Genomic DNA, 57,671 nt, shown 5'->3' on the forward strand with positions numbered 1-57,671 from the left:
CTCTCCCGCAACCGCCTTGCCCGGCAAGGCAGGACGAGTCTTTTTCATTTGCGCCGTCGGTTCGATCTGTTCCGTCGTGATCTGCAATTCACTCGAACACGCGCGTTCATCTTCATCAACGGTTCTCGACGATATGCCGCCCGTGTCAGTGCGGCAAAGCGCCGCTCCGGCGCCTGCCGCGCCACCGGCACCGGTCCGCACGACCGAAAGCGCCACAGTCAACCAGACCTTCTCGCAGGCCGCGCAGAGTCTGGGCATCGATGCGGCAACCATCGCGACCCTCACGGACGCCTTCGCGGGCAAGGTCGACATGCGTCGCGATATCCGCAAGGGTGACACGCTGAGCGTCATTTACGACCGCAAGCCGGGCAATGAACAGGCGCAGCAAGCGCCGCTGGCCGTTCGGCTGACTACTGGCTCGTCGTCGCACGATGTGTTCCTCTATCGCGATCCCGAAGGCGAGGCGCGCTACTACTCGAAAGACGGCAACAGCACGACACCGGGCTTCTCGCGTTATCCGATCGCCTTCACGCGCGTATCGTCGGACTTCTCGCTGCGCCGGCTCGATCCGGTCACGCATCGCTGGCAAAGCCATGACGGCGTGGATCTCGCCGCGCCCATCGGTACGCCAGTGCATGCGTCGGCGCAGGGCACGGTGACTTTCGTCGGCAGGCAGACGGGCTATGGCAAGGTCATCATGCTCGACAACCCCGCGCCGTATTCGACCGTATACGCGCACCTGTCGCGTTTCGCGAAGGGCATCCGCAATGGCGGGACGGTGAAGCGCGGGCAGGTGATCGGCTATGTCGGCGAGACGGGCTGGGCAACGGGCCCGCATCTGCACTATGAAGTCCGCATCAATGACATCGCGATGAATCCGCTCACCGTGGACCTGCCGAGCGATGATCGTCTGCGCGGCAAAGAGCGTCGGCGTTTCGCGAAGGAAGCAGAAAACCTGAGCGCGGAACTGAGCGGCTGATTCCCGGACGTCCCGCTCAGGCGACCAGTCCGACCGAGCGCGTCGCCGGCTTCGGCTCGCGCCGGCTGGCCGCGACCCAGCGGTTCTTGCCGGCGCGCTTGGCTTCGTAGAGGGCGTTGTCGGCGTCGCGGAGAACGCCGTCGAGTTCATCGTGATGATGATCGAACATCGCAATGCCGATGCTCACGCCGATGCGCAAGGCCAGATCGCCGTCCGTGTGGAACGGTTTCGACAGCTCGCGAACGACTGTGTCCGCGAGCGTGAGCAAATCGTCGCGCGGCGGCGTGACGATCACGAACTCGTCGCCGCCAAGTCGCGCCACCAGCGCGCCTTCCCCCGAGAGATGCCGCAGACGGCGCGCCACCAGCGCGAGCAGCGTGTCGCCGACCTCATGGCCGTGTGCGTCGTTGACGGCCTTGAAGCCGTCGAGATCGAGATAGAGCAGGGCGGTCGGCGCACCGTTGCGCGCCCGGCCCGACTCGCGCGAACGCGCCGCCTGGAACAGGCCCGCGCGGTTCAGCAGACCGGTCAGCTCGTCGTGACGCGCGCGGCGGTCGTTTTCCTGCTCGGCTTTCATCGTCGAAACGAGCATGCCGTTCAGGCGCCACGCGGCCGCGCTCATCGCGAACAGGTAGAAGGGAATCTGCAGCAGCGTGAGCCAGAGCGTCGGCTCGCCGGCCAGCACGGCGCCAAGACAGCACGGTCCCAAGGACAGGAAGATCATCACCGCCACCAGACGCGGCGCGGCGAAATTGCGGAAGCAAATGCCGCCGACCATCGCGGCAGCCGAGAGGAACGAGAGCGTCGCGGCCACCCAGTCGCCGGACAACACCGAGACCAACGCGCCGTAGCCGACCGTCGCGCCCCACAGCGGCGCGAGCAGGACATAGGTGTCGGTCAGCGTGGACTTGCCTTCGCGTGCGCGTCGGCGCGCGATCACCAGCACGACCAGCCGGATCAGGCAGACGGCGATCTCGAGTGCGAGCCAGATGTGGAAAGCGGTGGTCGGATGGCGGCGGTCGAGCACCCAGGCCACCGCGACCGTGTTGAGCACGCCGCCCGCGAAAATCGGCAAGGTGCCGAACAGGCTGCCGACGAGCGCGACACGGATCGCGCGGGGAATGTCGGCTCCCGCGTGCAGCAACCACGTGGCCGCACGTCCGCGCGGCAATGTGAATACCTCGGTCTGATGGTCCATGTTGGATTCCGGCGTGGTCCGGCGAGGGCGGGACACTCGCGGAAAATCGGACCACATCGCAGATATCGGACGTCGAAGTCCCAAACTTTAGTGAGGAACACCCGCGCGCGCGGACTTTTATACTGACGGCTCCGAACGACAACTTCCCTCACTCCACATGGCCCTCATCAACTACATCACGCAGATCCAGTTCGATTTCGGCGCGGTGCGCCTGCTTGCCGGCGAGTGCGAGCGCATCGGCATGCGCCGGCCGCTGATCGTGACCGATCGCGGCATTCGTGCCGCCGGCCTGGTCGATACGGTGCTCGCCGCGCTCGGCGCTTCACAGCCCGCGCCGGTGTTCGACGCCACGCCGCCGAATCCGAACGAGGCCGCGGTGCGCGCCGCCGTCGCGATGTACAAGGAGCAGGCGTGCGATGGCGTGATCGCGGTGGGCGGCGGTTCGTCGATCGATCTGGCCAAGGGCGTGGCCGTCTGCGCGACGCACGAAGGCCCGTTGCAGAGTTTCGCGGTGATCGAAGGCGGGCTGGCGCGCATCACGGCGAAGACGGCGCCCGTCATCGCGATTCCGACGACGGCAGGCACCGGCAGTGAAGTCGGCCGGGGCGCGATCCTGATTCTCGACGACGGCCGCAAGGTCGGCGTGATTTCGCCTTATGTGGTGCCGCGCGTCGCGATCTGCGATCCCGAACTGACGCTCGGCCTCCCGCCGATGATGACCGCCGCGACCGGCATGGACGCCATCGCGCATTGCCTCGAAACCTTCATGGCGCCGGCCTTCAATCCACCCGCCGACGGCATCGCGCTCGATGGACTCTGGCGCGCGTGGCGTCACATTGAACGGGCGACGCGTGACGGCGCGGACCGCGTGGCGCGCTGGAACATGATGAGCGCGTCGATGCAGGGCGCGCTGGCGTTCCAGAAGGGTCTGGGCTGCGTACACAGCCTGAGTCACTCGCTGGGCGGCATCAATCCGAAGCTGCACCATGGCACGCTCAACGCCATCTTTCTGCCGGCCGTGATTGCGTTCAACCGCAGCGCGCCGACGATGCAGGATGAAGGCAAGCTGGAGCGCCTCGCGCAGGCCATGGGCCTGACTTCCGGCGATCAAGTCGGCGATGCCGTGCGCGAGATGACCGCGACGCTCGGCCTGCCGCGCGGTCTGGCGGAACTCGGCGTCACGCGCGATCTTTATCCGCGAATCATTGCCGGTGCGTTGAAGGATCACAGCCACAAGACGAATCCGCGTGAAGCATCGGAAGCTGACTATACGGCGATCCTCGACGCTTCGATGTAGGGACAGGGCGCGAGCCCTTGCATGACGGCGCTGGTGCGGCATTGCAACAAACACTTAAGGGAAAACCCTTAACTCTGTTACAATGCCGCAAAGTTTGAGGAACAGATCATGCGCCGCCATCACCAAGTCATCGAAAAAGTCGCCTTTACCTTGCTCACGCTGTCCGCTGTCGTCGATGCAAGCTACATCACCTGGGAAAAGCATCCCAACTTCCGCGAAAACGTCACCGAAATCGTCAAGCTGAGCGCCGATCTCTCGCTGGCAAATCCGGGTGTCGGCGAACCCACGCCGCTCGTGCCGCTGGCGTTCAACTAAGCTGCTTCCCACCGGCGCGACTTTTCTCGTCGCGCCCACTGCTTCAAGTCCATACCGGTTATTCGGCCCGCCGTCGCACGGCGCGCGCCGGCTGCCTTATGCTGGCGGCTTCTCGTGCCGTCGCCGCCCAGCATGTCTTCCGCTCTCCATTCCGACGTCGTTCTCGCCGACCCGCTGCGCCGCTTTGCGCGCGCGATCGGGCAGATCGTCCTTCAGCGCAACGCCGCGACCGGCGCGCTCCTCTTCCTCGCGGTGCTCAGCGCGAGTCCGCGCCTTGCATGCGGCCTGCTGATCGGCACGCTGACCGGGAATGTCATCAGCGCGATCATCGATAACGATGACGCGCCCGTCTTCCGCGACGATCTCCACGGCTTCAATGGCGCGCTCGCGGCGCTGGCGGCGTTCGCGTTCATCGGCGATGTCTCGCAGGCGGGCGCCGTCGCGATCGTCGCGGCGATGGGCGCAACGCTGCTCGCCCACAAGCTGTCGCGCGTCCTGGCCCGCTTCGACTGGCCGTTTCTATCGAGCCCAGCGATCCTGGTGACGTGGTGCTGGCTGCCGCTGTTCAGCGGACGCGGCGACACCGGCGCGATCCCGCAAGTCGCGGCAGGCGTCGTGCCGATGCTCGAAGCGGCCTTCGCGGGACTCGCGCCGATTACCTTCGCCACCGGCGCCATTGCGGGCGGACTGATCGCGGCCGGACTACTCGCGGCGCGGCCGTCGCAGGCGGGATGGGCGCTGACTGGCAGCGCGCTCGGCGCCATGTTGCACGGACTGGGCGGCGCGGGCGATGCCGTCGTGCTGTCCGGCGCGTGCGGTTTCAACGCCGCGCTCGCCGCGCTGGCGGCGGCGCCGCTCGGCAGGCGCTATGCGCTGTTCGCGATCGTCGCGGCAGTGTTGATCGAACGGCTGATTGACTGCGCCGGCATCGCCGCGCTGACCGCGCCCTTCGTGCTGGCGTCGTGGCTGACGATCGCGCTGCAACGCCGCCTGGTCCGTAGCACTCAAGCAGGAGACTCGCATGTCATTCACCCACACGCCTGAACACAGGATCGCGCAGGACAGCCCGCGCAGTGCCGCCGAAACGGCCGCGCGCGTCGATCTTGCGGCGGCCTATCGGCTCGTCGCGCTCAATGGCTGGGACGACGTCGTCTACACGCACATCTCGGCGAGCGTGCCGGGCGAGCCAGGACGCTTCCTGATCAATCCGTTCGGGCTGACGTTCGATGAAGTCACAGCATCGAATCTCGTGAAGATCGATATCGACGGCAATGTGATCGGCGAGAACGTGCATCCGGTGAACGTGACGGGCTTCGCGTTGCACGGCGCCGTGCACGCGGCGCGCGAGGATGCCGTGTGCGTGATGCACCTGCACGTGCGCGAGGCGATTGCCGTCTCGGCTCAGCCCCATGGCTTGCTGCCGGGATCGCAGCATGCGATGCGCTTTCATGGCCACCTCGCGTATCACGACTACGAAGGCCTGGCCTTCTCGCCTGCGGAAGGCGAGCGGCTGGTGACGAGCCTCGGCGCGCATCGTGCGATGCTGCTGCGCAATCACGGCCCGCTCACGCTCGGGCGGACCGTCGCCGAGGCTTATGTGCTGATGGATATGCTCGTCAAGGCATGCGATATTCAGCTGCGCGCGCTGGCGGGCGTCAACAAGATGATCGTGCCGACACCGGATGTCGTCACGCGCACGGCAGCGCAACTGCATGATGACGACGCCATCGAGGGCGCGCTCGAGTGGCCCGCGTTGCTGCGCAGGCTGGACCGCATCGACGCGTCGTATCGCGACTGAGAACCCAGCAAAGGAGAACATCGCAATGCCGACATTCAACATTCAGCTGTTCGAAGGCCGCACGACGGAGGAAAAGCGCAAGTTTGTCGAGGCGATCACGCGCACCACGTGCGAGACGCTCGGCTGCGAGCCGGGTTCGGTGGATATCATCCTGACGGATGTGAAACGCGAGAACTGGGCGACCGCGGGCAAGCTCTGGTCGGAGCAGTGAACGCGGCGCGCATGCGGCACGAGGCCGCATGCACGCGCGACACGATTACATCGAAGCCTTCACGGCGAGACGGAACTTGTGCAGCAGCGGTTCCGTATAGCCGCTCGGTTGTGTGCGACCTTCGAACACGAGTGCGCAGGCAGCCTTGAACGCGAAGGAACTGTCGAACGCGGGGGCCATTGGTTGGTAGACCGGATCGGCCTCGTTCTGCTGATCGACGACCGCGGCCATGCGTTCCAGCGTCGCCTTCACCTGCTCTTCGCTGACGATGCCGTGACGCAGCCAGTTCGCAATGTGCTGGCTCGAGATACGCAGCGTCGCGCGGTCCTCCATCAGGCCGACATCATGGATGTCCGGCACTTTCGAACAGCCGACGCCCTGATCCACCCAGCGCACCACATAACCGAGAATGCCCTGCGCGTTGTTCTCGATCTCGTTCGTGATGTCCTGTTCCGACCAGGTCGGCTTGTCGACGACGGGAATCGTCAGCAGGCCGTCGAGCAGTTCGTTCTTCTGCCCTTCGTAGTCGTGGCTTTCGAGTTCCTGCTGCACCTGTTGTACGTCGACCATGTGATAGTGCAACGCATGCAGCGTGGCGGCCGTGGGCGACGGCACCCAGGCGGTGTTCGCGCCCGCGCGCGGATGCGCGATCTTCTGTTCGAGCATCGCGTGCATGAGGTCGGGCATCGCCCACATGCCCTTGCCGATCTGCGCGCGGCCACGCAAGCCGGTGTTCAGGCCGACGAGCACGTTGTTGCGCTCATACGCGTTGATCCACTTCGACGACTTCATGTCGCCCTTGCGCATCATCGGGCCGGCTTCCATCGATGAATGCATCTCGTCGCCCGTGCGATCCAGGAAGCCCGTGTTGATGAACGCGACGCGCGCGCCCGCTGCCGCAATGCAGGCCTTCAGGTTGACGCTGGTGCGGCGCTCCTCGTCCATGATGCCCATCTTGATCGTGTTTCGCGGCAGGCCGAGCAGCTCTTCAATGCGCGAGAAGAGTTCATCGGCGAAGGCCACTTCGGCGGGGCCGTGCATCTTCGGCTTCACGATATAGATGGAACCCGTGCGCGAGTTCATCTTGTTCTTCAGGTCGTGCATGGCGCCGAGCGTCGTCATCACGCCGTCGAGGATGCCTTCCGGAATCTCCTTGCCGTCGCGGTCGAGCACGGCGGGATTCGTCATCAGATGGCCGACGTTGCGCACGAACAGCAGCGAACGTCCGTGCAGGCTCAGCGTCGAGCCGTTCGGTGCGGTGTATTCGCGATCCGGGTTCATGCTGCGCGTGAAGCTCTTGCCGTTCTTCGTGACCTGCTCGGCGAGATGACCCTGCATCAGGCCGAGCCAGTTGCGATAGAGCTGGGTCTTGTCGGCGGCATCGACGGCCGCGACCGAATCCTCGCAGTCGATGATCGTGCTCACCGCCGCTTCCATCAGCACGTCCTTGACGTGCGCGGCATCGGTCTTGCCGATCGGATGGTCCGCGTCGATCTGAATCTCGAAGTGCAGGTCGTTATGCTTGAGCAGGATGGCGTGCGGCGCCTTCGCATCGCCCTGATGGCCCGCGAACTGTTCGGCGTTGGCGAGCCCGCTCTTGCTGCCGTCCTTCAACGTCACGACGAGCGCGCCCTGTTCGACGCTGTACTTCGTGGCATCGGCATGCGAGCCGTGCGCGAGGGGCGCGTTGTCGTCGAGAAAGCGGCGTGCATAGGCGATGACCTTCGCGCCGCGCTTCGGATTGAACTGGGCGGTGCGCTCGGCGCCGTCGGTGTCGTCGATGGCGTCGGTGCCGTAGAGCGCGTCATACAGGCTGCCCCAGCGCGCGTTGGCGGCATTCAGCGCATAGCGCAGGTTCGACAGCGGCACGACCAGTTGCGGCCCGGCCTGCTCGCCGATCTCGCGATCCACGTTGGCGGTGCTGGCCTGCACATGCGCGGGCGAGGGGACGATGTAGCCGACTTCTTCGAGAAACTTGCGATAGCCGCGCAGGTCTTGCACGGGGCCGGGATGGCTGCGATGCCAGTTGTCGAGTTCGGTCTGGAGACGGTCGCGCTCGGCGAGCAGCGCACGGTTTTTCGGGGCGAGGTCGTGAACGAGCGCATCGAAACCCTTCCAGAAGGCGGCGCTGTCGACACCCGTGCCAGGGATGGCTTCTTCATCGACGAACTTCGCCAGGCTTGCGTCGACCTGCAGACCGTGTTGTTGGATCATGTCGTTCATGGGCACTCCGGCTGAGTTGCTGTGACTCTGGGGTTTGGGGTGGGCTGGTTGTGTATGGTAGCGCGTCTTGGGGGAGGATCGAAGCGGGGTGACGGGGGAGGGGGTGTGCCTGGCGGCATGCCCTTTTGAAGATTCGACGCGAGGAGAGTGCCCGACGCGTCTCCCGCTAGAGTTTGAGTTCGGTGGCGAGCAACTCAAATTGTTTGCCGAGCGCGGGAAGGTCATCACGGGCAGTGACCCAGACGATTCCGAGGTCGACCTTATGGTATCCGTGCGAAAGTGCATTACGCATCTCGTACGCGGATTGGAACGGAACTTCGGGATGCTGTGTGACGAAGGCCGGAAAGTATTTGCAAATATTCCTGCAGGCTTCACCAACGACTTCGATGTTGCGTATGACTCCATCCTGAAAGAGTTCATCCGCGAGAAAGTCCGTTTCGTCCAGATCGTTGATGTATCGACTGATCTATCCGATGGCCGTGAGCACATGACCCACGTATTCCGCAGGCGTCGAGGCGTCCCGGCTCATACCGGAATGGCTCCCGCGATGATTGCGTCACGCGTCCGGTCCGGCAGTGCGCCGGGTGTTAGAACGTCGACCTTTACGCCAAGAAGCTGGCGCAACTCATGGCGTATCGCGCCGATATCCAGCAACGATGTCTTCGGTGTGGGATCAATCAGCAGGTCCAGGTCGCTTCCTTCCGTGTCCTCGCCGCGCGCGACGGAGCCGAAGATACGCGCGTTTTTCGCGCGATGCGCCTCGACGACGCGCCGAATGTCATCGTGATGTCCTTGAATGGCGAGCGAAGGTTTCATAAGCGGTCTTGTCCGGGGAGCGAGCCGGCGTGAATGAAACGAAGCGCCACGCGATCGGGCGCCTGTGTATTCGAGCGCAGTCTAGCATAGCGCCTTTGCCCGCCAGCGGCCCTTGCCGGGCGCCCGACACGGCGCCCGGCAACGCCTCCCGACCTTATCCCCCCAACAAATCCTCGATCATCACCGGCAGCTTCCTCACGCGCACGCCGGTCGCGTGATACACCGCGCCGGTGATCGCTGCCGCGATGCCCGCCAGTCCGATCTCCGCAATACCCCTCGCGCCGAGTTCGTTGAACACGGTATCGGGATAATCGAGAAAGGTGACGTCCATCTTTGGCGTGTCGGCGTTCGTCGCGACCACGTAATCCGCGAGACTGCTGTTCACCGGCGCCCCGCTGCGCTCGTCGTACACCGTGTGCTCGAACAGCGCCATGCCCACGCCCATCACCACCGCGCCCTCGATCTGGTTACGGCCCGCGCGGGGATTCAAAATCTTGCCGCCATCGATCACGGTCACCACGCGGCTCACGCGCAGCCGCGCCGTCGACGCATCCCAGGTCACTTCGGCGAAATGCGCGCCATACGAATGGATCGACCATTTCTTCTTGAGCGGATCGTTGAAACCGCCTTTCGCGCTGCCGCTGCCCGACGCCGCATGCAGCTTCGCCGCGTCGAGAATCTGCGCATACGGCACGCCGCTACCGGGCGGCTGATCCTTGCGATGCACGTGCCCGGCCGTCATCGCGAGTTCCTCGGGCTTCGCGCCGTTGAACGGCGAGCCTTCGGTCTTCGTGGCATGCGTGAGCAGCGTCTTGATGGCGCCGCGCACCGCATCCGATACCGCCGGAATCACCGAAGCCGTCGCCGCCGATCCACCCGACACCGGCCCGAGCGGCAGCGCCGTATCGCCGAGACCGACTTCGATCTTGCCGAGCGCAATGCCCGTATGTTCCGCGACCAATTGCGCGAGGATCGTATAAGTGCCGGTGCCGATGTCCTGCGTGCCGCACGCAATGCGCGCGGTGCCGTCGGCGCGCAGGTCGACGGTCGCGTCCGCCGAGAAGCGCAAGCCCGGCCAACTGCATGCGCCCAGGCCCCAGCCGAGCGTGAGGCCGTCACGCTTCATCGAGCCGACTTCCGGCGTGCGCTTGCTCCAGCCGAACTTCTCCGCGCCGGTGGTCAGGCATTCCACGAAGTGTCGCGATGAAAACGGCAGGCCGCTGCTTTCATCGACCTTGGGCTCGTTGCGCAACCGCAGTTCCACCGGATCGATCTTTAATGCGACAGCCAATTCGTCCATTGCACTCTCGAGCGCATACAAACCCGGCACCGCGCCGGGTCCGCGCATCGACGTGGGCGAGCCGACGTTGCGCTTCACCGTGCCACCCGTAACGCGCAGGTTCGGCACGCTGTACATCGACGGCGTGGCTTCGCCGCAATCTTCCGCGTACTCGTCGGCAAGCGCCGCGTGATTCACGAAGTCATGCTGCAAGGACACGAGCTTGCCGTCCTGTGTTGCGCCGAGCCGGACGCGCTGCTGCGTGGTCGGTCGATGGCCTACGTTCTGGAACATCATCTTGCGCGACAGCACGAGCTTCACGGGCCGTTCGAGCTGCCGCGTCGCGGCCGCCGCGAGCAGCGAATGCGGCCACATCCACAGCTTGCCGCCGAAGCCCGAGCCGAGATAGCGCGAGATCACCCGCACCTTCTCCTTCGGCAGGCCCAGCATCTGCATCAGCGCGCCCTGATGATTCGAAACGGCCTGGCTCGTCTCATAGAACGTATAGCCGTCGCCGTCCCAATGCGCGACGGTGGCGTGCAGTTCAATGGGGTTGTGCGTCTCGACCGGCGTGACATAGGTCTCGTCGATCTTCACCGGCGCGCTGTCGAACGCCATGTCCGGGTCGCCGCGTTCGCTGTGCGTGTCGAGCTTGCCGCCGTCATCGAGCGCGGCGCTGACGTCGTGCGGCGTCCTGTCGTAACCCACTTTGACCGCTGCTGCTGCGGCGCTCGCGGCCTCGAAGGTATCGGCCACGACGAGCGCCACATACTGCCCGTAATAGCGAATGATGTCGTCGTCGAACGGCGGCCGGTTTTCATCAACCATACCGGTCTCGATCGAACCGCCCGCGAGCCGATAAAAGCGGCCGATATTGCCGCGATGAAGAATCAGCTGCACGCCGGGCATGGCTTGCGCGGCGGCGAATTCGAGCGACGTGATCCTGCCGCTCGCAATGGTGGCGCCGACCGGCACGGCAATCAGCATGCCGGGCAGATCGACGTCGGAGGTATAAGTCGCGCGGCCGCAGACCTTCAGCGGTCCGTCGATGCGCGACTGGGGCCGTCCGATGACAGACGGCGTGGTGTCGGGCGCAGTGGACATAGTCAGGTTTCCTTGGTCGGGTTCAGGACGCTTGCGTGACGAGCTTGAGCGTATGCACGATGCAGCGCTTCGAGAGCTCCACCTTGAAGCCGTTCTCGCTTTGCGGCTTGGCATCGGCGAGCGCGGCATCGGCGGCGCGGCGGAAGGTCGCCTCGTCGGGCGCCGCGCCCTGCAACACCTGCTCCGCTTCGCGCGACCGCCACGGCTTCGTGCCGACGCCGCCGAGACCCACGCGCGCATGTTCGATGCGCCCGTCCTTCAGCGCGACCACAATCCCCGCCGACGCCAGCGCGAACTCATACGATGCGCGATCGCGCAGCTTCAGATACGCCGACCGCGCGCCTTGCGGCAGCGGCGGCACGGTGACGTGCGTGATGAGATCGCCGGCGTCGAGGACGTTCTCGCGATCGGGCGTCGTGCCCGGCGTCAGGAAGAATTCGTCGACGGGAATCGCGCGCTTGCCGCCCGTGCCTTCCACGTGAATGGTCGCTTCGAGCGCCTGCAACGCGACGCACATGTCCGACGGATTGCTTGCGATGCACGCTTCACTCGTGCCGAGTATCGCCATCATCCGGTTGAAGCCCTGCATGGCCGAGCAGCCGCTGCCCGGTTCGCGCTTGTTGCAGGGCGAGGCGGTATCGCGGAAATACACGCAGCGCGTGCGCTGCATGATGTTGCCGCCGGTCGTCGCCATGTTGCGCAGCTGCACCGACGCGCCCGCGAGCACCGCCTGCGACAGCACCGCATAGCGTTCGCGGATCAGCGCGTGATGCGCGAGGTCCGAATTGCGCGCCGTAGCGCCGATGCGCACGCCGCCATCGTCCGTTGCCTCGATGGCATCGAGCGGCAGGCGGCTGATGTCGATGACGCGCATCGGCCGCTCGACGTTGAGCTTCATCAGGTCGAGCAGGGTCGTGCCGCCTGCGAGAAAGCGCACTTCGGCGCCTTGCTGGGCCGTATGCGCGAGTGCGCCGCCATTGATCGCGTCGCGCATGTCGCGCGCGCGGGAGAGCTGGAACGTTTCCATGATGCTCTCCTTATTTGGCCGGGGTCTTGGCGACGCGCACCGACTGGATCGCCGTGACGATGTTCTGATAGGCGCCGCAGCGGCACAGGTTGCCGCTCATCGCTTCGCGCACGTCCTCGTCGTTCGGACCGATGGGCTCGTCGAGGAGCGCGACCGCCGACATCAACTGGCCCGCCGTACAGTAGCCGCACTGATAGCCGTCGCATTCGACAAAGGCGGCCTGCAGCGGATGCAGCGCTTCCACTTCGCCGATGCCTTCGATGGTCGTGACGGTGTCGCCATCGCACGCGGCGGCGAAGCACAGGCATGAGTTCACGCGGCGTCCGTTGACATGAACGGTGCACGCGCCGCACTGGCCGTGGTCACAGCCTTTCTTCGTGCCGGTCAGATGCAGATGGTCGCGCAGGGCGTCGAGCAATGTCGTGCGCGGGTCGAGCGACAGCGTGTGACTATGGCCATTCACGGTGAAGGTGACGCTGGCAGGGGCGGCGGGAGTCCGGACCGGCGCCAGTGCTTCGGTGCGGGCCGAATTGGGCGTGTCTGCGTGAATGGTCTTGGATTGGGGGACAGGGTGTTGTGGCATCGAGCATTCTCCAGGGGTAGCGCATGGAAGCTGCACTGCATGGCTAAGACGGTCCGGGCAGGCGGCAAGGCGTGAGAAGGCGAAGATGGAGCGAGAGCGTGACGGCGCGCGTCAGGCGGAAAGCGGACAGCCGGGGAAGAGTCTGCACAGGGCGCGCAGGACTTCATATGCCGCAGGGACGCGTGTGAAGACGCTCAAGCCAGTATAGGCAGCGGACGCGAAACTTTCTTCATTGCAAGCTTCCATGCGCTGCCGGTCTTGCGCAGGCGCACGAAGCATGCCCGAAGCAGCGCTTCAGTGCGGGAACACGGCGCGAACGAAGAGATAAAAGAGGTAGACGCCGACCGTCGTGAACGCGACGAGCGCCACGAGGACGAGGAACAGGCGCACAGTCATCTGCATGGCGTCAGTCCAAAAAAATGGCCGCTTGCGCGGCCGGAAGGAGGGGTGGATCGGTCAGACTTCAGGCTAACGGCGCATCCTTAAGTCAGACTTAAGTGCGCTGCCATTTCGGGCGGGCCGGGCCATTCTCCTTCCTTTGCGAACTCGATGCAGCAGACTTACCTCAATGCTTCGCTATAGCGATCGCGCAGCGGAATGATCGTCAACAGCGCCACCGCGCTGCCGAAGATCACGTAGTAGCAAATCGAAAGCGGGTCGCCGGTGCTCATCGTGAGCCATTGCACGATGGCCGGTGCAAAGCCGCCGAAGATCATCACCGCGACGTTGTAGCTCACCGAGATGCCGGTCGACCGCACGCTGGAGGGCAGCAGCTCCGAGATGAACGCCGGATAGCAGCCCTGGAAGATGCCGAGGTAGGTCATCAACAGCGCCTGGCAGACGATCAGCATCGGCAGGCTTGGATGCGCGGTCAGCACCGCGAAGATCGGATACGCGGTGAGCAGCGACAGAGCCAGCGCGGTCAGCATCAGCTTCTTGCGGCCGATACGGTCCGACAGGCGCCCGAAGAACGGGCAGCACACGAGATACACGAGCGCACCGATGGTCGAGCTGATGAGGCCGTCGGTGAGCGCCATGTGCAGCACGCGGGTGGCGTGGGTCGGCAGATAGAGCAGGAAGATATACGTGCCGATGGTGCCGAACACCGTCAGGCCGAAGCCCGCGAGCACGGAGGTCCAGTGCTTGGTGGCCGTGTCGCGGATGGGGCTTGCACTCAGCTCGTTCTTCTGCGCCTTCTCGACGAACACGGGCGACTCGTCGAGCTTCGAACGCAGATACAACCCCACCGGCACGATCAGCAGACCGACCACGAACGGCACGCGCCAGCCCCAGCTATTGAGATGCTCGGGGCTCAGCGTGCGCGTCAGCACCGCGCCGAAGAACGAGCCGGCGAGACTCGCGGCCGCCTGCGCGACCATCTGGAAGCTGCCGAAGTAGCCGCGCTTGTCGGCGGGCGCGTATTCGACGAGAAAGGCCGTCGCGCAGCCCACTTCGCCGCCTGCCGAGAAGCCCTGGATCAGCCGGCCCAGCAACATCAGCAAGGGCGCGGCGATGCCGATGGCCGCATAGGTCGGCGCGAACGCGATGATCGCGATGCCGACCGCCATCAGCGAGATGGTGAGCGTGAGCGCCGACTTGCGTCCGACGCGGTCCGCCACGGCGCCCAGCACGATGCCGCCGAGCGGCCGCGTCAGGAAGCCGACGCCGAAGGTGGCCCAGGTGGCGAGCAGCGAGATGGTGGGGCTGGTGGCGGGGAAGTAGAGCTTCGAGATGATGACGGCGAAGAAGCCGTAGACCATGAAGTCGAACCATTCGAGCGCGTTGCCGATGGTCGACACGACGATTGCTCGTCGGCCGGACAGGTTGAGCGCGGCGTTCTGTTCGGCCGCGTGGGCTGCAGGAAGTACGGTGCTCATCGAATGCACTCCGTGGGCGTGGGGCGATTGATCAAATGCCAGACTTTATTGGCCGACGACAGCCGTGTATCCGGCCTGCACCGGGTAGGCGAGCAGGCCGCTGCAACCCTCAAACATTACGCCTGGCTGAAATAAGAAAATATAGAATTTCTGAACTGACACTCAAGGAAACCTGATTGAACGATCGGGTTTGTCCCTAGCCACGATGAGCAACATCCGCTTTCTGCGCACCTTCATTGCCGTCGCGCGCTACGGCTCCTTCGCTGCCGCCGCCGAAAAGGTCGCCCTTACCCAAGCCGCCGTGAGCATGCAGATGCAGTCGCTCGAAGACGATCTCAAACGGCCGCTGTTCGATCGCGTGGGACGGACCAACCGCCTGACGAGCATCGGCAAGCAGGTGCTGCCGCAGGCGGAGCGCATCGTCGCGCTCTACGACAGCATGCGGCACACCGGCCTCGATGACGAGATCGCCGGCTCGGTGTCCATCGGCGCCGTGGATTCGGCCATGGGCGCGCTGGCATCGGTCGTTACGGAATTGAAAGGTCAGTACCCAAAGCTCGATGTGCGTCTCTTCACCGGCAAGGCGCTCGCGCTCGCGCCGCAAGTGGAGGCCGGCGAGATCGATGCGGCCGTGATCGTCGAGATGGCGGGCAAGACGCCGGCCAGTCTCAACTGGACGCCGCTCTATTCGGAGCCGCTGGTCGTGATCGGCTCGCCAGGCGGCACGGCTTCGAGTGCCGCCGAGATGCTGGCCAGCCGGCCGTTCCTGCGCTTCGACCGCGCGCAGCGCACCGGCGCGTTGATCGAGCGGGCGCTCAGGCATAACCGGCTCGTGGTGAACGAGTTCCTCGAACTGAATTCGCTGGAAGTGATCGTGGAACTCGTGCGGCAGGACGCGGGCGTGTCGGTGGTGCCGCTGCTCGAATACGGCTCGTGGGCAAGCGACCCGGCCTTGCGCGTGATGCCGCTTGCACGGCATACGCCGCGCCGTGTCGTCGGCATGCTGGAGCGCAAGATCCACGACCGGCATGCGGTGATGAGCGTCGTGCAGGAACGCATCAGGCTGCGTTCGCATGGCGCCATGCCGCTTGCGAACGGGACATGACACCCAAGCTTTGCTTAAGTGACGGACAAGAAATATCAGCTTTCCCTGTGAATTGCGGCCACTGACAATGCTCGGGCAAAGCCGCATGTCCAACCATCACTGAAGAGGAACGCATGTCGATCATTCCCGAGATCGCCGCAAGCCGCGCAGAGATTCAATCCATTCGCCGCGATATCCACGCGCATCCTGAACTCTGCTACGAAGAAGCCCGCACTGCCGAGCTCGTCGCGCGCACGCTTGAAAGCTGGGATATCGAAGTGACGCGCGGGCTGGGCAAGACGGGCGTGGTCGGCGTGTTGAGGAAGGGCAGCGGCAAGCGGGCCATCGGCTTGCGCGCCGACATGGACGCGTTGCCTATCCCTGAACTGAACACCTTCGGGCATGCGTCGCGCCATGAGAACAAGATGCATGCGTGCGGTCACGACGGCCACACCGCCATGCTGCTCGGCGCCGCGCAATATCTCGCGAAACATCGGGACTTCGACGGCACGGTGGTCTTCATCTTCCAGCCCGCAGAAGAAGGCGGCGGCGGTGCGAAGGCGATGATCGAGGATGGTCTGTTCGAGCGCTTCCCCGTCGATGGCGTGTTCGCGCTGCACAACTGGCCCGGCATGCCTGCGGGTGAATTCGGCGCGCGCGTCGGCGCGACGCAGGCGTCGAGCAACGAGTTCGAGATTCGCATCGAAGGCGTCGGCGCGCATGCCGCGATACCGCACGACGGCGTCGATCCGGTGTTCACGGCCTTGCAGATCGGCACGGGCTTGCAGAGCATCGTGACGCGCAACAAGCGCCCGGTCGATGCCGCCGTGCTCTCGATCACGCGCATGCAGGCGGGTCACGCGATCAACGCGATACCCACCACCGCGACGCTCGCCGGCACGGTGCGCACGTTCTCGACCGAGGTGCTCGACCTGATCGAGACGCGCATGAAGGAGATCGTCAGCGCGACGGCGGCGGCGTATCGCTGCAAGGCCGAAGTCAGTTTCCTGCGCAACTATCCGCCGACCGTCAACACCGAAGCCGAAACGCAGTTTGCGCTGGGCGTGATGCGCGACATCGTTGGAGCGGAGAAAGTGAACCCGAACGTCGATCCCACCATGGGCGCCGAGGACTTCTCGTACATGCTGCTGGAGCGGCCCGGCTGCTATGCGTATATCGGCAATGGCGTCGGCGCGCATCGCGAACGCGGGCACGGCATCGGTCCATGCATGCTGCACAACAGCAGCTACGACTTCAACGACGAACTGCTGCCGCTCGGCGCCACCTACTGGGTGCGGCTCGTGCAGGCGTTTCTCGCGCGTGCCTGACCAGGAGAGCGCACATGTTTTCATCGACCTATCGCGAGGCGCGACAGCGTTTCCTCGACACGGCTGCCGAACGCGGGCTGGCCGTGGATACCCGCGTGCTGGCGGGCGTCGCCGGACTCGAAGGCGAGCTGCTGGCGACGGATGTCGTGCGCATCGGGCCACGCTCGGCGCGGCGCATGCTGGTGCTGACCTCGGCGACGCATGGCGTGGAGGGCTTCTGCGGCTCGGGCGCGCAGATCGCCCTGATGCGCGACGACGGACTCGCTGCATTGATGAAGCAACTCGATGTCGCGTTGCTGCTCGTGCATGCGATCAATCCCTATGGCTTTTCCTTCCTGAGCCGCACGACGGAAGGCAATGTTGATCTGAACCGCAACAGCATCGACTTTGCTGCGCCCTTGCCGCAGAACCCGGGATATGCGGAACTGCACGAGCTTCTGATTCCGGCAAGCTGGCCGCCTGACGAGGCCAACGTGCAGGCCATTCGTGGCTATATCGAAGAGCGCGGTGAGTGGGCGTATCAGCAGGCAGTGACGACGGGTCAGTACACGCATCCGCAAGGCCTGTTCTATGGCGGTGCGGAGACCGCATGGAGCACGCGCACAATGCGCGAACTGCTGACGGAGTACGGCGAGGGCTGCGCATCGATCGGCTGGATCGACTTTCATACGGGACTCGGGCCGAGCGGTTTCGGCGCGAAGATCTGCGTGGGGGATGTGCCGCGCGCGCGTCGCTGGTGGGGCGCGGACGTGACGAGCCCCGCGGACGGCACCTCGATTGCGGCGGATATTGCCGGACCGCTGCTCGATACCTTGAGGCAGACGTGTCCGCGTTCGGCCAATGCGTCGATCGCGGTGGAGTACGGCACGGTGCCGCTCACCGAGATGCTCGACATGCTGCGCGCGGACCAATGGGTGAGGCAGCATGCCGATGCACCCGATGCCGTGAAGCACGCGATCCGCCAGCAGATTCGCGCGGCTTTTTATATCGATGACGATGTCTGGCGCGGCAAGATCCTCGGACAGGCGCGCGCGGCGGTGTTGCAGGGGCTGTACGGTCTGTCGCGCGAGGCCTGACCACGTTGGGGTCGCACTTATGGTGCGGCCCCGCGCGTCACAGCGACATGCAGCCCGCCAGGATCACGCGCCAGCCGGGCTGTTCCGGCTCATGTTCGGCACGCTGTCCGTAGATTTGCAGGATCAACTGGCCGTCCCTGGCGAATGCTTCGAAGCTCGTGACGTAGCCGCAGTCGGAAGGCTTGCTCACGATCCAGCAGCGTTCTATCTGCTCATGCTCCACGTGCAGACGATCTTGTTTGTTCATGACGTTGAGGTACTGAGCGTCCTTCATCAGCTTCTCGACCTTGCCCGTCGATATCTGCACGCAGCCCGCATTGCTGACGAAGATCGCGAGGCTCACGTCCCGCAGCTTCGATTCCGTGAGCACTTCCATCAGTGAATCGGCGGCGACTTCGCGCGCCAGATCGGACTCGACGCAGCGATAGAGTTCCTGCCGGCTCTTGCCGTGCTTGCGCATCAGCAGATAGAAGTCGTGCGGATCGGTCATGGCGCGCCATTCTTCGCTGATGGATTCATCGGACGCACTGGGAAGGCCATGCGGCATGGCGCGAGGAGAAACTGATTCAACGCGCGCCGTGACGCTCTCGTCCGTGCATCGATGCCGCTCCACGAGTGCCTTGAACGCCTGCGTGTTCGTACCCTGCGTCGCATAGATCTTGTGCACCGCCTTGCCGGCTTCGTCGAAGATCTGGATGGACTCGAGCGTGCGGTTGGGCTTTTCATCGCGCAGGAAGAAGAAGTGCTTCCAGTGACGGAAGAAGATTCGCAGATCAAGACCGCCGGGATTGAGAACCAGACCCGCTTCGGCCGACACGCTCATTTGCCGATAGCCGTTCAGATACTGATTCGTGAACGCGCCCGTCTGAACGCTGATCGCATGTTCGTTTCTCGTAATGCCGCGCACTTCGCCGCAGGCTTCGAGCGCCGCGATAAACGCCTTCACGTCAGGCACGCTCAGCGCAATGGCGTCCATGCCGACGCGTGCGCGCATCATCGTCAACTCGTCGATCTGCATATCCCGGGCGATGTCATACGCATACTCGTTTGGGATCCTGTCTTTCACTGCGTTGATGATTTCGTTCATTGTCTCTCCTTGGTCATGACGGATGACAACGAGATTACGCTCAAGGACGTGACTGAGGGTTTCATTCAGCGCCTTGCTTGACGAAACTTAAAAGGCTCGCGCTAAGTTGCTTAAAGACAAGAAAAGAAGTTTTTTCGAAATGTCTCAAACCTGCTTAATTGCTAAGCAATCTGCTATTGCTCGTCATTGCGAAGGGCATAAGAATGAATGGCTGAAAGGAAGTTGATAGATGAACTTCTTTAAGCGGCCGCAAGGTCTTCCATTCCCGTCTGGAGCAACTCATGCAGCTCATTTCCCGTCTGATTCGAATCCTTTCCGTGACCGCTACGGCGGGCTCGGCGCTGATGGTCCTGTCCACCGCTCATGCCAATACTCCGGCTGCCGCCGACGTCGCCGCGCAAGCCGAGCCCCAAGCCCACACGCTCGACATGAAGGCAACCGTCGTGAAGGTTCACGCTGATACGAGCAGCGTCGAGGTGAAGGGTCCGAAGGGGCGCGTCGTGGTCATCGACGTGGATCCCGCCGTTGCGGACGTGAAGAAGCTCAAGGCCGGCGACGAGGTCCACGTGTCCTATCGCGGCGCCCTGCTGATTTCCGCAGATCCGGTGGATCCGAAGGCTGCCGAGTCGCGCGTGATCGCCGACGAAACCGCGCCGGCTTCAGGCGGTGTCGTTGTGAAGAAGCATGGCGTGCAGGTGGTGGCGGTGGTCCAGAAGATCGATGCAGCCGCGCGTGAAGTCACCCTGGCCGGTCCGAAGCACACGGTCACGGTGCAGGTGGCGCCCGACATGCCGCTCGACAAGATCAAGGTCGGCGACCGTGTCACGGCCACCTATGTCGCGGCCACCGCCATGAACGTCACGCGCGGGGGGCACGTGGTCAAGTAAGCGTGTGAGGGCGCGTTGCAGCCGGCGTCACATGTTGGTCCAGGACGAGCACCAGCCGCGTCCGGCCACGAGCTTGTCGCCGAACAGCGTGCAGTCACCCCATGCATCCGTCGCCTTGCCCTGGAACAGCGAGCAGTTGGCGCAAGTCTGGTCCGCCGCGTAGTTCGCGTACTTCTTCTTGTCGACCTTCGCGGCGTTTTCCGTGTAGCCGACGGCTACCGCGGCCGGGTCGGATTCGCTCAAATGGGCGGCATCGGCCCGGACACGCGTGAGCCACAGCGCGGGCAATGCACCTGCGCCGGCAATCATGAAATTACGACGGCTAATGGGTTTCATGGTGAACCTTGGTTTGTGTGGGGAGGTTCCTGCGCGCCAGTTTTTCCAGTCTTTTCCAGCACTTGGCGGCAAGCGTTTGCGAATCATACGGCCGGTCTTTTTTTTGTGAAGGCCTTGAAGCCATTCTCATGTAACGCCCAGGCTACGTCGCTTGATCCGCATGCTGCTAAACCTTTGCGCGCCGCTGCCGTAATCAGGCCAGAACGCGTTTGCAACTGCGTGAATCATGCCCGCGGCAGGCTTGCCTGCGGATCAATTCGAAGGAGAAGAACCGTGAGTGGAATGGACTGGATGATGGCAAGCGTGTATCTGACGGGACTCGTCGGCAGCACGTTGTTCATGAGTGCGCTGGCGCGGCGCAGCCTGAATCGGGTGGAGGAACACGGCCACTAAGTCTTTCAGTTTGCTTGTATCAAGCTTCTTCGTTATCTGAATACCGCCTTTGCGCAGGCGGCGCAAGACGGCTGAAGGGATAGTCCCGCACAAGCCCCAAAAACAAACACGCCGGGCGATCGGCTCGAAAGCCCATCGCACGGCGCGTCATTCGACTGCTTCCGGCGTCTTAATGAAACAGCTTGACGGCCTGCGTCAGGGTATTTGTCACGCCCTATGCAAGCGGGATCAGTACATAAGCCCAGAACAGCACCAGCAGTCCCTTGTTCGACGAACTGCCTTGCTGGATATCGTTACGCGAATTCATTGCGAATCTCCTTTCTTCAGTCTCAGCTCGCGGTCTGCGCCGACGTGTTCATGTGATGCTTTTCGTGCACGCGCGTCACGAGCAGATTGCAGACGAAACCGATCACGAGCAGGACGGCCATGATGTGCAGCGTCATCGTGCAGGCATCCGCGCCGGTAACGCCGTGAACGACCTGACAGGCGCGCACATAGTTGACCAGCACTGGACCGGCGATGCCCGCCGCCGCGACTCCGGCAGTTCTTGTGGGCTCGGTTGAAAACTATCGGTGAGGTCCCATTCGGGATCCAGATTTGACGGTGGTTTCATGGGCTTACCTAAGAGTTGTCTCATTTTGAACCGCGCTAAATTCGTTCGCCGACGTGCATCATGATTGTCGAGGATGGTTGAAGCATCCACTTGGCATGCGCCTTCTTATGAATTTCAAAAGATGGTTGCAATGCCTTCATTCAAAGCAATATGACCGGTTGGAATGTTCGATGTACGCACATCGGCATGGAAATCAGCGAAACGGCTCTTGACGCATGCCACAGTAGTCCAATTCATTGACGGAGCATATCTCGTGAGTTCAGACAACAGTTACCCAGGCGTTTATATCGAAGAAGATGCAACACCCACGTTGTCGGTTTCGACGCTTCCCACCGCAGTTCCGTTAATCAATATGGATAGCAACCTTACGGAAATATTGAAGTTCAATAATATCCTGGATCTTTACGAGAAATTTCCGCCATATGCAACGTACGACACTGCCCTAGCTGGTTTGCGTGCCTACTTCGAATGTGGGGGAGGGCCTTGCTATGTCACTGGATGGAAGACTTTCATAGATGCCATCAAGACCTTGGGGAATCGCATCACGCTTGTGGTTGGCAACTACCACGGAATCAAAGATGAGGTGTATACCCTGCTCGAAGATCGCAGCAAATGTCTATTTGCCATCCTCGATGGACCCGCCGTCCACATTAAAAAGAGCGATCTCAATACGTACCAAACGAGTGCTTCCGCCGCAGTCTACTATCCCTATCTCAAAGTTGGATGGACCGATGTTGACGTGCCTGCAAGTGCTGTCGCCGCAGGGCTCTATTGCAAGAATGATCGAACACGAGGCGTGTGGAAGTCGCCCGCCAATGTTCCATTGCCGTCGGGGTACACACCGAAGTACACCGTAACGGACACGATCCAGGCCGACTACAGCACCGGGAAGGCCGTCAACATGATTCGAAAAGTTGACGAACGAGGTTCGGTGATCTGGGGCGCCCGCACCCTGGACGATAGCGACGACTGGAGATATGTCTCGGTGCGACGTTTGTTCAATAGTGTCGAGCGCGACTTGCGATACGCACTTGGTACGATGACGTTCGAACCAAACAGCCCACTGACCTGGGAGAAGGTGCGCTCCGCGGCAACGAGCTATCTGCATCGACTGTGGAAGCAGGGCGGTCTGGCTGGTGCTTCCGAGAATGAGGCATACTTCGTGCAAATCGGCAAGGGAGTCACGATGTCTGACGAAGACATCAAGCAAGGGAAGATGATCGCGAAAATCGGGCTTGCCGCCGCGCGACCAGCCGAGTTCATCGTGCTGCAATTCACGCAAAACATGGCACAAGCTTGAGGGACCGTGCGTTTCACATGTTGATGCTGGTTGAGTTTTTTGAAACATCGACGCGATGCATCTCAACGTTGCTCGCAGAAGCGCGGTGGTCGCATCCTGTGAAGGGAAGCGGCCGAGTGCATTGGCAAATGACGGAATTGAGCATGCAGGCTCTGCTTTGAGTCCGTCCCTGGAGCACCTGTCTCACCCCAGTGCGCCAGTCAATCGAAACGGCGCGACGCCCCGACTCCCCTTCGCTCATCGCTTTAGACGGTTCGTGATATTGTGGAATTCAGTTCGAGCGTGTCGCAGGTCGGGGCCGAACTCGGCGCAACGGCGTAGACCGTGCGCAGGTTCGTTCGTGGCAGTGGATGACCACTTGATCAAGCTCCGCTCATCGCGATGACGTCTTGGCGAGCTGACGGCACCACTACCACTGGCATCGCACTCACCTCTTCATCGGCAATGTCGTACGAATGGCAAGAATTCACAAGGCGACAAGCGACCTGTTGAAGCTTCACCACCAAGTCGCATCCGGCGAGACGGACAGCCACACGCCATTCGTCCAGCACGCCTTGCTGCTTTCCCAACCCCGACGGTAAATCGCCGCACTTCCGATATCGCAAGAGCTGACCAAGCTCCGCAGTCGACACGATCGCGTCCGGTTCCCGGAATACGGAATCACCGTCGACCAGGGTGGGCACGCGGCCCGTCAGATTCATGGCGAGATAGCTGACCTCGTTGTTCGGCGGTATTGGAGGCGGGCGTCGATGCGGTCCGAGGGAAGATCCAGCTCTTCAAGGCATCACAGGACTTTCTGCACGTTTACCGAGATGGCTCAGCACTGGCATGCTGTTGGAATACCTTCTATGCGGGTCATCCGGGCAGGAGGGGCAAAGGCTGATCTGAGGAATCAAGCGACACTGAAACCAAAACGACGCGCGGAGCGGACGGCTACACCGAATCGCGTCCGAGCATCGCGTCAGAGAAGCTGATTCGCGCGCTGCTGTTGCAAGTGCCGTATTCGATTCGAAGCGAACGCATTCTGACGGAGCAAATCTTCTATGACATGCTGTTTCGCTGGTTCACGACAAAGCATCGCTCCGGTGTCGCGACTCTACCGTTTCGCCTGCGCGTCGGTGCTGATTCATGCGTATCGTTGCTACGTTTCTCGCCATACCAGTTCTCTTGAGAACTGCCGCCACCATCAGCCGACGAGTCGTTATCCGATCCGCTCCGATCCGGTCCTGGGCACGAAGCTCTTGTGCCCAACCCAAGCCTGAACGAGTGTGTCATCGACACCGAAATGCTCTCCCGACAGATGACCGCGCACGCGTGTGGTCTCCACCGTCACGTTAAGCAGACTGGCCGTATCGAGGTCTGAGGCGCGTCGACCAATTCCTTGTGTTGACTCAGGCACCCTACAACCTGACGCGTATGCGAACGCTGGCTGCTCGGGCGGTATGAAAGCAGACTCGGAGAGGAATGCGAGATCAGCAGCACCTGAATCAACAAAGTTCGGCGTCGTTTTCAGTTGGGGCTCTACGTCGCTGCCTCGTTCGAATGAGCGGGCGCGCGTTCAAAAAAAGAGATCTTTGAACAGCCCGCCCAGCCTTTCAGTTTTGCCTGTACCAAGCTTGTTCGTTATCTGAATACCGCCTTTGCGCAGGCGGCGCAAGACGGCTGAAGGGATAGTCCCGCACAAGCCGCAAAAACAAACACGCCGGGCGATCAGCTCGAAAGCCAATCGCCCGGCGCGCCATTTCAAAGCTTGCAGCGTCTTAATGAAACAGCTTGACGGCCTGCGTCAGGGTATTCGTCACGCCCCATGCAAGCGGGATCAGTACATAAGCCCAGAACAGCACCAGCAGTCCCGTGTTCGACGAACTGCCTTGCTGGATATCGTTACGCGAATTCATTGCGAATCTCCTTTCTTCAGTCTCAGTTCGCGGTCTGCGCCGACGTGTTCATGTGATGCTTTTCGTGCACGCGCGTCACGAGCAGGTTGCAGACGAAACCGATCACGAGCAGGACGGCCATGATGTGCAGCGTCATCGTGTAGGCATCCGCGCCGGTGACGCCGTGGGCGACCTGATAGGCGCGCACATAGTTGACCAGCACCGGACCGGCGATGCCCGCCGCCGCCCACGCAGTGAGCAAACGTCCATGAATGCCGCCGACAAACGCTGTACCGAACATGTCCGCGAGATAAGCGGGGATGGTCGCGAAGCCGCCGCCGTACATCGACAGGATGATGCCGTAGGCGAGCACGAACAGCGCGATGTTGCCGGCGGTCGCGAACTGCGGCACGAGGAAGTACAGCACGGCGCCCAGCACGAAGAACACGAAGTAGGTGTTCTTGCGGCCGATCCAGTCGGACGCCGACGCCCACACGAAGCGCCCGCCCATGTTGAACAGCGACAGCAGCCCGACGAAGCCGGCCGCCGCGCCTGCGGTGATCGACGTCTTGAAGCTCTCCTGGATCATCACCGAAGCCTGGCCGAGCACGCCAATACCCGCCGTGACGTTGAGGAACAGCACGAGCCACAGCAGATAGAACTGCGGCGTCTCGAGCGCCTGGTCGATATGCACGTGGTTCTTCGTGATCATCTTGCTGGCGGTGACGGGCGGCGTCCAGCCGGCCGGCTTCCAGTCCGCCGGCGGAATGCGGATGGCGAGCGCGCCGATCGTCATCGAGATGAAATAGAGCACGCCGAGCACGAGGAAGGTTTCCGCCACGCCCGCGCTGGTGGCGCTCTTGAAGTAGTTCATCAGCGCGACGGAGCCGGGGGCCGCGATCATCGCGCCGCCGCCGAAGCCCATGATCGCCATTCCGGTGGCCATGCCGCGGCGGTCCGGGAACCAGCGGATCAAGGTGGAGACCGGCGACACATAACCGAGCCCCAGTCCGATGCCGCCAATCACGCCATAGCCGAGATACAGCAGCGCGATCTGATGCAGATAGACGCCGAGCGCCGAGACGAGGAAGCCGCCGCCAAAGCAGCAGGCCGCCGTGAACATGGTGCGGCGCGGGCCGACCTTTTCGAGCCACTTGCCGGCGAAGGCCGCCGAGAGGCCGAGGAACACGATGGCGAGCGAGAAGATCCAGCCGAGCGTGGTCAGCGTCCAGTCATCCGGCGCCGACTTGGTGATGCCGATGATCTTCGTGAGCGGGGCGTTGAACACTGAGAATGCATAGGCCTGACCGATGCACAAGTGAACAGCGAGCGCGGCGGGCGGCACCATCCAGCGCGAGAATCCGGGCCGGGCGATGGTCGCCTCCTTGGAGAAGAAAGGTGTCGGGCCGTGGGCGGCCCCTTGATTGATTGTGCTGTTCATGGTGGTCTCCGTGGCGCGTCATGCAAGCACGTGCGCGCGCATCGTTGCTGAGGTGCGTGCGCCGGGGTCGCCGGTGCAGCAGCCCGCCGTGGTTCATGCAGGCGCGCGATGCGGTTTGCATCCTGCGGCTGCAAGGCATTTCGCGTCACAAACATGCTGCAAGAGCACATATGCATGCGGCGCTTTGCCACGGCTGGGCATGAACATAGACAACTGTGAAAGGCTTTGCAATATGAACACTCGTGCCATAAGCGTTTGCCCTCAGCGCAGGGCACGTTGTGCATGGGCCGCTCAGCACCGGCCGGTGTGGCGCATCGCTACAGCCGGGCGCAGCTGTTCTGAATGTGAACAACGCCCGATCTCCCGTACAAACCCTGAGCACATCGTGCTGAGCCGCATGCCGGTGCGGTCGGCGAACCCGCCATGCGTGCGGCGGGCTCATGGCACGGAACTCGCAAACCAGAGCGACCGGCGCCGGCCAAGGGCTGTGCCGGCTCGTTCACGTCGACATGCGAGGAGCACACAGAATGAATCACGCGGAGATGCAGTTCCTGAGCACGGAGTACCCGTACAAGAAGCAATACGGCAACTTCATCGGCGGCAAGTGGGTTGCGCCAGCGGGTGGCGAGTACTTCGACAACATCTCGCCGATCACAGGCGAGCCGTTCACGTCGATCCCGCGCTCGCGCGAGGCCGACATCGAAGCCGCGCTGGACGCAGCGCACGCCGCCAAGGTGGCGTGGGGCAGGACGTCGGTCACGGACCGCTCGAACGTGCTGCTGAAGATCGCGGAACGCATGGAGCAGAACCTGCAGCGCCTCGCGGTGGCGGAATCCATCGACAACGGCAAGCCGCTGCGCGAGACCATGGCCGCCGACATTCCGCTGGCCATCGACCATTTGCGTTACTTCGCGGCGGCGGCGCGCGCGCAGGAAGGGGGCATTTCGGAGATCGATCACGATACGGTCGCGTATCACTTTCATGAGCCGCTGGGCGTCGTCGGACAGATCATTCCGTGGAACTTCCCGATCCTGATGGCGATCTGGAAACTCGCGCCCGCGCTGGCCGCAGGCAATTGCGTGGTGCTCAAGCCCGCCGAGCAAACGCCGGCTTCCATCCTTGTGCTGATGGAAACCATCCACGACCTGCTGCCGCCGGGCGTTCTCAATGTGGTCAACGGCTTCGGTCTGGAGGCCGGCAAGCCGCTCGCATCGAACAAGCGCATTGCGAAGATTGCCTTCACCGGTGAGACCACGACGGGCCGTCTCATCATGCAGTACGCGAGCCAGAACCTGATTCCGGTCACGCTGGAGCTGGGCGGCAAGAGCCCGAATATCTTCTTCGAGGACGTGCTGAACGCCGACGACAGTTTCTTCGACAAGGCGCTCGAGGGCTTCACGATGTTCGCGCTGAATCAGGGCGAGGTGTGTACGTGTCCGTCGCGCGCGCTGATTCAGGAGTCGGTTTATGAGCGCTTCATGGAACGCGCGCTGAAGCGTGTTGAGGCGATCTCGCAAGGCCATCCGCTCGATACGAAGACGATGATCGGCGCGCAGGCTTCGCAGGAGCAGCTGGAGAAGATTCTTTCGTATATCGATCTCGGCAAACAGGAAGGCGCCGAGTGCCTCTCCGGCGGCGAGCGCAGGAGCTTCGACGGCGAGCTGAAGAACGGCTACTACATCAAGCCGACCGTCTTCAAAGGCCATAACAAGATGCGCATCTTCCAGGAAGAGATCTTCGGACCGGTGTTGTCCGTGACGACCTTCAAGACCGAGGAAGAGGCGCTCGACATTGCCAACGACACGCTCTATGGACTGGGCGCCGGTGTATGGACGCGCGACGGTACGCGGGCCTATCGCTTCGGCCGTGCGATTCAGGCGGGACGCGTGTGGACCAATTGCTATCACGCCTATCCGGCGCATGCGGCGTTCGGCGGTTACAAGCAGTCGGGCATCGGGCGGGAAAATCACAAGATGATGCTCGATCACTATCAACAGACGAAGAACATGCTCGTCAGTTATAGCGACAAGCCGCTCGGCTTCTTCTAAAGCCTTTCCAGCAGTCTGTGAGGCCGCCGCTGATTCCAGCGGCGGCCGTTTTCAAGAACGGGGACATCATGAGCGAACAGGACGTGCAGCGCGTGACGGCGACAGCGGCCGCGATCGAGCTGATCGAGAGGCTCAAGGCCGAACATGGCGAGGTATTGTTTCATCAATCTGGCGGCTGCTGCGACGGCAGTGCGCCGATGTGCTTTCCGGTCAACGAATTCATGGTCGGAGGATCCGACGTGAAGCTCGGGGCGATCGGCGGCGTGCCGTTTTACATGACCGAATCGCAGTATGAGTACTGGCAGCATACGCAGCTCATCATCGATGCCGTGCCGGGGAATGGCGGGATGTTCTCGCTGGAGCGGCCTTCGGGATTGCGGTTTCTGACGCGCTCGCGCTTGTATAGCGATGACGAGAATGCGTGGCTCGAGAGACATCCGGTAGAAAAAGTGGAATAGACACGACGATGCGTATCGTCGTTTGTGCTTCAGCGCCGGAAGCGACTCCTCACAAAACGAACGCGCACGAAACAATTCCGCTTGCCAGCGATGCCTCGTCCGATTGAAAACTATCGGCTCGGGTTATCGCTTCCTGTTTGATGACTTCGCACTCAATGCTCTGCATCAATAAAGTCATATTCTGATGCAGGCTAACGGCATATAACTTCCCGACTTCACTATGGGCGTCAGGCGAACTCAGGCCCGCCAGGCGCGTGAAGCATTGCGCTTCTGGTGACGAAGTTCGCGTGCGAGGCTCCGCATTGCAGGCATGAACTTGCTCCCGGTGAGGTTCTTCTCGGGTCGAGACCTGTTTCATCTTCTACATCAAAGAACGAGATGTCGCAGGCGGTGCCGTCAAGGCTGGGCGTGTTGCGCCGAGCCTGCATTTCCCGAACAGGAGAGGGTTCATGGCTGTGACTACAAGCTTTCCCGGTGTCTATGTAACGGAAGATCAATCCCCGGCATTATCGGTCGGGACCGCTTCGACCACGGTTCCGCTGTTCAGCATGCACTATCAGTTTTCCGGCACGGCGGTAAGGTTCGAATACTGGCTCGATGTCGTCAATTATCTCGGAACCGGTATGGATCTTGAGGATGCCGCAACAGCGGGACTTCGGGCTTACTTCGATGCAGGCGGCGGGCCTTGTTATGCTGTCTCACACGACTACCTCGAAAGAGAGGCTGGCAAACTGTCCTCAACAGTCAATCTGATCGTCGAGAACAGTTTCGACATTCCCCCTGAATTCCAGGATCTGAAGCCAGACGATGGGATCTTCCTGATCCTGGATGGACCCAAGGACGAACTCACCACCGCAGACCGCCCGACGCGCTATGGCAAGAATGCACTGGCGGCCGTCTACTATCCCTGGATCAGAGCGAAGTGGACCAAGGCTGACATAGCGCCAAGTGCGGTCATGGCAGCGCTTTACTGCAAGAATGACAAGAACCGCGGAGTATGGAAAGCGCCCGCCAATATGCCATTGCCCGCAGGTTTCACACCGAAGTACAAAGTATCCGATGATCTCCAGGGGCAGTACATGTCAGCGCCGGCGATCAACATGATTCGTACATTTCATGATCAGAACCCGGTTGTCTGGGGCGCACGTACGCTGGATGAGACCGACGAATGGCGATATGTGCCGGTACGGCGTCTGTTCATCAGTGCCGAGCGCGATATTAGAGCCGCGATGAACGCCCTGATGTTCGAACCCAATATGCCTAACACCTGGGAGAAGGTGAGATCGGCTGTCACCAGTTATCTCCGCAGCCTCTGGCAGCAGGGTGGTTTGACGGGCGTCTCCGAGGAAGAAGCGTTTTTCGTGCAGATCGGCAAGAACGTCACGATGTCGCAGGACGAAATCGAGCAGGGAAAGATGATCGTCCGTGTCGGCATGGCAGCGACACGGCCTGCGGAATTCATCATCCTTGAGGTTACGCAGAACGTGCAAAGCGCTTAAGGCCTGCGTACAAAGCAGCTGTTCATTGCTTGCGGGCGGGCACGTACATGGAATGACGTCCCTTGGCACGCATGACGCTCGCCATTGACCGATGTGGAAAATGAAAGATGAATGAGACGACAACTTATCCCGGCATCTATGTCTGTGAGAGTGCTTCATCGACGGTCAGCGTGACTCGCTCGTCATCGACCATACCTCTGTTCTGCATGGGCAGCGACTTCTCGACTGAACCAGTTCGATTCGATAACTGGTTCGATGTCGTCAATTACCATGGCGGAAACATCAAGACGAACGATCAGAAATCATGGGCGCTTCGTGGCTATTTCGAATGCGGCGGCGGCCCTTGCTACGCGATCGAGCCTTTTCATGTGCTGGACGGAGTAAAAGCACTGAAAAGGAGAATCACCCTGATCGTTGCACTTGCCAATGACCTCACTTCGCAGATTCAAAGCATCCTCGATATCGATCCCACCCTCTTCATCATCCTTGACGGGCCCTATGAGGAGATCACTGCGGCAGGCTTTGACGCCGGCTATGCAGCCACGTCCCATGCCGCGATGTACTACCCTTATCTGCGCGCAAGCTGGACGACGAGCGATATTCCAGCGAGCGCGCTGGTTGCTGGTCTCTATTGCCGGAACGACGCTACCCGAGGAATCTGGAAATCACCTTCCAACCTCCCTCTGCCTCGGGGCTATACGCCAAAGTTCAAAGTCTCGGACGACATCCAGGGGCTATACAACCAGGGAAAGGCCATCAACATGATTCGTTCGTTCGGCGACGAGACGCCCCTCGTCTGGGGCGCGCGTACGCTCGACGATACGGACGCCTGGCGCTATGTGGCCGTACGCAGGCTGTTCAGCAGCGTCGAGCGCGACCTGCAGAATGCAATGGAGCAGATGCTGTTCGAGCCAAACACACCTCTGACCTGGGAGAAGGTCCGCTCGGCAGCCGTCAGTTATCTGCACGGATTGTGGAAACAAGGCGCACTGGCTGGCGCGTCGGAGGATGAAGCCTACTTCGTACAGATCGGCAAGGAGGTGACGATGCTGGATCCCGACATCGCGCAGGGCAAGATGATCATGAAAATCGGCCTGGCCGCCGTGCGGCCCGCCGAGTTCATCGTTATCCAGTTCACGCAGAGCATGCCGGGCGGCTGACACTCACTCCCAACACGGCGGCCGCTTTTCAATGAACGCCTGCATGCCTTCGAGCGTGACGTCGTCCATCATGTTGCACGCCCTCGTTTCCGATGCAAGCGCAGAGGCGTCCTCGATGTGCCGCTCGATCCGGTGGTGCGAACAATACGCCGCCCCGCCGTTTCGTGCTCGATTCTGTTCCTAACATAGTCATATTTTGATGTGGGCCGAAGGCACATATCGGCTTGCTGTCACTATAAGCGTCAGGCGAGTTGAAGCATGACAGTACTGCGGAGCGTGTTCTCCGTGCAAGAGCCCGTTTCATTTTTCACCTCAAGCTGCGAGAGGTGGCGGGTGGGACGTCGGTGCTCAGCGTACCGCGCTGAGCATACATTCACCAAGCAGGAGAGAGTCCAATGAGCGTCACTACAAGCTTTCCCGGTGTCTATATAGCAGAGAGCGATTCCCCGACATTTTCGGTCAGCACCGCTCCGACCGCGATTCCGCTATTCAGCATGAACGCTGATTTCTCAAGCACTGCGGTCAGGTTCGAATCCTATATGGAGGTCGCGAGATATTTCGGAGCGGACCTGGATGTTAAAAGACCCGCCATCGCGGGACTTCGCGCTTATTTCGAAGCCGGTGGTGGACCTTGCTATGCCGTCTCACACGACTACCTGGAACAGGAGGCAAGTTCTCTGGGTTCGACAATCAGTCTTGTAGTCGCGAATGCCTTTGACATTATTCCGGAATTCTCTAGCCTGGATGTGGCCGATGGACTCTTTTTCATTCTGGACGGTCCAGAGGAAGAACTCACCATTCAAAGCCGCCCGACCAATCTTGGCTCGAGCGCGCTGGCGGCAGCTTACTATCCTTGGCTCAAGGCGCGATGGACCGATGCTGATATTGCGCCAAGCGCGGTCGTTGCAGCACTCTACGGTCAGAACGATCGAACCCGGGGTGTATGGAAAGCACCCGCCAACATCGCGTTGCCTGCAAGTCTCAAACCCAAGTACCAGGTTACCGATGATCTCCAAGCCGAGTACATGTCAGCACCGGCGATCAACATGATCCGCACATTCCGGGATCAGAATCCGGTCATCTGGGGCGCGCGGACGCTGGATGAGAGTGACGACTGGCGCTATGTGTCGGTACGGCGTCTGTTCCTCAGCGTCGAGCGGGACATCCGGAAAGCAATGAACACGCTGATGTTTGAGTCAAACGTCCCACATACGTGGGAGAAAGCAAGATCCGCTGTGACGAGCTACTTGCGGAGCATATGGCAGCAGGGTGGTTTGATGGGCATCTCCGAGGAAGAAGCGTTTTTCGTGCAGATCGGCAAAGGTGTGACGATGTCGGACACGGACATTGCGCAAGGCAAGATGATCATGAAGATCGGACTGGCCGCTTCACGACCGGCGGAATTCATCATCCTGCAATTCACGCAGAACCTCGAAGGCGCATGAGTCCCCGCCTGGTGATTCAACCGCTCACTCCCAACGCGGCGGCCGCTTTTCAATGAACGCCTGCGTGCCTTCGAGGGTGACGTCTTCCATCATGTTGCACACCATCGTTTCCGATGCAAGCGCATACGCGTCCTCGATGCCGTTCTCGAGTTGCCGGTAGAACAAGCCCTTGCCGGCCGCAACCGCTTCACGCGGTTTCGCCGCGATGTTCGCGGCCAGCTTGCGGACGGCATCATCGAGATCGCCCGGCGGGGCCACGCGGTTCACGAGACCGCGTTCCCGCGCCGTGGCGGCATCGATGAAATCGCCGGTCACCAGCATCTCGAACGCTGCCTTGCGCGACAGGTTGCGCGACAGCGGCACGCTGGGCGTCGCGCAGAACAGCCCGAGGTTCACGCCCGATACCGCGAAACGCGCATCGCTCGACGCCACCGCCAGGTCGCACATGGCGACCAATTGACATCCCGCTGCCGTCGCAATGCCGTGCACGCGCGCGATGACCGGCTGCGGCATCTGCTGAATAGTCAGCATCATCCTGGTGCAGCGTGCGAAGAGGGCGCGGTAATACTCGCGCGAAGGCTCGGCACGCATCTCCTTCAAGTCATGCCCCGCGCAGAACGCGCGGCCTTCGCCGGCCAGCACGAGCACGCGCGCCTCCGACGAAGCCACTTCCCGCAACGCGTGTTCGAGCGCTTCGAGCATGGCCTCGGACAGCGCGTTGAAGGCTTCCGGCCGATTCATCGTGAGTGTGACGACGCCCTTGACGCCGTACGCGTCCTGTTCGATTCGCACCAGTTCGCTCATTGATCCGCTCCTTCAGAGATTGAGCGCCGCAACTGATCCGGCGCGCTTGCGCAGTTCGAACTTCTGGATCTTGCCGGTCGAAGTCTTCGGCAGCTCGCAGAATTCGATCGCGCGCGGCACCTTGAAGCTCGCAAGTCTCGACTTGCAATACGCAATCAGTTCCTCGGCACTGACCTGCGCGTCCGCCTTGAGCTCTACGAACGCGCAGGGCGTTTCGCCCCAGCGTTCGTCCGGTTTCGCGACGACGGCCACCGCCAGCACGGCCGGATGCCCGTACAGCGCGTCCTCCACCTCGATGCTCGAAATGTTCTCGCCGCCCGAGATGATGATGTCCTTGCTGCGGTCCTTGATGCGCACATAGCCGTCCGGGCAGGCGACTGCGAGATCGCCGGTGTGGAACCAGCCGCCCCGGAACGCTTCTTCGGTAGCGGCCGGGTTCTTCAGATAGCCCTTCATCGCGATGTTGCCGCGGAACATGATCTCGCCGATGGTCTCGCCGTCAGCGGGCACCTGTTCCATCGTATGCGGATCGCGCACGGTCACGGCGTCCTGCAAGTGATAGCGCACGCCTTGCCGGGCATTGAGATGCGCGCGCTCGTGAACATCGAGCGCGCTCCACTCGGCTTGCTGCGCGCATACAGTGGCGGGGCCGTAGACCTCCGTGAGCCCATACACATGCGTCAGCTCGAAGCCCATGCGCTCCATGCCTTCAATCATCGCGGCAGGCGGCGCGGCGCCCGCAACCATCGCGTGCACGGTCTGGTCGATGCCGGCCTTCCATTCATCCGGCGCGTTGACGAGCAGGTTCTGCACGATCGGCGCGCCGCAGTAATGCGTGACGCCTTCGCTGCGGATCAGGTCGAGCACGCCTTTCGCATCGACGCGCCGCAGGCACACGTTCACGCCCGCGCGGGCGGCCACGGTCCATGGGAAGCACCAGCCGTTGCAATGGAACATTGGCAGGGTCCACAAATACACGGCGTGTTTCGGCATGTCCCACTCGAGGATGTTGCTGAGGGCATTCGTATACGCGCCCCGATGGTGATACACGACGCCCTTGGGGTTGCCGGTCGTGCCCGACGTGTAGTTCAGGCAGATGGCGTTCCATTCGTCCGGGGGCGGCGACCATTCGTAAGCGGGATCGCCGCTCTCGAGCAACGCTTCGTATTCAATTTCGCCGATGCGTTCGCCCGCGCCGGTGTACTGCGGATCGTCGACGTCGATGACGAGCACGCTCTGCGGCACGTCCTCGAGCGCACGGCGCATGACATCGGAGAACTCGCGGTCGACGAGTACCGCCTTTGCTTCGCCATGCGTCAGCATGTAGCCCAGCGTGGCGGCGTCAAGGCGCGTATTGAGTGTGTTGAGCACGGCGCCCGACATCGGCACGCCGAAATGCGCTTCGACCATTTCGGGCGTGTTCGGCAGCAGCGCGGCCACGGTATCCCCGAAGCCGATGCCACCTGCCGCAAGCGCGGAGGCGAGCCTTCGCGTGCGCGCATAGGTCTCGGCCCAGGTGCGCCTGAGGTTGCCATGCACAACGGCGGGGCGTTCCGGATAGACCGACGCAGCGCGCTCGATGAACGAGAGCGGCGTGAGCGCCGCGAAGTTGGCGGCGGTTTTGGGCAAATGGTCTTCGTACATGCCGGTGGACATGGTCTTCTCCCTGTGCGCAATGGTGCGGGTGAGTCAGTGTCACCCTTCTTGATTAGCTGGTTGTTATCATGCCCGCGAGTGGCATTTTCCTGATGACCAGGTCGCTCATGGTTTGCCCTGATCAGGCGAGGTCATCCAGCTTCACGGCGAAGCCGCGCTGCACGCCCGGGCGCGCGAACAGGGCGTCGTACCAGCGCTTCACGTTGGGAAAGTCGCCGAGAGAAACCTCATGGCGCTCATGGCGCCAGGCCCAGCCGAGGATCGCGAAATCCGCGACGGACAAGGCGCCCGCGACGAACTCCACCTGGCCGAGACGGGTATCGAGCACACGATAGAGGCGGCGGGTTTCATCCGAATAACGCTTCAGCCCGTAACGACGATCACTTTCCGGCTCGACGGCGCGAAAATGGTGCACTTGCCCAGGCATCGGGCCGAAGCCGCCCATCTGCCACATCAGCCATTCGAGCACCGGCACGCGATGGCGCAGGCTTGTCGGAAGAAACTTGCCGGTCTTCTCGCCGAGATAGAGCAGGATGGCGCCGGATTCGAAGACGCTGATTGGCTTCTCTTCCGGACCGTCGGGATCGACGATCGCCGGGATGCGGTTGTTCGGGCTGATGCGCAGGAAGTCGGGCGCATGTTGTTCGCCCTTGCCGATGTTCACCGGCCTGACGACATACGGCAGCTCCATTTCTTCCAGTGCGACGCTGATCTTGCGTCCGTTCGGCGTGTTCCAGGTATGCAGTTCGATTGTCATGGCGTTAGTCCCGGGACAGGTTCAACTGAGGGCAGGCGCGACGTAACGCTGGAACCCCGCGCGCTGCGTGACGCCGATGTACCAGCGTTCGAGATCGGGTAGCGCCGGACGCACCAGTTCGGCGATACCGAACCAGCGGCGCGCATACGCGCCGATGACGATGTCCGCGAGTGTAAATGTGCCGCCTTCGAGATAGTCGCGACCCTTCAGATGGGTGTTGATCACCCGCCAGAGCTTCTCCACGTCGCTGGCCGTGACGGCGAGTTGCGCGGCGTTGCGCTCAGCGGCGGACGTGCGGATGTAACCCCAGAAGAGCGGGCGTTCGGCGGGCTGCAACGTCGAGAGCGTCCAGTCCAGCCAGCGGTCCGCGCTCGCGCGAGTCTTCGGATCGGCCGGACAGAGTGTGCTGTCCGGCCCGTATTGCATCGCCAGGTAGCGCAGGATCGAGTTGGATTCCCACAGCACGAAGTCACCGTCCACCAGCGTGGGCACGCGGCCGGTCGGATTCATCGCGAGATACGCGGCTTCGTCGTTGCGGCCGAACTGCATGCCGGCGTCGATGCGGTCAAACGGAATCTTCAGTTCCTCGCAACACCACAAGACCTTCTGCACGTTGACTGAATTGGCTCGGCCCCAGAGTGTGATCATCGGATGGATCTCTTTGAGTGGAGAAGTGTCGTTATCTTAGCTGCGTTCGGTTCCGGGCGTTTTATCAGCGCGGAAAGGGCGTTTTGACGATCGGTCCACCCCCGCAGCAGCGACCGGGCGATCGCATTCTTCATGCGCGGTCTCCTCGCAATAAGTTATCCCTTGTCTTTTTCATTTCCCGTGCTCTGAGCACGCCAGAAGCAATATGGAATGAGCGAAAGTGACACGTTCCTTTCCAGTGGAACCTTCAAGGAAATGATGCCTTTCTCCATCGGTTTATATCTATCTGAGCGCGCCGGATAATCAATGTCATAACCCCTTGAAATTCAATTGGCTACCCCTTGGAAGTCACATTGTAATGAGCGTTAAGAACCTGCTGCTGGTGGATTCATGATTGGCCCGGTACCAACGATCACTCAGCAGAGTGTGAGGCGCGTCACGAAAACAGGAGCTTGAGCAAATGGCGACAACTTCGGCACAAATGGCTTCGTCGTATCCCATCCCGACTTATCGATTCATCGTGTCGGTCGGAAGCGAGGATATTCCCTTCAATAACGTATCCGGTCTCAACATCACGTACGAGACGATCGAATACAAAGACGGTCTCGGCAACTGGTACCGGATGCCTGGCCAGCTCCAGACGGTGGATATCACGTTAAGGAAAGGCGTGTTCCCCGGCGATTCGAGGCTGTACGATTGGATCAATCAGATCGCGCAGAACAAACTCGAAAAGATGGATCTGACGATCAGCTTGACCGACACGAGCGGCACGACTCCCCTCATGACATGGACGGTCGACAACGCTTTCCCGAAGTCGATGACGTCGCCTTCGCTGGACGCCACGAGCAACGAGATCGCGGTTGAGGAGCTGTCTCTGATGGCGGATCGCGTGACGCTCAAGATGGCGTCCTGAGCAAGGAGCTTCCCATGACAGTTGTTACGAGTTATCCCGGCATCTATATCCAAGAAGACGCGTCGCCGGCGCTGTCGGTCAGTCAGCTTGCGACTGCGGTGCCGCTTTTCTGCATGAACGAGGACTTTGGCACAAGCGTCATCCGCTTCAGCAGTTATCTCGACATGGCGCAATTTTTCGACGGCAAGCCGAATTTCGAGGACGTGAGTGTGTCGGGCCTTCGCGCTTACTTCGAATCGGGAGGCGGCCCCTGCTATGCGGTGTCATTCGAGAGCGTTGTGCAAGCCGCGAACCTCTGGCGGGATTCCATTACGCTGGTCGTGGCCAATGGCCATGACATCAGCACTTCGGTGGGCAGTCTCACGGATCCTGCTGCGTCGCTGTTCGTGGTTCTGGACGGGCCGAGGACGGAGATCACCGATGAAAAGCAGGCCGACGGTTACACGGCCACGTCATACGCTGCCGTGTACTACCCCTGGCTGACCGTGGCATGGAGCAAGACGGACATTCCGCCAAGCGCGGTCATGGCCGGCCTCTATTGCAAGAACGACCGGTCCCGCGGCGTGTGGAAGGCGCCTGCCAATCTGGCCTTGCCAGGGGGCTACACGCCAAAGTTCATGGTGAACGATGATCTGCAAGGCATGTACAACACGGGCCGCGCGATCAACATGATCCGCACCTTCAACGATACGGAGTCGCTCGTCTGGGGCGCCCGAACGCTGGAGGATTCGGACTACTGGCGCTATGTGTCGGTGCGCCGGCTGTTCAACAGCGTCGAGCGGGACGTCAGAAGCTCGATGAACTCGATGGTCTTCGAGCCCAACACGCCGCCCACGTGGGAGAAGGTGCGTTCCGCCATCAACAGCTATCTGCATGGTCTGTGGCAGCAGGGCGGCCTTGCCGGTGCCTCGGATGAAGAAGCCTATGTGGTGCAGATTGGCGAGGGCGTCACGATGTCGAAGGACGAAATCAAGCAAGGAAAAATGAAGGTTCTCGTAGGACTGGCTGCGGCCAGGCCGGCGGAATTCATCATCCTGCAATTCACGCAGAACATGGCTTGAGCGCTGGGCATTCGTTGTAGCCGGATTCACGTTCATCGAGGGAAAGATTCCAATGACCGAAGTTGTCTCTTATCCAGGCGTATATATATCGGAGGATTCTTTCCCTTCGATCTCCGTGAATCATTCGGCTACTGCAGTGCCGGTTTTTGCCGGCAACGTGAAGAAGGCTGACAGCACCAATTTCAAGGAATTCGAATGCGTTGGCGTGAGCGCGTGGCTCGATTTCAGCTCCATCGCCAAGGTCAACGCCAGCACGAACGTGGCCTTGACCTCCACGGCCGACGCGACGCTCGCCGGCGCCGACTCGAATGACGACACCAGCTGGCGCTACATTCCCGTGCGCCGCCTGTTCAACAGCGCCGAGGCGGACATCAGAAAGTCGATGCAGGCCATGATGTTCGAACCGAACACCGCGCCGACCTGGGAGAAGGTGCGCGGCGCCATCGACAGCTATCTGTTCTCGCTCTGGAGCAGCGGCGCACTTGCCGGCACCGCGCCGGAGGAGGCGTATTTCGTGCAGATCGGCAAGGACGTCACGATGAGCGACGCCGATATCGCCGCCGGCAAGATGATTGTGAAGGTCGGCATGGCAGCGGCCCGCCCGGCTGAATTCATCATCCTGCAGTTCACACAGGACATGCCGGCCTGAGCCACTGCAACGACGTGCGCGCATCTGAGGAGAGTGTTTCCATGAATGGCATCGAACAGCCCGGCGTGAGCTACAGCGCGGAAGTCCTGACCGGTGAGCCTCCGCCGGAGGACACCGCCGTCCCCGTCTTCATCGGGTACACCGAAAGCGGCCCGCAATGGTCCCTCACGGCGATCGATTCGCTCGCCGATTTCGAAGCGGCATACGGCGGCCCCGCGCACGAAGGCTTTGCGCTTTGTCACGCGGTCCGGCATTACTTCGACAACGGCGGAAGGACGGGCTACGCGCTCTCGCTCGGTCTGTACTCCAGCCTGACCAATTTGGGCCGCGACGCATTGCTCAACGCATTGTCGGATGAGCGCATTGTCCAGTGTGTCCTCAAGGAAGAGCGCATCACGCTGGTGTGCATGCCGGAAATGATGCGCCTGTCCGAAACCGACACGGATGGCTGGGCAGCGGCGTGGTCCGCGGTATCGGAGATCGTCCGGGTGCGTCGCGGCGTGTTCGGCATTCTGGACACACCGGAAGATCCGGCTGTGGCGCGTGCGTGCCTCGACCGCTTCGTCACGCAACAGGCGGATGCGGCGCAATGGACTGGCGCGTACTGGCCGCGCTTGCTGACAGACTACGTGGACGATGCGGGCGCCGCCATCACCGTTCCGGCCTCGGCCGCTGTCGCAGCAGTCATGGCGGCAGTGGACCAGGAATACGGCATCTGGTGTGCACCGGCCAACATCGCGCTGTCGCGTGTGGTGAAGCCGACGCGTCCGTGGCTGCAATCCTCTGGCTTGTTCCAGACGAACGGTGCGTCGATCAACCTGATTCGTAGCTTTCCCGGCGGCAGCGTCCGTATCTGGGGCTGCCGCACGCTGATCCAGGACGCCGGCCCGGCCTGGCTGTACGTTCACATCAGGCGAACCCTCTCATGGATCGAAGCGCAGGTCGCGCAGATCGTCAAACCGTTCGTGTTCGAACCGAACATCCTGTTCACCTGGATCCGCATGCGCGGCATGGTGCATATCTGGTTGCGGGAGTTGTGGCTCGACGGCGGACTGTATGGCGAAGAGGAGAGCGACGCCTTCTTCATCCAGATCGGACTTGGGGAGACCATGAGTCAGGAAGATATCGACCAGGGGCGGATGGTCATGAATATCGGCGTGGCGGCCGCCTATCCGGCCGAGTTCATCGAGGTGAGCATCACGCTCGATACCCGGTCGTCGCTCGTTTCCTCACTGGAGAGCAAATGATGGAACAGCGCTATTTCGAACCGTCAACGGCGCATCATTTCTCGGTTCTTTTCGCACTCAACCGGATACCGATACCCGACGTCCTCGACATGAGGTTTCAGAAGGTCCATGGCCTGTCGCGCGAACTGAACGTCATGACGCACAACGAAGGCGGTGAAAATCTGCGCAACCAGTATTTCACCGAAAAGCTGTCGCACGGCTCGCTGGTGCTCGAGCGTGGCGTCATGGCGCTGACGCCCCTCACCGCCTTGCTGAGCGCTCAGTTCGCGAGCGGCAAGATCATGCATCTGAGCGCCGTCATCACGCTGTTGCATCCCGGCCTGATGCCGCTCACGAACTGGCTGGTGACCAAGGCAGTGCCGGTGCGCTGGCAGACTGGCGACCTCAACGCGCACGGCAACGAAGTGCTCATCAATACGTTCGAGCTGCGTTACCGCGACATGATTCCTCTGGGAGTGAAACTCTGATGCTCGAAATTCGCGAGTTGATCATTCAGGCCCGGGTCACGGCCGAGGAGCCTGGCAAGCCAGGCAGTGAGCAGTCGTGGCGCGATCCGAGCGAGCGCATGATCGAGGTCATTGCGCGCCGGGTCGTGGAATTGATGCGGGAACGTGAACTGGAGCGGCTGCAATGAGTTTTCTGTCGAGACGACCCGTCAAGCTCAAGCTCGAATCCTACGACAACCGGGACGCGCAGGGTCTGCCGCTGCAGTTTCAGGCGATGTACAACCCCGATTCAGTCAGCCTCGGCTATCACACGGACTTTGCAACGGACACCTTCATCAACACGAACTGGAAAAGCAACCGGTTCGTCCAGACCAAGCCCGGCGGGCTGTCCATCGAACTGCTGTTCGACGCGAAGATGCCCGGTAACCGGCAGGACATCGACGGGAAACTGCACAAGCTGCGCAAGCTTTGCTATGACGTCGATGAGACGCGTTGTGAACCGCGCTATATCAAGGTGATCTGGGGCAAGATGAAGTGGAGCGGCTCCGGCTATTTCTTCGGGCGCCTGCAAAGCCTCTCGGTGCGCTACACGCTCTTCGAAAAAGACGGCACGCCGCTGAGAGCCACGGCGACGCTGCAACTCGCCGAGGATCAGAGCCTGAGGAATCAGGCTGCGGAGGCACTGAAGAAGTCGCCTTCGAAAGCGGTCGCCATCGCGAAGGCTGCGTCCTCGCTGGCCTCGATAGCGAAGAACTTGAAGGGCAAGATGAAGAAGAGTCCCGGCTATCTGAAGATCGCCAAGGACAACAACCTCGACAGCATCGATGGCTTCAAGGCCGGCGACAAGTTGAAGGTCGAGTCAGGCAAGGGGAGCCACTGATGCGCGCGAGCCCTTCCGTTAGCGTTCTGGTCGGCACAGCGCGCCTGCCGCTCAACGGGCTCAGTCCCGAGCGCGTTGAGGTCCTGCATCGCATCAATAGCGTGCCCAGCGCGCGCGTGGTGCTGACGGTACAAGGCAATCCGCTCAGGGACATCTTCGAGGACGTCGAGGCGGAGGTTGCCCGGTGCGCGGCGGGTGAACCTGTCTCCCTGATGTTGCTGGACGCCCAGGAGCGCGAGCATCTGATCTTCAAGGGCGTGATCGAACAGCAGACCATGAAGGCTGACCGGGAGCGCACCGAATTGACGCTGAGGCTTCGGCACGACCTGGAGAAGCTGCGCAATTCCCACCGGTCGCAGGTCTTCCAGAACATGTCGCAGGCTACCGTGGTCGGCAGCCTGCTGGCCGCGCAGCAGATTCCCGCGACCATCGCCGATATGGACCTGCGGTGCGAGCAACTGGTTCAGTTCGGCTGCTCGGACTGGCGCTTCATCCGTGAGCGTCTGAGCGCCAGCGGCGTATGGGCATTTCCGTCGCCGGAGCGCGTCGTGATCGCAGCGCCGGGTATTGCCTTTCCCACGCTCATCATCCGGCAGCATGCCTTGTTCGACTCTGATCACGTGCTGATGGAGGACGCAAGCTGGAGTTTCAGTGAACGAGCCCAGCCGGAGAAACTGAAGACGTCCACTTGGGACGATCACGAACAGCGTCTCGACACCGTCAGCGCCAAGGACGTGTCGCTCGGCACCGGCGCCTTCGACAGCGCGCGCGGCAACACCATCAACCGCGAGCCCTGGCAGTTCAGCCGTAGCGCGCCGCTCGGGCTGCAACGGACGACGGCGCTTTCGCACGGCCTGATGTTGAGCCTGCAAGCAGGACGGGCGAGCGGCGAGTTCAGGATCAACGGCACGGCTGAAGTCGACCTTGGCGATACGGTTTCAATCGAGGGATACGGCAAAGCTTTCGACGGCGATGGAATCGTCACCGCGGTCCGGCATCACATCGACAGAGAGGCAGGCTGGCGCACTACGCTGACGCTCGGATGCGACGACATGAGCAGCGAGGACGTGCCGCCCGCGCAGATCAATGGATTGCACATTGGCGTCGTCAAGAGCTTCAAGAAGGACACGGGCGGCATGAACCGGTTGCAGGTTCATCTTCCCGTCCTGGGCGACAACAGCGACCCCTTGTGGGCGCGCCTCGCCAAACCCTATGCAAGCGACATGAGCGGCTTCTGCTTCTATCCGGAACCAGGCGATGAAGTGATCGTTGGCTTTCTCGATGGCGATCCGAGTTTCCCTGTGATTATCGGCTCGATGCATAACCCGAAGAACCGTGCGCCGATCGATCTGGACGCGAAGAACGACGTTAAGGCGCTCATCGTCGGCAAGCAGGGCATGTCGTCGCAGCTGCTTTTCGATTCCGGCGAACAACGCGTTGACTTGAGTTCTCCGCAAGAGCAGCTTGTCTTCAAGAAAGGTTGCAAGCTGATGTCGGGAAGCGGGCTTGCACTGACGAGCAATCAGCTGAAGCTTTCGGGGGCGAGTTCAGTGTCCGTCGAGAGCATGTCCGTCAACTTCGACCAGAAGTCGACGCCGCCCAAGAAGTCCTAGTTATCCAGAGGTGATTTGCATGATTGACGACTCTGTACTGACCAGCATCTATGGTCGTGGCTGGGCGTTTCCGCCGGCGTTTTCGCTCGAGGAGGGCGTGGTCATGTCGGAAGGCGTCGAGGACGTCAGGCAAAGCCTGCGCATCCTTTTCGCCACGGAACCCGGCGAACGGATCATGCGGGAGGAATATGGATGCGCGCTGTATGACGTCATGTTCAGGAACATCGACAGCGAGCTGACCAGCGAGATCGAGCGGCGAGTAGCGGATGCCGTCCTGAGTTACGAGCCGCGCGCGAACCTCACGGACATTCTTGTCGTGCAGGCAGAGAGCAATCGAAGCGCCGTGGAAGTGGGCGTGACGTATCGGCTGCGCGGTAGCGAGATCGATGAAACCATGTCCGGAACGCTCGACCTGAATCAGGCCATGCGGGGAGACTTCCTGTGACGACGCCAATCGTTTGTGATGGAGATCAGCTGATGTTCGAGCCGATGTTCGGGCCGCGCCAGGTGGTGCTGTCGGCGCCGGCCTCGATTACGGGGACGGGCGTGGCCATGATCGGCAAGCGGCGCATCTGCGTAACTGGTGATGAAACGCGTGCGCAATGGACTGCGCAGTATTTCATGCCTGGCTATGCGCCCGGCACGGGCACGGTGCGGATCCTGATGCTGGATTCCAGCCAGAGCGCGCCGTTTATCAAAGGCCGCGCGCCCGTCATCCTCAAAGGGATGCAATTCACGGCGCAGTTCACGCCGACCGTGCCGGCCGTTCTCTCGTCGCCGCCCGGGACGCCGGATTCGACCGCGCCCAGCACTGGGCGAGGCGTTTTCATGCCGCGTCAGTGGTTCGGGTGCGCGTGATGCAAACAGGGTGAAGCGGTAAAGAGCAAGGAGGATGTCATGGATAAGACGACGGTGAACGGGCTAAGGACAGGACATGTCGGACATTAGTCATCTGATGAACAAACTTGTTCCAATTGGAGCGAGCGAACGCTTCCGTCTCGATGGACGAAGCGACGAGCGTGTGCTGCAGCAGTTGAAGGACTATGCGTCTCTGATTCCCTTCGATGCATCGCATAGCTGGGCGGATGTGCTGTTCACAGCAGGCGTGACGCCGGCATCGCTGGCTGAAATATTCAGCCAGCCAAAGAAAGCTGACGGCGAGTTGGGCCCGCAGCAGGCGTTTATCCTGGCTTTCATGCAGATGCTCAAGACGCCGCGCGCGCTGCTCAATGCATTGCCTTATGCGCATCGCGAGATGTACTACCGGGACTTGCTGGGTCTGACGGAAGCGTCGGCACGCGCCGATAGCGTGGCGCTCGGTTTCGCGCTCGCCAAGTCGGCTCGCGAATGTTTTCTGTCGGCGGGCACGCTGTTCGACGCCGGGGAGATCGATGGCGTGAAGCTGAGCTATGCCCTCGATCGCTCCTTGCTGGTCAATCCAGGCGTCTGGACGGACCTGCGCTGGAAGATTCCCGGCGACGGCAGCGCGGCGTTGACGTGCATTGCCTTCGACCAGACGCAGGGCGAATGGAACGCCGATGGCGTGCGGCTGTTCGACCCGGAAGCCACCCAGACGCCGATGTTCGAGGGCCGCCTCGTGGCGTCGGGCGCGCTGGCCGCGCCTGCGGGAAAGCGCACCTTCAAGGTTACGTTTGAAAAAGCCGTGGACGAGAAGGTTGTCGCGTCCGCCGAGGTCAGCGGCGAGAATGGATGGTTGCCCTTGAGCTTTTCCTCGCTCTCGTCCGACAAGCTGACGATGACATGGTGGCTGGGCGACGATCAACCGGCCATCGTCGCGCCGGAAGATCTCGATGGCCTGAGCTTCGACACAGCGGTCCTCCGGCTCGGCAATGAGAGCGGCGCCCAGGTGCCGGCCGTGACGAAGCTGAGTTTGGTCGTGGAAGGCGACAGCGCGCTGGCTTACGGCACCGACAACGGCGCCGCTCCGCTCGATGGCGCGAGCTACCCGTTCGGCACGCTCCCGGTCACGGGCGCGGGTTTCAATCTTATTGCGCCGGACTGGTGCGGACAGGCCGCGGCCGCGACGCTCACCGTCACGCCTCGGTGGGTGGGTTTGCCGGCGGCGGGTTTTGCTACGTGGTACACGGGCTACGATTCCCCGCCTGCAAGCAATACCGACTTCAAAGTGCAGGCTCTTCTGATGTCAGGCGTGCAGCGTGTCTTGCTCTCATCGAGTCCGAGCGATGCGACCAAGACCGCGCCGCAGTCATTGTTCACCGGTGCGGGCAATGTATTGCCGGTTGCGGCCGCGCTGACGGTCGCGGTGCCGGCAGAGCTGGCCGCGCTGAGTGAGGCTACATCCAATCCCACCGACTGGCCGCGCTGGATCCGCTTCGAATTGACCGGGCGCGATTTCGGTCATCAGGTCTATCAGAAGCTCGCGGGCAGCAAGACGCTCAACCCGCCTTACACGCCGCAGATGAACGGCGTCGCAATCGAGTGGAAGATGGACGTCACGGACTTTGCGCAGTACGTGCTGACGCCCTTCGGCTATGACGGTTCGCCGGACGCGGGCTCCAGGGAAGCGTCGCAGGCGTGTCTTTATCTCGGCTTCACGGATGGAACGCCCGGCGAGACCATCTCCCTGTATTGGGAACTGGACAGTCCGCAGGCAGTCGAGCCGGAATGGCATTACCTGAATCAGCAAAACGACTGGGTGAGTCTGGCCGATACGCTCGTGGACGGCACGAACGGTCTGCGCGACAGCGGCATCATGAATGTGATCCTGCCGCACGATGCGTCGGATTCCGCCGCCCAGATGCCTCCGGGACGGTACTGGCTGCGTGCGCTGGTGGCTAAGCCGATGCTGGATATGAGCGGGGCGAAAGTCGAGGGGGATGCTGATCCCCTGACGGAGCCTGCTGTTCAAGCCTCAACGGACGCGGATACCGACTCAACTCCGAAGCACGAACCCGATTACGCCTACGTGTGGCTCAAAGGCATTCTGGCAAATGGCATGACCGCGTCGCTCCATTCGCCGGAGAGCGTACCCGCGAGCCACTTCCTTGCCCCGCTCGCGGCATCGACGATCACCCGGCCGGTGGAGCCTGTCGCTGAGCTGTCGCCGGTGGTGCAGCCTTGGCCTTCGAGCGGCGGCAAGGCAGCGGAGACGCCGGCGCAGTTCATGTCGCGCAGCGCGGAACGTCTGTTTCATCGCTCGCGCGCGCTGACGTGGCACGACATGGGCTCGCTCATCAAGGCCCGGTTCGACAACGTGTTCGAAGTCGCAATCCCGCCAGTGGACAACATCACCGACCTTCCCGCACCCGATCCCCTGAACCTGCTCATCGTGCCCAACACGGAGCGAAAGGATAACGACGATCCCTTGCGGCCGCGCCTGAGTCAGTCACACCTCAATGCAATTCAGGCCTATGTGCAAGGCATGGCTTCGACGTGGGCCAGGATCGCAGTCGTGAACCCGACTTACCGCGATGTGCTGATCACCTACGACATCTCTTTCAACGTCAATCCGGACTACGGCTATTGCCAGATCCAGGAGCAGCTCGAACGCCGTTACATGCCGTGGATGCAGGGCGGTCAATCCGGCCTCACGCTTGGCACGACGCTGGACTTCTACGGCATGGTTGCCTTTATCGAGGCGCAGCCGTTCGTGACGGAAGTGGTGAACATGACGCTCGACGGCGGCTGGGCGTCAATTCATGCCGCGACCAACGAAGTGCTGATCCTGACCTGGAAGAGCGCAACGCAAACCATGCCGGCGGTGGCGAACCATGGCAGGAGGAATAATGCAGTCGAAGCCTGATGTGTTTGAACTGGTGCAGGACGACATTCATTTTGATGCGCTCTGGGAGCAGGCGCAGCAGACCGTCGAGCAGTTCGGTGGTCAGGTCTGGACCGATACGGGCGATCATGACCCTGGTGTGACCTTCCTGCAGGGTTATGCCTACGGCGCGTCCGACCTCGGTTACCGGCATACCTTGCCGCTGGTTGATCTGCTTACGCCGCCGCTGGCCGAGCAGACCGAGGGCGGGGGCGTATTTCCGCTGGAGTTTGGTCCTCACCAGGCGCTGACCTGCGGGCCGATCACGCCGGAAGACTACCGCCGCGCGCTGCTGGATCTGACGGACAGCACCGGAAGCTACTTTCTGTTTCGCAACGTGCAGTTGCTTCCGCTCGATTCGGATGGTACTGATGCCCGGCAGCAGGACTATCGCTATTACTATTCGCCGCAAACGCTCGAGTTCAGCTTCAAGCAGCCGCAAGACAAGGCAGCCGTCAGGTACTGGCTTCGCGGAAATTATTCCTTGCGTTTTGAGCGGACACGCGAAGGGCTGCGCAATCCGAGTGAACCGAATAACCAGTTGAACGCGTTTTTGACTGACAACCGGAACTTGTGCGAAGCGGTTACGCACACCGTTGATCAAACATGGCAGAAAATCAATCCGGTAGCCGAGATAGAGCTTCAGAAACATGTGCAGGACTACGCGGCTGTCTTCGCGGAACTCTACCGCACGGGTGAAGATTATATTTCGCCGTGCGTGTCACATGAAACCGCCGAGACGCTGGAAGGCCGGGGCGCTTCAGCGGCTGAAATCTACAACGGTCCCGCTCTGTCCCATGGCTGGCAGAGCCGGCTGCCTCCGGCAACGGATTACACCGTCCCGATTTCAGTGAACCTTAGCGGTCTCGCAGCGCGCTGGACCCAGGTCGCGGGGGTCAAGAGCGTTCTGTCGATAAGAGAGGGGGCACACAGTGATCCCGGCTGGGGGTGGACGTCTAATGCAGGATCCTATCCGCTGCTCTGGGGCGACGACCCGCTGAGCGAGATCACGAGTTCCATCAAGCTGATCACCGCCGACGGCAAATACGTGACGGCAACGAAAGCCGAGATCGAGGCGAAGCTGACACCGACGCCGGTGGAAGACAACCCGCCGAAGGTGCTGCCCTACGGAAAGCCGCGCGACGTCGCGCAGTATCACCCCGTCACCGACAAGATGCCTGCCTGCTACAACCTGCAATTGCCGCCTGGCCTGGGCGGCCCTCAGGCGCTGTACCAGTTTCTGCTGCCCTTCGAGCAAGCGATGTCGGACAGTTGCCGCCTATTGGCCATGCTGCCGAACTTGCTCTCGTTTGTCCGAGAAGGCGAAACGACGTGGGGTGCGCAATGGCCCTACGCCGAGGGCAGCGCGGCCGATGTGGCGCACGCGTCATACAAGGCCGGCTTGGTCGAGCACAGCGCATCCATGGCGGTGGACGGTGCCCAGGAGCGAAAGCTGACCGATCATCTGCTTGGCTACTTCGGCACTGAAGCGGCATCGCGGATGCTCGACACGACCGAGAGCGAGTCTCTGACGATTCAGCAGTCCGCGTTGAGTCAGATCACCACGCTGGCCTATCAACGGGCGAACATACGAGTCGATCAGGTGTCCGCGTTGCAGAAGCGAATCGCCGCGCGCATGGGATGGGGGCAGGCACTGTTCGACGATGATGTCGACATGGGCGAACTGCCGTTCTATCTGGTCGAGCATCGCGCGCTTATGCCGCAGCTTCCACGGCCCATCTACGACAGTCCCATGAAGCCGAAGAAGCTCACGCTCTCCGCAGACAACCGGAAGCTGACTGTCGATTGTGGCAACGCCAAGCCTATTGATCAAATGGTGGTCGGACAACTGGTCGATTTCGCCTACCCCGACGCGAGCGGTACACACACGGTGCAGGGTGTGATCGTGGATAGCTACGATTGGCACGCTTATACCTTCACAGTGGATCTTGTGGATAACCCGCATCTGCGGGTCGTGCTCGAGCCTGTCCTGGCGGCACAGGACAAGCAGCAACTAACGTGGAAAAACGCGGCGTCGTGGCTGAAGGAGATCGTCTATCCGCTGCAATACGAACCCGGGACACCAGAGACTCCGGGCCAGGAAGTCCAGTTGACGATCCCGCCGGACTTCCCGTTTCCTGCCTGCCTCCAAAAGGGCAGCGCGTTCTCGATCGATTCGATTACCCAGTTAGGTCTGGAACCGTGGTCGATGAAAGCCGAGGTCGTGAGTGTGGACCGAATTGCCCGAACGCTGTCGATCAAGCCCGCAGCAGGCGAGAAACAAGTGCTGCCGGCTGTATCGAAGCAACAGGGCTATGCCTGGCATGCGCTCGACATCGGCGACCGCTTCTCGATGATCGTGAGCCTGGTGCTCAACCGCAACATGCTGCCGGAGAACGGCGATGTCCAGGCGACCGAAGCGTGGATCAAGCGCTGCGTCCAGGCTGAATTGCAGGCGCATATCAGACTCATGATTCACTGGCTCGATTCGGACGAGAGCAACCCGCAATCGTTCGGCAGCTTCGCGTTGAGCTATGCCGCGTGGCAGAACGGGAAAACCGTGGCCAGTACGTCCACTTTTCAACTTCTCTGGAAACTGGGCTTGGGGCGGCCGCCTGCCAGCCTGAGCACCGGCATCGGCGCTGTGCGCATTGCTACCCCCGAGCAGAGAACTGCTGTGCTGGGACCCGATGGGGATCAATGGAATCTGGACGTGCTCTTGAGGCAAGCGCTGTTTTTTGTTCCAGACGACGTCTACCGCAAACGCAGTCAACTCAATTGAGGCTTAACGCACCATGGAAAACGAAACGAATCAATTGCCAGGCGATTCAGTCTCCGACAGCAACGGGACGACCACTGCCGAGCTGAAGGCCCGGTTTTCAGCCGGATCGGTACCCCTGGACACGGATTTCGCTGCACTGATAGACATGGCCGAGTGCGGGCGCAGGGCTATCGGTAAAAGTGCTGATCAGACGAACAATACGATTGGAGCAGGCTTGCAGATCGCCGCGGATAGCGATGCAGCCAACAAAGGCAAGCTGTCCGTGAAGCTTGGCGGAGGCCTTCAGTTCGACGCCGGCAGCATCAGAGTAGGCGCTGGAAGTGCGCTTTACCTCGGAGGCAACGAAGTCAACGTCAAGGTGGGTGTGGGTGCCGAAATTGTCAACGACTCCGTGAGCGTGAAGGCCGACAAGTACATCAAGGTCAGTTCGTCCGGCGTGAGGGTCGATACCGACGCATTGCTTCCGCGCGGCATGATCATGATGTTCTGTGGAAGCACGGCGCCAGAAGGATGGCACTTCTGCGACGGCTCCAAGGTAACTGCCGCCGATGGCACCCAGGTTCAGTTGCCGGACCTGCGGAAGCGCTTCGTGCTGGGGTCCCAGACGCTCGGTGATTCCGCTGGTTCGCATAAGGGTGGTGCAAGCTGGTCGGATTCAGGCTTTCAGGCGACAACGACCACTGATGCCTGCAACGTGGGCGTGAAAGATCATTTGCTCACGCAACATGAAATGCCTGTCCATAAACATGAGTTTATTGATAGCAATAAAATGCTTATGAGCGTAGTCAGATCCAACTCGGCGTGGGGTGGAGACAAGGAAGCGACGAGTCACGATTATGTCTATGCCTCCTATGACACCAGTAAAGGCGATTTCACAATGTCGACCGCAGGATGGAGTGAACCCATCAAGTTCGATGTCACCGACCCCAAGCACGGCCACACCGTCACGGTCAATCCGCCGTACTACCAACTCGCCTACATCATGAAGGTGTAGCGAACGAGCCATCAGCGGCCGATTAAACGGGGACATCATGCGTACCATCATCCAGAGCGTCTCGCTAATCGTGGACACACGCCACGATATCCACGCCACGGTGACGGACCATTGCGCGAGGCTGTTTCGCGGCTCGTTAAAAGAGGATATTTCCAACCTCGTGAATGAGTACTTTCATCGCGAGGCCGATATCCAGATCGCCGAGTTGCATCTGGATATCGGAACCATGCGGCGCGACGAGATTGACACGGTCATGCCGAAGCGGATTCTTGCGGAATTGCAGCGAGCGCTTGCGGAACATGTTATTGCGGAACAATCTCCTGCGGCCGAGTCCGTGGAATTTGACGAAATGACCATTGCCCCGGATGACGTCTTCGCTTGCGAAGGAGAGCAGCCTTCGCTAACCGAAGCCGAGCCAAGCGCGATCGATTCGCCACGGCCCGATGTCCTTGGGCAAAAACGCACGTTGCAATCCCACTCGGTCACTTTGGCTTTGCTCGAACAACACCTTGCGTCGTTGGGCCAGGACGAGCCGTCCGAGCGCATCCTCACCTGGCTGGCTCCAGCGTGCCTGCATCGCGAATCGCGGCAGTTCCTGCTGGAACGCGCCAGGACGATGCCTGAAGCGGCTCATGCATTGGAAGTGCTGCGGGGCGAAACGGAGGCGACAGAGCTAGCCATCTTCCTCAAGGCTCTGATCTGGCTTGGAAACAATCCGTCCTTCGCTCATTCAAGCCAGATTCCCGAGTTACCGGACATTCATGAACTGAAGGGCGCGCGCTTAAGCGAAACACTCGCATTCATGGAAAAGTCCTCACACGCGGAAATACGCAGCTGGCAGGCCAAGCTATGGCGCCATGAAACCGTCCGCGCCAGCCTGCGAAAAAGTCTCACGCAAGCGGAAACGCGACGGCTGGAGCGCCTGGCGCGCGCCTATCCCGAACGCCGCATCGCACAGCGACCCGAAAACGAAAGCGCGACAACAAAAGTGCAGTCCGTAGCCGGCGCAGGCCTGATCGTCCTGTGGCCTTTGCTGCCCGATCTTCTTCGCAGTCTGCACCTCTGGGACGGCGAACGATTCGCAAGCACTGAAGCGCAGGAGCAGGCAGCCGCATGGCTCGACTGGCTCATCTGGCAAGACGCCGGACTCGCGCTGCGCACGCATGGCTTTGCTCGCCGTCTGTGCGGCCTGGCAAGTCTCACCGATGAAGAAGACAACGACCCACCCGAGCCCCCGGAAGAACAGACCAGGACACTGCTCGAAAACTGGCTGTCCCAGCTGCCGATGAAACTGCCAAATTGGAAATCCCTTCAGCCGGAAGACATTCGCGCGCTGTTCCTGCAGCGTCCAGGTCAACTGTCCACGCAAGGCCCCGTGCCCGTGCTGACGATAGAACCGCAACCCTTCGACATCCTGTTGCGGGATCTGCCGTGGCCCTTGTCCACCGTCGTCCTGCCGTGGCTCCTGAAGCCGATTGAAGTGAACTGGCCGATACCGAACCTCGACACGAGGATGTTCTGATGACTTCACCGCTCATAGTCGACCCTGTGGAACGGCAGCGTTCCGCCGATGCCTGGAATAGCCTGATGCACGAGGTCGAGCGCATCGACTTGTTGTTGCAGCGTGAATATCACGTGCGCATGGAGCGGATGTGGTCGGGCGACGTGTGTCTTTCGCGTCAGGATATCGAGGCGCGACTCGACGCCCCGCGCGGCATTCCGTGCTGGATGGAAGCGGAAGATCTGGCAAGCGAACGCTCCTCCGGCGCGAGCGTGCCGTCCGAAGCTGACGCGCCGCTCGACCAGCTGGTGGCGCGCTTCGGTCTCGACCGGTTCGAACGCGAGATCATCCTGCTCGGCGTGCTGCCGCATCTGGACACGCGTTATCAGACCATGCTGGCGCTGCTGCAGGGAAAGGGGCGTCACTATCCCACCGTCGAACTCGCGCTGAACCTGTTCTGTTCATCGTGGGCCGAACGCCATGCCGCGCACAAAAGCTTTCTGCCGCAAGCGCCGCTGCATGAACATCAACTCCTGGTACCCGTTCATCCCGGCGATGCCGCGCGCGATGGCTGGGGCCGCACGCCGCTCTGCACGTCGCTGGAGGTGTTTCACTTCCTGCAAGGCAATCGTTTGCAACCGACGGACCTGCAATTGTTCTGTCGATGGGAACAAGCGCTCTCCGCGCAAGCCGGCGATGCACGCATCACCGCGCTGATCGACGTCCTGCGCAACGCGATTTTCGACAGTTCGTCGCCGGCCGTGGTGACGCTGCGCGATGCCGCCGAGAGCGAGGTAGTCAGTGCACTCGCTGCATACCGGTGCGGCGCGCTCATCATCGATGTGCAGCGCCTGCCGACGGAAGAGGAGCCCGCGTCTTTCCGCTTCGCTCAGGCCCTGCGCAACGCGCGCCTGCATGATCGTGCAGCGGTCATTCGCGGTCTTGAAGGCGCGGCGGCAGCGGTGCGCGACACGCTGCTGGCGCAGCTCGCGGCCTGCGCGCGCGGCGCGGTGGTGCCGATTCTATGTCTGGAGGACCGTCGCGCAAGCGTGCTGCGTCTCGCGGGCGTCCCACACGTCACCTTCGACATGCCGCCGCGCACGGCACAGGAACGGGCCGCGGCGTTCGTCGTGCAAGTGGGCGACGCAGCGATCGACGCACTGGCTCTCAGCCGCCGCTTTGCCTTCCAGCCGGACGAACTCGCGCAGATCGGCTGGGAAGCATCGTTCTATCGAAGCCGGCGCGCGCCGGATGCGGAAACCAGCCAGAGCGACTGGACCGAAGCACTCCGCCATCGCGCGCGGCAGAACTTCGGCAACCTGGCGACGCGCGTCGAACCGCAGCGTACTCCCGCTGATCTCGTCGTCACAGCCGACATGCGTCTTCAGCTTGGCGAGATCGTCGCGGCGGTACGGCATCGTGAAGCCTTGCTCGAGCGAGGCTTCCTCGAAAAGATTCACTACGGCACCGGCATCAGCGCGCTGTTCCATGGTCCCTCCGGAACCGGCAAGACGATGGCCGCGGAAATCCTCGCCGGACAGCTTTGCACGGATCTCATCAAGGTGGATCTGTCGAGCGTGGTGAACAAGTACATCGGCGAAACGGAAAAGAATCTCTCGCGCATCTTCGATATGGCCGAGGCCGACGCAGGCGTGCTGTTCTTCGACGAAGCCGATGCACTGTTCGGCAAGCGCAGTCAGGTCAAGGACGCACACGACCGCCACGCCAACATCGAGGTGTCGTATCTGCTGCAACGCCTCGAAGCCTTCCCCGGTCTCGTGATTCTCGCGACCAACAATCGCGGCCATCTGGATGAAGCCTTTATCCGGCGCTTCACCTTTGTGACACGTTTCGTCTATCCGGACCCGGCGCTGCGGGAAGTGATGTGGCGCGCCATCTGGCCGGCGCAGATGAAAGTGGATGAGAGCATCGATTTCGCGGATCTGGCCAGACGCATCGACGTCACCGGCGCAAGCATCCGCAACATTGCCCTGCTGGCGGGATGGCTCTCGATGTCCGAGGACTCGCCGGTAGTCAGGAAACATCACATCGAGCAGGCCAGCCTGCGTGAACTCGCCAAATCAGGGCGCTTGAAGATATAAGGAGCATGCACATGGCAGACATCATCGCGTCCGATACAACCATCCTCAACCTCAATCAGGCTATCTATGATGCGCTGGTCGAGTATGTGCCCATCGACCTGGATTCAGGCGTGTCGATCATCTTCGATCTTCCGAATGCCGACAATCCGCCGTCGGAGCCCACGCTGAGCGTATTCCTCTATCAGATCTCCGAAGACCTTCAGATGCGTACGTCTCCGGGACGCATGACTTCCTACAATGCGGAGACGAAGCAGTCCACCGTCGCGCCGGGATGGGTCAATGTGTGCTGCAACTACATCATCACTTACTGGGATATCGGTCAGACCGAGAAGATCAGCCCGGGCAGTCCCGGCAGCGCGCCCGACAACCCGTCACTCAAGGTGATGAATCAGGTCGTCAACGCGCTCATCAACAATCAGGAGATCGGCGGCATGCCCGGCGCCTATGCGCGCATGATTCCGCCCAAAGCCGAGTTGAACAGTCTCGGCAACTTCTGGCAGTCGCTCGGCAACAAGCCGCGCCTTTCGCTGAATCTCTCGGTGACGGTGCCCGTCGTTCTGACTGACAAGCAGAAGACGGTCGCAAGCGTGCAAGAGACGGAAGTCAAATCGCAGCAGCCGCCGTTCGACGAGGCGGTCTGACGGCAGAAGGACGTTCGGCGATGAGCGTCGCGTTCATGGATCCAGCGGAGGCTACCGATGCTCGCTTCAGAAGCAAACGTACTGCGCAATCGCAGGCCGTCAGGGCAATCCCGATCCTCGAATGCGTGGATCATCGAACACGGGGAAGAGGACGCATGCGAGCCCGCGGCGGCGGGCGCCAGCGAGAAGCCTGAAGCTGCGCTGGCGGGCATGCTGGAACGCTTGCTCGTCCCCACGGTGATAAAACTTGCGGGAGGGGTATTCCGGCAGGCGTTCGTCGCCAATCGCACGCTGGAGCAACTGGCGGAAATCAGGAAGAGCAACGCGCCGTGGGATCAGCAGCTGCTTCAAGCCGCGCGGCTCTCGGCGTCATTCGACGAATGGCTGCCGCCTTCCATCGGGCCGCGCATGAAAGGCATGATGCAGAGCCTGGAAGATGCTGTGCATCTCTGGCAAGCCTCCCGGCGGGTGCTGGCCGCCCTGCAAGCGCTCGATGATCCACGACGCCCCTGGATGCAAAGGGCCGAAGACTGCATCGACGTGCTCGACCTCCATGCGCACCGGTTGCCTTCCGCTGTTCAGCGCAGGCTCGGCACGTTAAGACGTGTGGTTCAGTATGGAAAGGCCGTCCGTGAATTGCGCCGTCTGTTGCAGTCGACGCCCGAGCAGGTCTTGCACGAGGCGGGCGGCTCGCGCCTCGGACTCGATGCGGTCTGCGATGAACTGGCCGGGCAGTTGCCTCCCGTCCTTGCACGTCGGCTCAACGCGCGCCGTGAGGGCAGCGACGCGCTGACGTTCTGCCGGACGGAGACGGAGCGCGCGTATCTCGCCTTCGAGCAGGTCAGTCAAAGCAGGAGCTGGCAGGAGATTTTCGCGGCGGTCGGCGGCTGGCTGGAGAGTAACGCGTCCGATGACGTCGACGCGCTCACCACGATCAAGCAGCAACTCGATGCCTTCCGCGTGGGCTATGACAAGGTTTGCGCGATCTTGTCTGACTCGACGAACTTCGAGTTGCGTTTGATATGTCTGGCCGACTATATCGCCCGCGTGGATGACCGCGTCTTGCGGGCGTTCCTGGCAGAGCGGTTCCATCCGGCCATCGACGCATTGACTGGCGTGTTGCGGACAGGCGCAGCCGCGAGCGAGTTTTTTCGGGCGTTCTCGGCCATCTACCGCAATGACCTCCCCTGGCAAGGCAAACTGCAAGCCCTGCGCTGCCTCATGGAGGAGTTCGCGTGCAGCGGTCTGGCCGGCTGTCCTGTTTCGGTGCAGGAAGTCTTCAAGCGCCTGACTGAAGTGATGGACGTCGTGGCGGAGCTTGCGTCTCCCACACAAGCGTCCGGTCTACGCGAGGTGACAGGGCGCGTTGCATCCGTCGTGCACCGGATCGAACGGCTTTTGCCCGCCTTGGAATCTTCATTGCCCGACGGCGCGATGGCGCAAGTGGACGGCATTGTCCGCGCCGTCGGATGGTTGACTCGACAAATCCAGACGCTGACCGAGCTTCCCGGGGACGCGACCTTGTCCGACTACCTGGGGCGAGCGTTCCGGGAGGGCGATGCGCCGCCGTGGCTGCCGCCCTTCATGGAACCGCTGTCGGCGCTCGGGCGCCAGCTTGGCGACGTGCTGCGGGCCAGCGAGGACGCGCACTGCCCGGCTTTCCCGCGTGCGGGGCCGTTGAGCGAACAACTGAACTGGATTTTCACGGCGCTTCAAAGCGACCGGCTCACCGATTCGGCGTTGAAGCTTCTGCCCGCTCGCCTCACGCCGGTGGTGAGCCTGAGCCGGGCGTTGCTGCTGCGCGTGAACGCGTTTCCGGCTGAAGCCTCAGTGGTCGAACGCGCCAGCTGGCTTGTCTCGGAGCTTTCCGGACCGGATGTCCGGGCGCTGCTGAACGCCCCGGAATGTTTGCGGGCCGGGTTGTTGGGCGAGATCATCGCGGATGAAGATTTCCAGAAGTGGCTCGACATCCTGCACCGAATCATGAAGGGAGGGTCGCAAGCGCGCTGGTCAGGCGGCTTGATGGCGGCAATGCGGGAGCACTGGCGAACCATCGGCTCCGCGCTGTCTTCGGTTGCCTTGTGTTACGTTCCGGGCGGCCCGTTCATCAAGCAGGTAAGTTCATGGGTACACCGGGTCCGGCCGCAAGAGGACTGGATGGCGACCGCGGATGACTTCATCAGGATCGTCGCAAGCGATATCAACGAGGATGTGTCAAGCGGCCGTTTTGCGATGCTCCGTCTCCTTCCCGGAGCGACGGCCGAAGGTCTGGGTCATGCCGCCATGGCGGTCCGGCATTTCTCGCTGTATTCGGAACAGTGGGACTGGACGGCCCTGTTGCAGGACTATTGCAAGGACTCCGCCCAGCGATCGCTCTTCGATGCGTTCTTGCTGGTACGCCTGACCTGGTCGCTGCATCGGCTGGCGACTTCGGAG

At 61.6% G+C, this 57,671-nt stretch carries 50 protein-coding genes and 3 pseudogenes (1 of these 53 running past the window's edge); 34 read left to right on the forward strand and 19 right to left on the reverse strand.

What is annotated here, in order from left to right; genetic code table 11:
- The first annotated feature begins 133 nt into the window (after positions 1-133).
- Complete coding sequence (locus QCE69_RS23110) at positions 134-979, forward strand: peptidoglycan DD-metalloendopeptidase family protein (protein ID WP_309923382.1); 846 nt, start codon at positions 134-136, stop codon at positions 977-979.
- Positions 980-995: 16 nt separating this feature from the next.
- Here the strand turns inward: QCE69_RS23110 and QCE69_RS23115 are convergent, their stop codons facing one another.
- Entirely contained in the window at positions 996-2,177 is a 1,182-nt protein-coding gene (locus tag QCE69_RS23115) for a GGDEF domain-containing protein (RefSeq protein ID WP_309923384.1), read from the reverse strand.
- 157 nt (positions 2,178-2,334) lie between these two features.
- On the opposite strand from QCE69_RS23115, the gene QCE69_RS23120 reads away from it, so the two are divergent.
- The 5 genes from QCE69_RS23120 to QCE69_RS23140 all read left to right on the forward strand — a co-directional run bounded on the left by QCE69_RS23120 (position 2,335) and on the right by QCE69_RS23140 (position 5,798).
- A complete protein-coding gene (locus tag QCE69_RS23120; protein WP_309923386.1) occupies positions 2,335-3,474 on the forward strand; it encodes an iron-containing alcohol dehydrogenase in 1,140 nt (379 codons plus the stop codon).
- A gap of 108 nt (positions 3,475-3,582) precedes the next feature.
- Complete coding sequence (locus QCE69_RS23125) at positions 3,583-3,789, forward strand: hypothetical protein (RefSeq protein WP_309818537.1); 207 nt, start codon at positions 3,583-3,585, stop codon at positions 3,787-3,789.
- Positions 3,790-3,921: 132 nt separating this feature from the next.
- Entirely contained in the window at positions 3,922-4,833 is a 912-nt protein-coding gene (locus QCE69_RS23130; RefSeq protein ID WP_309923388.1) for an urea transporter, read from the forward strand.
- A complete protein-coding gene (locus tag QCE69_RS23135; protein WP_309933233.1) occupies positions 4,811-5,587 on the forward strand; it encodes a class II aldolase/adducin family protein in 777 nt (258 codons plus the stop codon). The genes QCE69_RS23130 and QCE69_RS23135 overlap by 23 nt, the downstream gene beginning before the upstream one ends.
- Before the next feature lie 25 nt (positions 5,588-5,612).
- Complete coding sequence (locus QCE69_RS23140) at positions 5,613-5,798, forward strand: 4-oxalocrotonate tautomerase (protein WP_187604407.1); 186 nt, start codon at positions 5,613-5,615, stop codon at positions 5,796-5,798.
- 45 nt (positions 5,799-5,843) lie between these two features.
- Here the strand turns inward: QCE69_RS23140 and QCE69_RS23145 are convergent, their stop codons facing one another.
- The 7 genes from QCE69_RS23145 to QCE69_RS23175 form a co-directional block, all read right to left on the reverse strand.
- Positions 5,844-8,021, reverse strand: coding sequence for a malate synthase G (locus tag QCE69_RS23145; RefSeq protein ID WP_309933234.1), 2,178 nt, complete (start codon positions 8,019-8,021; stop codon positions 5,844-5,846).
- Between the two features lie 166 nt (positions 8,022-8,187).
- Positions 8,188-8,487: a HepT-like ribonuclease domain-containing protein gene (locus QCE69_RS23150; RefSeq protein WP_309934167.1), complete on the reverse strand. Its 300-nt coding sequence runs from the start codon at positions 8,485-8,487 to the stop codon at positions 8,188-8,190.
- 59 nt (positions 8,488-8,546) lie between these two features.
- Positions 8,547-8,837, reverse strand: a complete 291-nt coding sequence (locus QCE69_RS23155; RefSeq protein WP_309907100.1) for a nucleotidyltransferase family protein — start codon at positions 8,835-8,837, stop codon at positions 8,547-8,549.
- A 154-nt stretch (positions 8,838-8,991) separates the two neighbouring features.
- Complete coding sequence (locus tag QCE69_RS23160; protein WP_309933235.1) at positions 8,992-11,220, reverse strand: xanthine dehydrogenase family protein molybdopterin-binding subunit; 2,229 nt, start codon at positions 11,218-11,220, stop codon at positions 8,992-8,994.
- Positions 11,221-11,242: 22 nt separating this feature from the next.
- Positions 11,243-12,247 (reverse strand): xanthine dehydrogenase family protein subunit M, encoded by a 1,005-nt coding sequence (locus tag QCE69_RS23165; protein WP_309933237.1) that lies wholly within the window; start codon positions 12,245-12,247, stop codon positions 11,243-11,245.
- A 10-nt stretch (positions 12,248-12,257) separates the two neighbouring features.
- A complete protein-coding gene (locus QCE69_RS23170) occupies positions 12,258-12,830 on the reverse strand; it encodes a 2Fe-2S iron-sulfur cluster-binding protein (protein ID WP_309923404.1) in 573 nt (190 codons plus the stop codon).
- Positions 12,831-13,390: 560 nt separating this feature from the next.
- A complete protein-coding gene (locus tag QCE69_RS23175) occupies positions 13,391-14,707 on the reverse strand; it encodes an MFS transporter (protein ID WP_309923405.1) in 1,317 nt (438 codons plus the stop codon).
- A 205-nt stretch (positions 14,708-14,912) separates the two neighbouring features.
- Here QCE69_RS23175 and QCE69_RS23180 point away from each other — a divergent pair, with 205 nt between their 5' ends.
- The 3 genes from QCE69_RS23180 to QCE69_RS23190 all read left to right on the forward strand — a co-directional run bounded on the left by QCE69_RS23180 (position 14,913) and on the right by QCE69_RS23190 (position 18,195).
- The gene (locus QCE69_RS23180) at positions 14,913-15,812 is read left to right on the forward strand and encodes a LysR substrate-binding domain-containing protein (protein ID WP_309925255.1); all 900 of its coding nucleotides are present in this window, start codon (positions 14,913-14,915) and stop codon (positions 15,810-15,812) included.
- 113 nt (positions 15,813-15,925) lie between these two features.
- The gene (locus QCE69_RS23185; RefSeq protein ID WP_309933239.1) at positions 15,926-17,119 is read left to right on the forward strand and encodes a M20 aminoacylase family protein; all 1,194 of its coding nucleotides are present in this window, start codon (positions 15,926-15,928) and stop codon (positions 17,117-17,119) included.
- Positions 17,120-17,133: 14 nt separating this feature from the next.
- Positions 17,134-18,195 (forward strand): M14 family metallopeptidase, encoded by a 1,062-nt coding sequence (locus QCE69_RS23190; RefSeq protein WP_309933240.1) that lies wholly within the window; start codon positions 17,134-17,136, stop codon positions 18,193-18,195.
- Positions 18,196-18,232: 37 nt separating this feature from the next.
- Here QCE69_RS23190 and QCE69_RS23195 read toward each other — a convergent pair whose 3' ends face one another.
- Complete coding sequence (locus tag QCE69_RS23195) at positions 18,233-19,282, reverse strand: ChuX/HutX family heme-like substrate-binding protein (RefSeq protein ID WP_309933241.1); 1,050 nt, start codon at positions 19,280-19,282, stop codon at positions 18,233-18,235.
- A gap of 281 nt (positions 19,283-19,563) precedes the next feature.
- Between QCE69_RS23195 and QCE69_RS23200 the strand changes: the two genes are divergently transcribed.
- On the forward strand, positions 19,564-20,169 hold the full coding sequence (locus QCE69_RS23200) for a hypothetical protein (RefSeq protein WP_309933242.1): 606 nt from the start codon (positions 19,564-19,566) through the stop codon (positions 20,167-20,169).
- 27 nt (positions 20,170-20,196) lie between these two features.
- Here QCE69_RS23200 and QCE69_RS23205 read toward each other — a convergent pair whose 3' ends face one another.
- Both QCE69_RS23205 and QCE69_RS23215 read right to left on the reverse strand, forming a co-directional pair.
- Complete coding sequence (locus tag QCE69_RS23205) at positions 20,197-20,505, reverse strand: high-potential iron-sulfur protein (protein WP_309923414.1); 309 nt, start codon at positions 20,503-20,505, stop codon at positions 20,197-20,199.
- A 722-nt stretch (positions 20,506-21,227) separates the two neighbouring features.
- Positions 21,228-21,431 (reverse strand): annotated as a pseudogene (locus QCE69_RS23215) (MFS transporter); the annotation flags it as partial.
- Between the two features lie 333 nt (positions 21,432-21,764).
- Between QCE69_RS23215 and QCE69_RS23220 the strand changes: the two are divergent.
- Positions 21,765-22,811, forward strand: coding sequence for a phage tail sheath C-terminal domain-containing protein (locus QCE69_RS23220; protein ID WP_309933243.1), 1,047 nt, complete (start codon positions 21,765-21,767; stop codon positions 22,809-22,811).
- A gap of 362 nt (positions 22,812-23,173) precedes the next feature.
- On the opposite strand, the gene QCE69_RS23225 is transcribed toward QCE69_RS23220, so the two are convergent.
- Entirely contained in the window at positions 23,174-23,512 is a 339-nt protein-coding gene (locus QCE69_RS23225; protein ID WP_309933244.1) for a hypothetical protein, read from the reverse strand.
- Between the two features lie 245 nt (positions 23,513-23,757).
- Between QCE69_RS23225 and QCE69_RS23230 the strand changes: the two are divergent.
- Positions 23,758-23,877, forward strand: a pseudogene (locus QCE69_RS23230) (transposase); the annotation flags it as partial.
- Positions 23,878-23,910: 33 nt separating this feature from the next.
- On the opposite strand, the pseudogene QCE69_RS23235 reads toward QCE69_RS23230, so the two are convergent.
- From QCE69_RS23235 to QCE69_RS23245, 3 genes and pseudogenes are all read right to left on the reverse strand, one after another.
- Positions 23,911-24,156: pseudogene (locus tag QCE69_RS23235) on the reverse strand (IS5/IS1182 family transposase); the annotation flags it as partial.
- A 415-nt stretch (positions 24,157-24,571) separates the two neighbouring features.
- The gene (locus QCE69_RS23240; RefSeq protein WP_309923418.1) at positions 24,572-24,709 is read right to left on the reverse strand and encodes an oxalate:formate antiporter; all 138 of its coding nucleotides are present in this window, start codon (positions 24,707-24,709) and stop codon (positions 24,572-24,574) included.
- A gap of 22 nt (positions 24,710-24,731) precedes the next feature.
- Entirely contained in the window at positions 24,732-26,129 is a 1,398-nt protein-coding gene (locus tag QCE69_RS23245) for an OFA family MFS transporter (RefSeq protein WP_309933245.1), read from the reverse strand.
- 527 nt (positions 26,130-26,656) lie between these two features.
- Between QCE69_RS23245 and adh the strand changes: the two genes are divergently transcribed.
- The 5 genes from adh (at position 26,657) to QCE69_RS23270 (ending at position 32,739) form a co-directional block, all read left to right on the forward strand.
- Positions 26,657-28,177 (forward strand): aldehyde dehydrogenase, encoded by a 1,521-nt coding sequence (adh, locus tag QCE69_RS23250; RefSeq protein WP_309923422.1) that lies wholly within the window; start codon positions 26,657-26,659, stop codon positions 28,175-28,177.
- 68 nt (positions 28,178-28,245) lie between these two features.
- Positions 28,246-28,635: a DUF779 domain-containing protein gene (locus tag QCE69_RS23255; RefSeq protein ID WP_309923424.1), complete on the forward strand. Its 390-nt coding sequence runs from the start codon at positions 28,246-28,248 to the stop codon at positions 28,633-28,635.
- A gap of 449 nt (positions 28,636-29,084) precedes the next feature.
- On the forward strand, positions 29,085-30,134 hold the full coding sequence (locus QCE69_RS23260) for a phage tail sheath C-terminal domain-containing protein (RefSeq protein ID WP_309923425.1): 1,050 nt from the start codon (positions 29,085-29,087) through the stop codon (positions 30,132-30,134).
- Positions 30,135-30,241: 107 nt separating this feature from the next.
- Entirely contained in the window at positions 30,242-31,294 is a 1,053-nt protein-coding gene (locus QCE69_RS23265) for a phage tail sheath C-terminal domain-containing protein (protein WP_309923427.1), read from the forward strand.
- A gap of 395 nt (positions 31,295-31,689) precedes the next feature.
- Positions 31,690-32,739, forward strand: coding sequence for a phage tail sheath C-terminal domain-containing protein (locus QCE69_RS23270; RefSeq protein WP_309923429.1), 1,050 nt, complete (start codon positions 31,690-31,692; stop codon positions 32,737-32,739).
- A gap of 24 nt (positions 32,740-32,763) precedes the next feature.
- On the opposite strand, the gene QCE69_RS23275 is transcribed toward QCE69_RS23270, so the two are convergent.
- The 4 genes from QCE69_RS23275 to QCE69_RS23290 form a co-directional block, all read right to left on the reverse strand.
- Positions 32,764-33,543: an enoyl-CoA hydratase gene (locus QCE69_RS23275; protein WP_309923431.1), complete on the reverse strand. Its 780-nt coding sequence runs from the start codon at positions 33,541-33,543 to the stop codon at positions 32,764-32,766.
- A gap of 12 nt (positions 33,544-33,555) precedes the next feature.
- A complete protein-coding gene (locus QCE69_RS23280) occupies positions 33,556-35,199 on the reverse strand; it encodes an acyl-CoA synthetase (protein WP_309933246.1) in 1,644 nt (547 codons plus the stop codon).
- Between the two features lie 121 nt (positions 35,200-35,320).
- On the reverse strand, positions 35,321-35,956 hold the full coding sequence (locus QCE69_RS23285; RefSeq protein WP_309933248.1) for a glutathione S-transferase family protein: 636 nt from the start codon (positions 35,954-35,956) through the stop codon (positions 35,321-35,323).
- Between the two features lie 21 nt (positions 35,957-35,977).
- Positions 35,978-36,604: a glutathione S-transferase N-terminal domain-containing protein gene (locus QCE69_RS23290; protein ID WP_309923436.1), complete on the reverse strand. Its 627-nt coding sequence runs from the start codon at positions 36,602-36,604 to the stop codon at positions 35,978-35,980.
- Positions 36,605-37,085: 481 nt separating this feature from the next.
- Between QCE69_RS23290 and QCE69_RS23295 the strand changes: the two genes are divergently transcribed.
- From QCE69_RS23295 to QCE69_RS23375, 17 genes are all read left to right on the forward strand, one after another.
- A complete protein-coding gene (locus QCE69_RS23295; protein ID WP_309934169.1) occupies positions 37,086-37,517 on the forward strand; it encodes a phage tail protein in 432 nt (143 codons plus the stop codon).
- A 14-nt stretch (positions 37,518-37,531) separates the two neighbouring features.
- Positions 37,532-38,578 (forward strand): phage tail sheath C-terminal domain-containing protein, encoded by a 1,047-nt coding sequence (locus QCE69_RS23300; RefSeq protein ID WP_309923440.1) that lies wholly within the window; start codon positions 37,532-37,534, stop codon positions 38,576-38,578.
- 136 nt (positions 38,579-38,714) lie between these two features.
- Positions 38,715-39,227: a phage tail sheath C-terminal domain-containing protein gene (locus tag QCE69_RS23305; protein WP_309933250.1), complete on the forward strand. Its 513-nt coding sequence runs from the start codon at positions 38,715-38,717 to the stop codon at positions 39,225-39,227.
- A gap of 41 nt (positions 39,228-39,268) precedes the next feature.
- Complete coding sequence (locus QCE69_RS23310) at positions 39,269-40,474, forward strand: phage tail sheath subtilisin-like domain-containing protein (RefSeq protein WP_309933252.1); 1,206 nt, start codon at positions 39,269-39,271, stop codon at positions 40,472-40,474.
- Positions 40,474-40,941 carry a phage tail protein gene (locus QCE69_RS23315; protein WP_309923446.1) on the forward strand — a complete coding sequence of 156 codons (468 nt, stop codon included), beginning with the start codon at positions 40,474-40,476 and terminating at the stop codon, positions 40,939-40,941. Before QCE69_RS23310 ends, QCE69_RS23315 begins: the two co-directional genes overlap by 1 nt.
- A complete protein-coding gene (locus tag QCE69_RS23320) occupies positions 40,941-41,108 on the forward strand; it encodes a DUF5908 family protein (protein WP_309923448.1) in 168 nt (55 codons plus the stop codon). The genes QCE69_RS23315 and QCE69_RS23320 overlap by 1 nt, the downstream gene beginning before the upstream one ends.
- Complete coding sequence (locus QCE69_RS23325; protein WP_309923450.1) at positions 41,105-41,800, forward strand: hypothetical protein; 696 nt, start codon at positions 41,105-41,107, stop codon at positions 41,798-41,800. The genes QCE69_RS23320 and QCE69_RS23325 overlap by 4 nt, the downstream gene beginning before the upstream one ends.
- A complete protein-coding gene (locus QCE69_RS23330) occupies positions 41,800-43,413 on the forward strand; it encodes a phage baseplate assembly protein V (protein WP_309933253.1) in 1,614 nt (537 codons plus the stop codon). The genes QCE69_RS23325 and QCE69_RS23330 overlap by 1 nt, the downstream gene beginning before the upstream one ends.
- Positions 43,414-43,432: 19 nt before the next feature.
- Entirely contained in the window at positions 43,433-43,858 is a 426-nt protein-coding gene (locus tag QCE69_RS23335; protein WP_309923454.1) for a GPW/gp25 family protein, read from the forward strand.
- Positions 43,855-44,271, forward strand: coding sequence for a hypothetical protein (locus QCE69_RS23340; protein ID WP_309933255.1), 417 nt, complete (start codon positions 43,855-43,857; stop codon positions 44,269-44,271). Before QCE69_RS23335 ends, QCE69_RS23340 begins: the two co-directional genes overlap by 4 nt.
- Positions 44,272-44,347: 76 nt before the next feature.
- Positions 44,348-47,197, forward strand: a complete 2,850-nt coding sequence (locus tag QCE69_RS23345) for a hypothetical protein (protein ID WP_309933257.1) — start codon at positions 44,348-44,350, stop codon at positions 47,195-47,197.
- Positions 47,181-49,997, forward strand: coding sequence for a hypothetical protein (locus tag QCE69_RS23350; protein WP_309923460.1), 2,817 nt, complete (start codon positions 47,181-47,183; stop codon positions 49,995-49,997). The genes QCE69_RS23345 and QCE69_RS23350 overlap by 17 nt, the downstream gene beginning before the upstream one ends.
- Before the next feature lie 13 nt (positions 49,998-50,010).
- Entirely contained in the window at positions 50,011-50,991 is a 981-nt protein-coding gene (locus QCE69_RS23355; protein ID WP_309923462.1) for a tail fiber protein, read from the forward strand.
- 37 nt (positions 50,992-51,028) lie between these two features.
- Positions 51,029-52,513 (forward strand): contractile injection system tape measure protein, encoded by a 1,485-nt coding sequence (locus QCE69_RS23360; RefSeq protein ID WP_309933259.1) that lies wholly within the window; start codon positions 51,029-51,031, stop codon positions 52,511-52,513.
- Complete coding sequence (locus QCE69_RS23365; protein ID WP_309933262.1) at positions 52,513-54,594, forward strand: ATP-binding protein; 2,082 nt, start codon at positions 52,513-52,515, stop codon at positions 54,592-54,594. Before QCE69_RS23360 ends, QCE69_RS23365 begins: the two co-directional genes overlap by 1 nt.
- Positions 54,595-54,605: 11 nt before the next feature.
- On the forward strand, positions 54,606-55,235 hold the full coding sequence (locus QCE69_RS23370) for a DUF4255 domain-containing protein (protein ID WP_309923469.1): 630 nt from the start codon (positions 54,606-54,608) through the stop codon (positions 55,233-55,235).
- 57 nt (positions 55,236-55,292) lie between these two features.
- Positions 55,293-57,671, forward strand: partial view of a hypothetical protein gene (locus QCE69_RS23375; RefSeq protein ID WP_309933264.1) — the 5' end (the start) only. The gene runs 6,597 nt beyond the window's last position; 2,379 of the gene's 8,976 nt are visible here — the first part of the coding sequence; its start codon is at positions 55,293-55,295; its stop codon lies beyond the right edge, outside the window.

This window comes from Caballeronia sp. LZ032, assembly GCF_031451315.1.
Lineage (GTDB): Bacteria > Pseudomonadota > Gammaproteobacteria > Burkholderiales > Burkholderiaceae > Caballeronia.

Coding starts and splice junctions, on each gene's coding strand:
- QCE69_RS23350 (WP_309923460.1), top strand. CDS start 47,181: ATGCAGTCGAAGCCTGATGTGTTTGAACTGGTGCAGGACGACATTCAT.
- QCE69_RS23170 (WP_309923404.1), bottom strand. CDS start 12,830: ATGCCACAACACCCTGTCCCCCAATCCAAGACCATTCACGCAGACACG.
- QCE69_RS23345 (WP_309933257.1), top strand. CDS start 44,348: ATGTCGGACATTAGTCATCTGATGAACAAACTTGTTCCAATTGGAGCG.
- QCE69_RS23260 (WP_309923425.1), top strand. CDS start 29,085: ATGGCTGTGACTACAAGCTTTCCCGGTGTCTATGTAACGGAAGATCAA.
- QCE69_RS23185 (WP_309933239.1), top strand. CDS start 15,926: ATGTCGATCATTCCCGAGATCGCCGCAAGCCGCGCAGAGATTCAATCC.
- QCE69_RS23370 (WP_309923469.1), top strand. CDS start 54,606: ATGGCAGACATCATCGCGTCCGATACAACCATCCTCAACCTCAATCAG.
- QCE69_RS23355 (WP_309923462.1), top strand. CDS start 50,011: ATGGAAAACGAAACGAATCAATTGCCAGGCGATTCAGTCTCCGACAGC.
- QCE69_RS23195 (WP_309933241.1), bottom strand. CDS start 19,282: ATGAACGAAATCATCAACGCAGTGAAAGACAGGATCCCAAACGAGTAT.
- QCE69_RS23125 (WP_309818537.1), top strand. CDS start 3,583: ATGCGCCGCCATCACCAAGTCATCGAAAAAGTCGCCTTTACCTTGCTC.
- QCE69_RS23360 (WP_309933259.1), top strand. CDS start 51,029: ATGCGTACCATCATCCAGAGCGTCTCGCTAATCGTGGACACACGCCAC.
- QCE69_RS23290 (WP_309923436.1), bottom strand. CDS start 36,604: ATGATCACACTCTGGGGCCGAGCCAATTCAGTCAACGTGCAGAAGGTC.
- QCE69_RS23175 (WP_309923405.1), bottom strand. CDS start 14,707: ATGAGCACCGTACTTCCTGCAGCCCACGCGGCCGAACAGAACGCCGCG.
- QCE69_RS23140 (WP_187604407.1), top strand. CDS start 5,613: ATGCCGACATTCAACATTCAGCTGTTCGAAGGCCGCACGACGGAGGAA.
- QCE69_RS23160 (WP_309933235.1), bottom strand. CDS start 11,220: ATGTCCACTGCGCCCGACACCACGCCGTCTGTCATCGGACGGCCCCAG.
- QCE69_RS23130 (WP_309923388.1), top strand. CDS start 3,922: ATGTCTTCCGCTCTCCATTCCGACGTCGTTCTCGCCGACCCGCTGCGC.
- adh (WP_309923422.1), top strand. CDS start 26,657: ATGAATCACGCGGAGATGCAGTTCCTGAGCACGGAGTACCCGTACAAG.
- QCE69_RS23245 (WP_309933245.1), bottom strand. CDS start 26,129: ATGAACAGCACAATCAATCAAGGGGCCGCCCACGGCCCGACACCTTTC.
- QCE69_RS23310 (WP_309933252.1), top strand. CDS start 39,269: ATGAATGGCATCGAACAGCCCGGCGTGAGCTACAGCGCGGAAGTCCTG.
- QCE69_RS23115 (WP_309923384.1), bottom strand. CDS start 2,177: ATGGACCATCAGACCGAGGTATTCACATTGCCGCGCGGACGTGCGGCC.
- QCE69_RS23265 (WP_309923427.1), top strand. CDS start 30,242: ATGAATGAGACGACAACTTATCCCGGCATCTATGTCTGTGAGAGTGCT.
- QCE69_RS23120 (WP_309923386.1), top strand. CDS start 2,335: ATGGCCCTCATCAACTACATCACGCAGATCCAGTTCGATTTCGGCGCG.
- QCE69_RS23190 (WP_309933240.1), top strand. CDS start 17,134: ATGTTTTCATCGACCTATCGCGAGGCGCGACAGCGTTTCCTCGACACG.
- QCE69_RS23325 (WP_309923450.1), top strand. CDS start 41,105: ATGAGTTTTCTGTCGAGACGACCCGTCAAGCTCAAGCTCGAATCCTAC.
- QCE69_RS23200 (WP_309933242.1), top strand. CDS start 19,564: ATGCAGCTCATTTCCCGTCTGATTCGAATCCTTTCCGTGACCGCTACG.
- QCE69_RS23165 (WP_309933237.1), bottom strand. CDS start 12,247: ATGGAAACGTTCCAGCTCTCCCGCGCGCGCGACATGCGCGACGCGATC.
- QCE69_RS23135 (WP_309933233.1), top strand. CDS start 4,811: ATGTCATTCACCCACACGCCTGAACACAGGATCGCGCAGGACAGCCCG.
- QCE69_RS23225 (WP_309933244.1), bottom strand. CDS start 23,512: ATGAATCTGACGGGCCGCGTGCCCACCCTGGTCGACGGTGATTCCGTA.
- QCE69_RS23155 (WP_309907100.1), bottom strand. CDS start 8,837: ATGAAACCTTCGCTCGCCATTCAAGGACATCACGATGACATTCGGCGC.
- QCE69_RS23335 (WP_309923454.1), top strand. CDS start 43,433: ATGATTGACGACTCTGTACTGACCAGCATCTATGGTCGTGGCTGGGCG.
- QCE69_RS23205 (WP_309923414.1), bottom strand. CDS start 20,505: ATGAAACCCATTAGCCGTCGTAATTTCATGATTGCCGGCGCAGGTGCA.
- QCE69_RS23330 (WP_309933253.1), top strand. CDS start 41,800: ATGCGCGCGAGCCCTTCCGTTAGCGTTCTGGTCGGCACAGCGCGCCTG.
- QCE69_RS23270 (WP_309923429.1), top strand. CDS start 31,690: ATGAGCGTCACTACAAGCTTTCCCGGTGTCTATATAGCAGAGAGCGAT.
- QCE69_RS23240 (WP_309923418.1), bottom strand. CDS start 24,709: ATGAATTCGCGTAACGATATCCAGCAAGGCAGTTCGTCGAACACGGGA.
- QCE69_RS23110 (WP_309923382.1), top strand. CDS start 134: ATGCCGCCCGTGTCAGTGCGGCAAAGCGCCGCTCCGGCGCCTGCCGCG.
- QCE69_RS23365 (WP_309933262.1), top strand. CDS start 52,513: ATGACTTCACCGCTCATAGTCGACCCTGTGGAACGGCAGCGTTCCGCC.
- QCE69_RS23255 (WP_309923424.1), top strand. CDS start 28,246: ATGAGCGAACAGGACGTGCAGCGCGTGACGGCGACAGCGGCCGCGATC.
- QCE69_RS23295 (WP_309934169.1), top strand. CDS start 37,086: ATGGCTTCGTCGTATCCCATCCCGACTTATCGATTCATCGTGTCGGTC.
- QCE69_RS23275 (WP_309923431.1), bottom strand. CDS start 33,543: ATGAGCGAACTGGTGCGAATCGAACAGGACGCGTACGGCGTCAAGGGC.
- QCE69_RS23280 (WP_309933246.1), bottom strand. CDS start 35,199: ATGTCCACCGGCATGTACGAAGACCATTTGCCCAAAACCGCCGCCAAC.
- QCE69_RS23315 (WP_309923446.1), top strand. CDS start 40,474: ATGGAACAGCGCTATTTCGAACCGTCAACGGCGCATCATTTCTCGGTT.
- QCE69_RS23285 (WP_309933248.1), bottom strand. CDS start 35,956: ATGACAATCGAACTGCATACCTGGAACACGCCGAACGGACGCAAGATC.
- QCE69_RS23320 (WP_309923448.1), top strand. CDS start 40,941: ATGCTCGAAATTCGCGAGTTGATCATTCAGGCCCGGGTCACGGCCGAG.
- QCE69_RS23300 (WP_309923440.1), top strand. CDS start 37,532: ATGACAGTTGTTACGAGTTATCCCGGCATCTATATCCAAGAAGACGCG.
- QCE69_RS23180 (WP_309925255.1), top strand. CDS start 14,913: ATGAGCAACATCCGCTTTCTGCGCACCTTCATTGCCGTCGCGCGCTAC.
- QCE69_RS23145 (WP_309933234.1), bottom strand. CDS start 8,021: ATGAACGACATGATCCAACAACACGGTCTGCAGGTCGACGCAAGCCTG.